We start from the raw sequence: 55,694 nt of genomic DNA on the forward strand, positions 1-55,694 counted from the left end.
CGCCAACCCCGAGGTGCAAGGCATGATCGCCGGTATGGTCGAGGGGCTGGCGCAGCGCCTGAAACAGTCGCCCGACGATCCCGACGGCTGGGTGCGTCTGGTCCGCGCCTATGCTGTGCTCGGCGACGCGGCCAAGCGCGATGCGGCCTTGGCCACCGCCTCGGCCCTGTTCAAGGACCAGCCCAAGGTGTTGTCGGCCCTGCGCCAGGCCGCCGATACGCCCGCTCAAGCCAAGACGACAAATCCATGAGTTTCTGGCCTAAATCCCGGAAGGCGCGCCGTCGCCTGACCATCCTGCTGGCCATCGCGCCGGTGCTGGCCCTGGCCGTGGGCCTGGCCCTGTATGGCCTGCGCGACAGCATCTCGCTGTTCTACACGCCCGCCCAGGCCCAGGAGGCCAAGGTCGATCCGGGCCGCAAGGTGCAACTGGGCGGCCTCGTCCAGCACGGCAGCGTGGTCAAGCACCCGGACGGCAATGTCGAGTTCGTGGTCGCCGACCAGAAGGCCACCGCCAAGGTCGTCTATCACGGCGACCTGCCCGACCTGTTCCGCGAAGGCCAGGGCATCGTCGCTGAGGGCAGCTTCAACAAGGAAGGCGTCTTCGAGGCCAAGCTGGTGCTGGCCAAGCACGACGAGCGCTACATGCCGCGCGAAGTGTCCAAGGCGCTGAAGGAACAGGGCGAGTGGCGTGGCGAAGGCGCCGGGGCTCCGGCTTATGGCAAACCCTCCCCCCAAGGGGGAGGTGGTCGCGAAGCGACCGGTGGGGGAAGTTCTGCTGACCCGGCCACGCCCCCCTCCGACCTTCGGTCGCCTCCCCCACGGGGGGAGGATCGCTCATGATCGTCGAACTCGGCGCGTTCGCGCTGGTCCTGGCCTTGATGCTGTCGGTCGCCCAGACCGGTCTGTCGGCCGTCGGCGGCGCGCGGCGCTCGCCGGTGCTGGCCGGCGCGGGGCAAGGCGCGGCCATCGCAACCTTCGCAGCGCTGCTGGTCTCGTTCGCGGCCCTCGTTTACGCCTTCGTGACGTCGGACTTCTCGGTCGCCAACGTCGCCACCAACTCGCACACCGACAAGCCGATGTTGTTCAAGGTGGCCGGTGCCTGGGGCAGCCACGAGGGCTCGATGCTGCTGTGGTGCCTGGTGCTGACAGGCTTCGGCGCGGCCATGGCGGTTTTCGGCGACAGCCTGCCGCCGCGCCTGCGCGCCTACGCCATCGCGGTTCAGGGCGCGTTGGGCGTGATGTTCCTGGCCTACACCGTCTTCGCCTCGAACCCGCTGGCGCGCCTGCTGGACGCGCCGATTCAGGGCAAGTCGCTGAACCCGCTGCTGCAGGACTGGGCCTTGGCCTTCCACCCGCCGTTCCTCTACGCCGGCTATGTCGGGTTCTCGGTGGTCTATTCGCTGTCGATGGCGGCGCTGATCGAGGGGCGGATCGACGCGGCCTGGGCCCGCTGGGTGCGGCCCTGGACCCTGGCGGCCTGGAGCATGCTCACCATCGGCATCGCGCTGGGCGCCTTCTGGGCCTATTACGAGCTGGGCTGGGGCGGCTGGTGGGCCTGGGACCCGGTCGAGAACGCCAGCTTCATGCCGTGGCTGATCGGCGCGGCGCTGCTGCACTCGGCCATCGTCACCGAAAAGCGCGGCGCCCTTCCGGGCTGGACGGCGTTCCTGGCCCTGGCGGCCTTCACCTTCTCGATGCTGGGCGCCTTCCTGGTGCGGTCGGGCGTGCTGACCAGCGTCCACGCCTTCGCCGTCGATCCGACGCGCGGCGTCCTGCTGCTGATCATGATGGGCGTGGCCGCCGGCGCCGGCTTCCTGCTGTTTGGCCTGCGCGCGCCCAGCCTGAACCGGGGCGGCCAGTTCCGCCCGATCAGCCGTGAGAGCGCCATCGTGCTCAACAACATCCTGCTGTCGACGGCGACGGCGGTGGTGCTGCTCGGCACGCTGTATCCGCTGATCCGCGAGGCCATGGACGGCGAGGCGGTCTCGGTGGGTGCGCCGTTCTTCAACCTGACCTTCACGCCGCTGATGCTGCTGGCCTTCGCCGTCCTGCCGGCCGGGCCGCTGCTGGCCTGGAAGCGCGGCGACGCCAAGGGCGTGGCCCGCAAGCTTTGGGTGGTGCTGGCGATCGCCGCGCTGCTGGGCCTGGTCGCCTACGGCGTCGTGCAGCCGCGCAAGATCCTGGCGAGCCTCGGCCTGGTGTTCGGGTTCTGGCTTGTCGGCGGGGCGCTGCTGGAGATGGCTGATCGCCTCAAGCTGTTCCGCGCGCCCGCCGCCGAGAGCGTGCGTCGCGCGCGCGGCCTGCCGCGCGGCGCCTGGGGCACGACCCTGGCCCACGCCGGCCTTGGCGTCTTCGTGCTTGGGGCGTCTTTCGAAACCTCCTGGCGCGTCGAGGCCGCTCAGGCGCTCAGCCTCAACGACAGCCAGTCGCTGGGCGCCTACACCGTGACCCTGAAGGATGTCGGCACGATCGAGGGTCCGAACTACCTGGCCGAGCGCGGGACCGTGACCGTCGTCAACAAGGCGGGGCAAGAGGTCTGCCGGGCTGAACCCGAGCGCCGCTTCTATCCCACGGGCGCGCAGACCACGTCCGAGGTCGCCATCTGCGCCAAGGGTCTGGATGACATCTACATCGTCCTGGGTGAGCGCCGGGCGGGCGAGGGCGGCAAGCCGGCCTGGCTGGTCCGAGCCTATGTGAACCCCTGGGTGCGGCTGATCTTCCTGGGGCCGCTGCTGATGGCCATCGGCGGGCTGGTCTCGCTGTCGGATCGCCGCGTGCGCCTTGGCGTGGGGCGGCGGACCGGGGAGGTCGTGTCGTGAGATTGCGATCCCTCGCCATCGCCGTCTGCTCGCTGGCCCTGATGGCCGGCGCCTCTGACCCCTCCGAGCGGCTCCCCGATCCAGCGCAGGAGGCCCGCGCCCGCACGCTGTTCAAGGAGGTGCGCTGCCTGGTCTGCCAGAACGAGTCGATCGACGACTCCCAGGCCCAGTTGGCCGGCGACCTGCGGCTTATTGTCCGCGAGCAGGTCAAGGCGGGCCGCAGCGATGCGCAGATCCGAGACTTCCTGGTCGAGCGTTATGGCGAGTTCGTCCTGCTGAAGCCGCGCTTTTCCGTCGGAAATGCGGTGCTTTGGCTAGCGCCGGCGGGCGTCCTGCTGGTGGGCGGCTTGCTGATGGCCGGTTTGCTGCGGCGCCGACCGGCGTCCGAGCCCGAACTCACCGAAGCTGAAGAAGAGCGCGTTCGGCGCCTTCTCGAGGGCGATTGACACGATTGCGCCGAAATGGGGCCGCAAGAAGCGACTTGAGCATGATGCAAAGATCGTTCGAGAGCCATTGCACCTTTTCCGGTCGCGACTAGGTTCTCAAAGAGATCGGGGCCGCGCGTCGAACGCGCGGGTGACGTTAAGGGACCACGTCGGCGCGATGTGGGTGAGGAAAGACGAGAATGACCGCTAGGAAGTCGGGTTTCATCGTGGGCGCCGTCGCTGGCGCGGGCGTGGCGTGTGCGGCCCTGGCCGGGATGGGCATGCGGATGGGAACGGCCGACGCCGCCCCGGCGCAGGTCACCCGCACGTCAACGGCTGTCGCGCCGACCTTCGCCCCGCCGCCGGGCGCGCCGATGTCGTTCGCCGACATCTTCGAGAAGGTCTCGCCCGCGGTCGTCCAGATCAACGTGACGTCCAAGGCCAAGGCGCCGTCGCTGCGCATCCCGGGCCTGGAAGGCTTCGACATCGTGCCGCGCGGCCAGCGCCGCCCGGGCCAACCCGGCCAGGACCAGCAGGACGAGGACGGCGACACGCCGGCCACCCCCAAGCAGCAATCGGCGGGCTCGGGCTTCTTCATCTCGGCGGACGGCTACATCGTCACCAACAACCACGTCGTGGCCGAAGCCGACGACATCCAAGTGGTGCTGAAGGACGGCCGCGAGCTGAAGGCCACGCTGGTCGGCCGCGACGAGAGCACCGACCTGGCCGTGATCAAGGTGGTCGACCCCAAGGCCAAGGGTAAGGACTTCACGTTCGTGAACTTCGAGAACCAGGCCAAGCCGCGCGTCGGCGACTGGGTGATCACGATCGGCAACCCGTTCGGCCTGGGCGGCACGGCCACGGCCGGCATCATCTCGGCCTATGACCGTAACCTGAACGACACCACCTCGTCGTTCGTGCCCTACATCCAGATCGACGCGCCGATCAACCGCGGCAACTCGGGCGGTCCCAGCTTCGACATCTATGGCCGGGTGATCGGCGTCAACAGCGCCATCTACTCGCCGTCGGGCGGCTCGGTCGGCATCGGCTTCGCCATCCCGGCCGAGGTGGCCGAGGGCGTGGCCAAGCAGCTGATCGCCAACGGCAAGGTCGTGCGCGGCTATATCGGCGTCAGCATCCTGGACTTCAGCGCCGAGATGGCCGAGGCCCTGGGTCTGACCGACGTCAAGGGCGCGATCGTCGCCGAGGTCGTGCCGGGCGGCCCCGCCGCCAAGGCCGGCCTGCTGCCGGACGACATCCTGGTCGCCGTCAACGGCGTCAAGATCAGCGACCGCAGCGAACTGACCCGTGAAGTGTCCAAGGCGCGTCCGGGCGAGACGATCAAGATCTCGATCCTGCGCGACGGCAAGCCGCGCGTGGTGGGCGTGACGTCGGGCACCCGTCCTTCGGAAAGCAGCCTGGCGGCGACCGACGACGACCAGGGTCAGGACGGCGCGACGCCCACGCCGGACAAGCCGACCAGCCAGAAGGTCGATGCGCTGGGCCTGACCCTGTCGCCGATCGACGCTGCGGCTCGCCAGACCTACAAGATCGATCCGGAGATCAAGGGCCTGCTGATCATCGGCGTGAAGGGCGACAGCGACGCCGGCGAGAAGGGCCTGGCCAAGGGCGATGTCCTGTCCAACATCAACGGCGCGCCGGTCGCCAGCGCCGCTGACGTCACGACGGCGGTGGAAGCGGCCAAGAAGGCTGGCCGCACCAGCGTGCTGGTCAAGGTGATCCGCCAGAACCGTTCGGTCTTCGTGCCGCTGAAGATCGCGCCGTAAACGATCGGTCTTCGATCTGAATCGCCCCGCCCGGGACCTCCTGGGCGGGGCTTTTTCGTACCTGTCCAAGGTTTAAGTTACGGCGGTCGTCGAAAACGCTATCAACCCTGACGACTATCGCGTGATGCGCGGAATCGGGGGAACGTCGGAGGTTCCACCACCGCGTCTGGCGCATGAGGGGCTTTTGCGATGCGCATTCTGATTATCGAGGACGACCTGGAAGCCGCCGGCGCCATGGCGCACGGGTTGAAGGAAGCCGGCTACGACGTCTCGCACGCGCCGGACGGCGAGGCGGGCCTGGCCGAGGCCCAGAAGGGTGGCTGGGACGTCTTGGTCGTCGACCGGATGATGCCCAAGATGGACGGGGTGACCGTCGTCGAGACTCTGCGGCGCGAGGGCGACCAGACGCCGGTGCTGTTCCTGTCGGCCCTGGGCGAGGTCAATGACCGCGTGGTGGGCCTGAAGGCCGGCGCCGACGACTATCTGGTCAAGCCCTATGCCTTCCCCGAGCTGATGGCCCGCGTCGAGGCCCTGTCGCGCCGCCGTGAGACGGGCGCCGTGGCCACCACCCTGAAGGTGGGCGAGCTGGAGATGAACCTGATCAACCGCACGGTCCATCGCCAGGGCAAGGAGATCGACCTGCAGCCGCGCGAATTCCAGCTGCTGGAATTCATGATGCGCCACGCCGGACAGTCGGTGACCCGCACCATGCTGCTGGAGAAGGTCTGGGAGTACCACTTCGACCCGCAGACCAACGTCATCGACGTCCACATCTCGCGCCTGCGCAGCAAGATCGACAAGGGCTTCGACCGGGCCATGCTGCAGACGGTGCGCGGCGCCGGCTACCGGCTGGATCCGTAGTCGGTCCGGCCCGGGCGTGGTAGGATCAGACCATGAACAAGCCGAGCAAGCTCGAAGCGGGTGACATCGATGACCTCTTTGGCCGCCCGCTGACGCAGGCCGAAGAGGATGCTTGGTTCGAACATAACCGCGAAGCCATCGGTCAACTCGCTGATGAAGCTTGGGCCGATTTCGAGCGAGGCGAACATGACGAGCGCAGTTTCGCCGAGATCATCGCCCAGGGCGTCGCCGAACATAACGCCAAACGCTGAGCGGGAAACGACGTGGGGCGCGTCATTAGGGCGAGGCCGGTCAGTCGCGACCTTGACCGTGTTTTCAGGGATGTTTGCGAGAACAATGGCGTCGATGTCGCGAGCGCTCAGTTGAACCGTATAGAGAGCGTCTTTCACCGTTTGAGCGCATTTCCGAGACTGGGTCGTGATCGGTCGGACTTAAGGCCAGGATTGCGGACCTTTTCCGTAAAGCCATGGCAGGTGATCTATCGCTTGACGGGCGAGGATGTAGTCATTCTCCGCATCCTCGATGGCCGCATGAACCTCGCCGCCCAATTCGGCAAGAAGACTTAAAGCGATGCGTCTGCCGCGCCTTCTCCGCACCACGCCTTTTCGGCTGACCCTGCTGTTCCTGGCCCTGTTCGCGGCGGCCGCCAGCGCCTTCCTGGGCTACATCTACGTGGCCACGGCGGGCGAGGTGAACCGGCGCGCCCAAGCCGAGATCAGCCGCGAGTTCGAGAGCCTGGAGGCGGCCTATCGCCAGGGCGGCGTCGACGCCCTGAACCAGACGATCGTCGAGCGGGCCACCAGCGAGCGGCCGTTCCTCTATTTCCTTGCCGACAAGGACGGCAAGCGGATCTCCGGCTCCATAGAGGAGTCGCCGGTCTCGGGCTTCACGGGCGACGGGCCCGAGTGGGCCAGCTTCAAGGTCACCGAGACGGATCTTGACGGGGCTGAGGTCAGGGCCGCCGCGCGCGGCGTGCAGCAGCGCCTGGACAATGGCGAGATCCTGTTCGTCGGCGCCGATGTCGACGCCTCCGAGGCCTATGTCCGCAAGATCGTCCGGGCGCTGTGGGGCGCGGGGGCGCTGGTCATCCTGCTGGGCATGGCCGGCGGGGTGCTGATCAGCCGCAATGTCAGCCGCTCGATGCAGGGGCTGGTCGACGTGGTCAACGCCGTGCGCGGCGGCGACCTGCACGCCCGCGCCCGCGTGCGGGGCACACGCGACGAGTATGACGAGCTGGCCGAGGGCCTGAACGACATGCTCGACCGGATCGAGCGCCTGATGGGCGGCCTGCGCCACGCCGGCGACGCCATCGCCCACGACCTGCGCTCGCCGCTGACCCGCCTGCGCGCTCGCATGGAGGTGGCCCTCATCGACGCCGAGAACGGCAAGGGCGACCCGGTCGCGGCCCTGGAAACCGCGCTGCAGGACGCCGACGGGGTGCTGAAGACCTTCAACGCGGTCCTCGCCATCGCCCGGCTGCAGGCGGCCGGCTCGGCCCCGGACCAGCGGCAGTTCGACGCCTCGGAGCTGGCTGGCGACATGGCCGAGCTCTACGAGCTGTCGTGCGAGGACAAGGGCCTGGATTTCAAGGCCGAGATCGTTCCGGCCCTGGTCATCAAGGGCAACCGTGAGTTCCTGGCCCAGGCGCTGGCCAACATTCTCGACAACGCCATCAAGTACACGCCCGAAGGCGGCGCCATCATGCTGCGCGCGCGCCGCACGTCGTCGGGCGAGCTGGAGTTCTCGGTCACCGACACCGGCCCCGGCGTGCCAGAGGCCGACCGCCCCCGCGTGGTCCAGCGCTTTGTGCGCCTGGAAAACAGCCGCAGCGAGCCCGGCGCGGGCCTGGGCCTGTCGCTGGTCAGCGCTGTGGCCGCGTCGCACGGCGGCCGCCTTGAGCTGTCTGAAGGGCCTGGTGAATACAACGGCATGGGCCCAGGCCTGCGCGTGGCGCTGGTGCTGCCGCGGGTGGAGTAGGGGGCGTCCCTGCGGCCTTCGAGGCGCGCTCAGGCGCACGCACCGCAGGATGAGGGGTTCAGCATCAGCGATCCTCATCCTGAGGTGTGAGCCGAAGGCGAGCCTCGAAGGACGCAGAGAGCCTCCGACCTTCCCCCATGTCGCGTTCAAATAGCCTGCCTGGTTCCCCGATACCGACCTCCCCGGCATTCGCCGGGGAGGTCGGATGTTGGGAGACGCAATCCCCATCCGTCACTGACTTCCAGCGTGCGCGTGTCGCGCGGCCTTACTTGCCCTGCACCCAGGTGATCGCGCCCGTATAGGGGTCCATCTCCGGGGCGAGGCCAGGGCGCAGGTCGCTGTAGTCGGGGCCGCGCGGGGCGACGCTCCAGACCACGACCATGGCCATGATCGCCAGGAAGGTCATGGTCAGAAAGCCGGCGATATCGCGATGCAGGCTGGGCTCGCGGCGGTTCAGCAGCGAAACGCGCAGGATCAGCGGGTGGGTGGCCCAGCCGCAGGCCAGGGGCGAAACGCTTCCGCTCATCTGCGCCTTCATCAGCGCGCGGGCGTAGTCGGCGCGGATGTCCGAGCGCAGGGCCACCACGGTGGCGTCGCAGGCCAGCTCCTGGTCGATGCGGATAAAGCGCTGGGCCACGGCGATCATCGGATTGCACCAGCCCAGGACGCCGGCGCCGGCGATGACCAGGTTGGCGATCGGATCCCCGCGCTGGATGTGGGTGCGCTCGTGCAGCACGATCAGCTCACGTTCCCGGGCGTCGAAGCGCTGGGCGAAGTCCGTGGGCAGGACGATGCGCGGCCACAGGGCGCCCATCACCGCCGGTCCCGCCTGGCCCTGGTCGACGCGGCGGCGGAACAGGCGCTCGCGCAGAACGAGGATGGCCGTGGCGATCGCGCAGCCGATCAGCCACAGCGCCACCAGCTTTGGCGCCGATGCGCCCAGCGGCTGGGTGGGCGCGCCGATGTCCATGGTCTCGGCCAGGCTGGGCAGGAAGGCGGCGGCGGCAGCGGCGGGGACCACGCCCCAGAGCGCATAGGCCCGGCGGGGCCCGAACAGCTGGCGCGCCGAGGGCCGCAGGATCAGCACCAGCAGCACGGCGGCGGCGGCGGCGATCTGGGCCCGGATCAGGGCGAGGGCGAAGAGCTCGATCATGGTCGGGCGGTTCCTGCCGTTTCCTGATCGTCATGGTTACAGCTGTAATACGGAAGGTCAAGCGCCGCGAGCAGGGGGCTGGTCACAACCGATACGCCGGTCCGCAAGGGCGCCTAAGAGCAGGGCGTCCGGCCACAAACCAGACCCGCGCGCCTGACCCAGGGTGGTGGCAGCGCCGTTCGAGATCTCAACTGTCCGGACGAGAGCGAACATGCAGGCGGGCGCGACGATGGACGGGGCGACTTTGGGACGACGGGCGATGCTGGCGGGGCTGGCCGCCGGCGGGGTCGGGGTGAGCGGCCTGGCGGGCTGCGCCAGCGTCGGCGGACCCTTGGCGGCGCGGCGGCCCACCCTGCCGCTGGTTCGGGCCGAGGCTGACCGCATCACCCGCGTGACGGTGTGCTTGCGGCCGTTCCGCAAGGCGGGGCCGCGCCTGGATGTCGAACAGCTGGGCGACAAGACCGTGATCCACAACTACGGCCACGGCGGCAGCGGCTGGTCGCTGTCGTGGGGCTCGGCCGAGATCGTGGCGCGCAAAGCCCTGGCCGACGGACCGCGCGAGGTGGCGGTGATCGGCTGCGGCGCGCTGGGCCTCACCGCCGCCACGGTGCTGCGCCAGGCCGGCGCCAAGGTGACGATCTACGCCGCCGAGCGCCTGGCCGACATCCGCTCGGCCCGGGCCACCGGCACCTGGTCGCCCGACTCGCGGATCGCCGCAGAGGGCGAGGCCCCGGCCGACTTCGCCGCTCTTTGGGAGGGCATGGCGCGGACCTCGTTCCGGCGCTTCCAAGACTATGTCGGTCTGGCAGGCTCGCCGGTGGAATGGAGCGATCGCTACACCTTGTCGGATGGCCCGCCGGCATCTCGCCACGCCTCCGCGCCCGGGGTCCCGAAGTTCCTGGAGCTGGTCGAGCACATCCGCGACATCACCCCGCGTGCGGTCACGTTGGACCCGCGCGATAACCCCTTTCCCGTGGCCCACGCCCGCCGCGCCGCGTCGCTGCAGTTCAACGTCACCGAATACGCCCATGTGCTGATGACCGACTTCCTGCTGGCCGGCGGACGTTTCGAGCGGCGGGCTTTCCAGTCGCCCAGCCAACTGGCCGAACTGCAGGAGCCGGTGATCGTCAACTGCACCGGCTATGGCGCCCGCGCCCTGTGGAAGGACGACAGCCTCATCCCGGTGCGGGGCCAGATCGCCTGGCTGATCCCCCAGCCCGAGCTGCACTACGGCTTCTACTATCGCAACGTCTCGGTGCTGCCGCGCCGCGATGGCGTCGTCCTCCAGCAGGTCGGGGCGTCCGACGCCTATGGCTATGGCGACGATCGCGAGGTCGCCGACATGGCCGAGGCCAAGGCGGCGGTAGCGACGGTGGCCGAGCTGATCGCCCGCATGGGGCCGCACCGGACCTGATCTTGCCGAGGGGCCGGGGGCGGTCCACCGTGGCGCCCATGACTCGCCTCTCTGATCGCCTGACCCCCTGCGGCCCTGTCATCGACGCCAAGGCGGCCGAGCGGGCGCATGAGGCCATCGCCAAGCGCGCCGGCGAGGCGATGACCGAGGTCGACGCGGCCTGGCCCAGCCTGGCGCCGATCTTCGCCGCTTCGCCCTATCTGGCGGGTCTGGCGCGCCGCGACGGCAAGCGCCTGCCGATGATCCTGGGCGGCGATCCCGACCAGACCCTGGCCGAGATCTTGGCCGCCGCCGAGGCCGTCGCCGCCGAGCCGGACTTCGAGACCGCGCGGCGGGTTCTGCGCGAGCTGAAGGCCGACCTGCACCTCTTGACCGCGATCAGCGACCTTGGCGGTGTCTGGGACCTGGATCAGGTGACCGGCGCCCTGACCCGGTTCGCTGACGCGGTGCTGCACGCGGCTCTGGCCCAGGCGGTCCGGCAGGAGGTGGCGCGGGGCGCCCTGACCCATGTCGGCGACGGCGCAGCGGGGCCTGCGCCCGGCCTCTTCTGCGTGGCCATGGGCAAGCACGGCGCGTTCGAGCTGAACTATTCCAGCGACATCGACTTTTCGATCTTCTACGCGCCCGAGAAGCTGCCGGTCGCCGAGGGGCACGAGCCCCAGGCGGTGGCGGTGCGGATCGCCAACCATCTGGGCCGGATCCTGCAGGAGCGCACCGGCGACGGTTATGTGTTCCGCATCGATCTGCGCCTGCGCCCGGATCCGTCCTCGACCCCGCCGGCCATGCCGGTCGACGCGGCCATGGACTACTACGAGAGCGTTGGCCAGAACTGGGAGCGGGCCGCCCACATCAAGGCCCGGATCGCCGCCGGCGATGCGGCCGAGGGCGCGGCGTTCCTGGAGGGGCTGCAGCCGTTCATCTGGCGGCGGAACCTGGATTTCGCGGCCATTGCCGACATCCACTCGATCAAGCGCCAGATCCATACCTACAAGGTCGACGACCGACTGACCGCCAAGGGCGCGGACCTGAAGCTGGGCCGGGGCGGCATCCGCGAGATCGAGTTCTTCGTCCAGACCCAGCAGCTGATCCTGGGGGGGCGTCAGCCGGACCTGCGCAGCCCCCGCACGCTGGACGCCCTCCAGGCCCTGGCCGCCGCCGGCCACGTCACACCCGAGGACGCCGCTTGGCTCACCCAGGCCTACAAGGACCTGCGCGCGCTGGAGCACCGCGCCCAGATGATCGCCGACGACCAGACCCACAAGCTTCCGGAGTCCGATGTCGAGCGCAAGAAGGTCGCGGCCCTGTGGGGCGAGGCGAACCTTCGGGTGTTCGACTCCGCCGTCGGCAAGATCCTCAAGGGCGTCAACCTGCGCTACGGCCGTCTGTTCGCGGGCGAGGAGGCGCTGTCCTCGCGTTTCGGCAGCCTGGTGTTCACCGGCGTCGAGGACGATCCCGAGACTTTGGCGACCCTGAAGCGGATGGGCTTTTCCAACCCCGAGCGGGTGGCCGCCACCATCCGGGGCTGGCACCACGGCCACATCGCCGCCACCCGCACCGAACGGGGCCGTGAACTCTTCACGCGCCTGGCGCCGCGCCTCCTGGACGCGGCCAACGCCACCGGCGCGCCGGACCAGGCCTTCAACCGCTTTTCCGACTTCTTCAGCCGCCTGTCGTCGGGCGTGCAGATCCAGTCGCTGTTCCTGGCCCAGCCGCGCCTGTTCGAGCTGATCGTCGAGGTGATGGCCTTCGCCCCGCGTCTGGCCGCCACCATGGCCAAGCGCCCGACCGCGCTGGATGCTCTTCTGGATCCGCACTTCTTCGGACCGATCGAGACCCCGGCGATCGCGCCCTGGGACCCGGAGGATTTCGAGGGCGCGATGGACGCCGCGCGGCGTCTGTTCCGAGACCAGAGCTTCCGGATCGGCGTGCGGGTGATGAGCGGCAGCGCCGACGCCCGCGACATCGGCCGCGCCTTCGCCGAGTTGGCCGACCTGATCATCGGCGGGCTGGCTCCCGCCGCCCTGGCCGAGGTCGAACGTGTCGGCGGCGCCTTCCCGGGTCAGGTGGCCGTCGTGGCGCTGGGCAAGGCCGGGTCGCGCGAGATGACGGCCAAGTCGGACCTTGACCTGATGACCCTCTACGCCGCCGACGATCCGCGAGGCATGTCGGCCATCAAGGAGTGGAGCGCCGACGTCTTCTATGCGCGGTTCACCCAGCGGCTGATCTCAGCCCTGTCGGCGCCGACCGGCGAGGGGGCGCTCTACGAGGTCGACATGAAGCTGCGGCCCTCGGGCGCCAAGGGACCTGTGGCCGTCAGCTTCGCGGCCTTCGAGGACTATTACGAGCGCGAAGCCGAGACCTGGGAGCTGCTGGCCCTGACGCGGGCCCGAGTGGTCTGGGCCAGCTCGCCGGACTTCAAGGCGCGGGCCGAGGGGGCGATCGCCGCAGCGCTGCGGCGGCCGCGCGATGCGAAGGAGACCGCCGCCGATGTCGTCGAGATGCGCCAGCTGATGGAGCGCGAGCGTCCCGGCAAGGGCGACTGGGACCTGAAGCTGGACCCCGGGGGCCTGGTGGACATCGAGTTCGCCGCACAGTTCCTGCAGCTGGCCCACGCGGCGGATGGCGGTCCGCTAAGGCAGAACACCGGCGAGGCGCTTGCGGCGCTGCGCGAGGCCCGTCTGGCCGATGAAGGCGCGCTCACGCGACTGGAGGCGGCCTGGAGGCTGGAGCAGGACCTTTCGCAGCTGATCAAGGTGGCGCTGGAGGACGGCGCCGACGTCGAGGCCGAACCCAAGGCCTTCAAGACCCTGCTGGCCAGGGCCGGGGGCGTGGCCCAGTTCAAGTCGCTGAGGCCCAAGCTGGCCAAGGCCAAGACCGAGGCGCGGGCGGCCTATGCGGCAGTGGTGAGGGGGTAGGGGCGCTCTGAATTTCTCATCCGCCCCGCGACGGATTCCCCGCCGCCCCGCGTTTCACCTCCATGGGACGGGCTGTCCAGCTTTTGGAGACGATGAGCCTGATGATGAAACGCACCCTGATCGCGACCGGCGCGATGCTGGCCCTGGCCGCGCCGGCGCTGGCGCAGACCGCCGCGCCGACCGGCATGACGCTGGAGCAGTTCCAGGCCAAGAACGGCGACAAGATGTTCGCGCGGCTGGACACCAACAAGGACGGCAAGATCTCGCCCGACGAGTTCGCCGCCATGCGTCGCCAGAACGCCGAGGTCGACGCCAAGGCGGACAAGGCCGGCAAGCGCGGCCAGCGAATGTTCGCGCGCTTCGACAAGGACAAGGACGGTACGCTGTCGCGGACCGAGGCCAACACTGTGATGGCCATGCGCTTCAAGCGGATGGACGCCAATAATGACGGCGTCCTGACGCTTGAGGAGTTGAGCGCCAAGGGCGGCGGGCCCAAGGTCGGGATCTGATGACGACGTGCGCGGCGAGCTGAGGTTTGGTCTCCGACGGGAACGATCCCGACGAAGCCTTGCTGGCGGGGGTGGGACGGGGCGACCCGTCCGCCGTACGAACCCTGCTGGACCGGCGCCTGCCGCGCATTCTCGCCTTGGCGCGCCGGATGCTGAACGACTCCGGCGAGGCCGAGGACGTGGCCCAGGAGACCTTCCTGCGCGCCTGGAAGCAGGCGCGGGGCTGGAAGCCCGGCGGCGCCCGCTTCGACACCTGGCTGCACCGGGTGGCGTTGAACCTCTGCTACGACCGCTTGCGGCGGCGGCGGGAGGTGGTCACCGACAACCCGCCCGAGCAGGTCGACACCGGGCCGGCGCCCGACGCGGGCCTGATGCGCGCCGATCTATCCCGCCGCGTCGAGGCGGCCCTCGCCGCCTTGCCCGAGCGCCAGCGCGAGGCGATCGTGCTTTGCCACCACCAGGGGCTTGGCAATATCGAGGCGGCGGGGTTGATGGAGATCAGCGTCGAGGCGCTGGAAAGCCTGCTCTCGCGTGGACGCCGGGCGCTCAAGGCGTCGCTGGCCGATCTGGCGCGGGGGGACGAGCGATGAAGGAGGCCCGGTCATGACGACGTCTGCGATGTCCGTCGCGCGTTTCGAGGCGCTGGCGGAGGCCTATGGCGGCGAGATCGCGCGTTGGCCCGAAGCCGAGCGCGAGGCCGCGCGCGCCTTGTTGGCGTCCGATCCGACTCCCCTGGCGAGCGTTCTGGCTGCGGCGTCGCAGGTCGACCGGCTTCTGGACCTGGCGCCGGCGCAGGCGGTGGACGCGGCGTTGTTGGGCCGCCTGATCACCGCCGCGCCCCGGACCCCGAACATCGCACGCCGTTGGGCTGCAGGTCTGTCGGCGGCGCTGGGCCTGTCGGCGGCCGCATTCGCCGGCGTGTTGGCGGGTGTGGCGCTGGGAGGACACGTTCACGCGCCGACATTGCCCGCGCAAGCGCCGCACAGCGAGGTGGTCACCGCCGCCGAGGTCTATCAGGACCTGCAGGACGCCCTTCAGGAGCCATCCGAGTTATGAGTGTCTCACGCCCGCTGGTGATCGGCCTGATCGCATCGGCGGCCCTCAATGTGTTCCTGATCGGCGGGATCGCCGGCGTGACCTATGTGCGGCTGACGGCTCCAAAGGCTGCGCCCGCATCGGACGCTGCGGAGCGCACCGGGCCGGCGGGCCCCGCGCCGGCCGCCGCGCCGCCGGTGATCACCCCGGTCTCGCCGCCCGCTGCAACGGAGCAGGGCGCACAAGCCTCGCCAAGCCGCGCGACAGCGCCCGCCCCACCGAACGACAAGCCGGTGAGGCCGGCGACGAGCAAGCCCGCATCGACGCCCGCGCCGATGGTTTCCCCATCGGATCAGCGTCCGGCGCGCGCGCCCATCTGGACGGCGGGCGAGCAGCTTTCGCCGGAGAATCGCGTCGCCCTGCGCCAGACCCTCAGGGCGGTGAATCAGAAGAACCAGCCGATCCTCCGCCAGGCCCGCCAGGAGCGGCGCTCAGCCCTACAGGCCCTGTCGACCCCGGGCGCCGACCCGGCCGATGTGGCGCGCCGTCTGGCCAATGCTCGCGCGCTGGAACAAGAGGCCCGCACCAATGTCGAGTCGGCCTTGGCCGCGTTCGCTTCGACCTTGCCGCCCGCCGAGCGTGCGGCCCTGGCCGAGGGCTTGCAGCAGATCTACGCCGCCCAAGGGCGCGAGCCGGGGGCGCGCGAGCAGGGGGGCGTTCGGCCCGGGCGACAATAATCGCGCGGTCACGTAACCAAACCGCGCGCCGGTGCGTATCATGGTCGCAAGCCACGCCGGAGCGTTCCCATGCTGATCCGTCACGCCGCCGACCTGACCGACAACGACGTCACCGATCATGGGCTCTACCTGAAGCGCCGAACCTTGATGGCGGGTCTGGCCGGGCTGGGCGTGGCCGGCGCTGCGGCGGGCGAGGCGAAGGCCGATCTGACCTACAGCCGCGGCTTCTCGACCACCGAAAAGCCGACCTCGAAAGAGGACATCACCACCTACAACAACTTCTATGAGTTCGGCGTCGACAAGAGCGATCCGGCCGAAAACTCGGGCAAGTTCAAGCCGCGTCCCTGGACGGTGCGCATCGACGGGGCCTGCGAGGCGCCGCGCACGGTCGGGATCGAGGACCTGATCGGCAAGAACAAGCTGGAGGAGCGCATCTACCGCATGCGCTGCGTCGAGGGCTGGTCGATGGTCATTCCGTGGGTCGGGTTCCCGCTGAAGGACCTGCTGGCCACGGTCAAGCCGACCTCGAAGGCCAAGTTCGTGGCGTTCGAGACCGTCATGCGGCCCTCCGAAATGCCGGGCCAGGCCTGGAACACGCTGGACTGGCCCTATCGCGAAGGCCTGCGGATCGACGAGGCCATGCACCCGCTGGCCCTGATGGCGGTGGGGCTCTATGGCGACGTGCTGCCCAACCAGAACGGCGCGCCGTTGCGGCTGGTGGTGCCGTGGAAGTACGGCTTCAAGGGCATCAAGTCGATCGTCCGGATCACGCTGACCGAGAAGCAGCCGGTGACGTCCTGGAACGTGCTGGCCCCGCGCGAATACGGCTTCTACTCGAACGTCAATCCGGCGGTGGATCACCCCCGCTGGTCCCAGGCCACCGAACGCCGCATCGGCGAATTCCGCCGCCGCGAGACCCTGCCGTTCAACGGCTACGGCGAGTGGGTGGCGGACCTGTACCGGGGCATGGACCTGAAGCGGTTCTATTGATGGCGGCGATCTTACCTGTCATCCCGGCCGTAGCGCCAAGCGCGGAGAGCCGGGACCGCCGCATGCGCCGCAGCTTCCGGCGGTCCCGGATCGCCCCTGCAGGGCGTCCGGGATGACAATCAAAAAGAAACGCCCCTCAAAGCTCCAGGACAACCTCGTCTACGGCCTCGTCTGGCTGGCCTGTTTCGCGCCGCTGGCGTGGTTGGCCTGGCGCGGCTACGCGGGCGACCTCGGCGCTAATCCGATCGAGACCCTGATCCGCGACCTCGGGGAATGGGGCCTGCGGTTCTTGCTGGTGGGTCTGGCGATCACCCCGGCGGCGCGGATCTTCAGGCAACCGCGGCTGGTCCGGTTCCGCCGCACGGTCGGCCTGTTCGCCTTCACCTACGTGCTGTTGCACCTGCTCAGCTATGTCGGCGTCGACCTCTATTTCGACTGGACCCAGCTGTGGAAGGACATCCTCAAGCGGCCGTTCATCACGCTGGGGATGTTGGGTTTTGTGCTGCTGATCCCGCTGGCGGTGACGTCCACCAACGGCTGGGTGATCCGCATGGGGCGAGCGGCGTGGAGCCGGCTGCACCAGCTGATCTATCTGATCGTGCCGCTGGGCGTCGCCCACTACTACCTGCTGGTCAAGGCCGACCACCGGCCGCCGTTGATCTACGGCGCGATCTTCGCGGTGTTGATGCTGTGGCGGGTCTGGGAGGGGCGGTCGAAGATGCTCCCCCGCGCCGCGGGGGAGCTGTCGCGGAGCGACTGAGGGGGCGAACTCGGCCTCAGCTCCAGCTCGCCCCCTCCGGCCCTCTGGGCCACCTCCCCCGCAGAGCGGGGGAGGAACGCACCAAACCTATTTCGCCACGCTCTTCGCATAGGCCTGGGCCGCGTCGACGATGCGCAGCACATTCCCGCTCCAGATGGCTTCGATGTCGGCGTCCGAATAGCCCTCGGCCTTCAGGCGGGCGGTGATCTTCGGCAGGTCGGTGATGTCCTCGAAGCCGTCCATGCCGCCGCCGCCGTCCCAGTCGGCGCCGACGCAGACGCCCTTGGGCCCGGCCACCTTCAGGACGTGCAGCATGCTCTTCATGTAGAGGTCGAAGTCGCCGCGGGCTGCCGGATAGGCCTTGTCGATGGCCGCGCGCTTGTCGGCATAGGCCTTCACCGCTTCGGGCGTGGCGGTCTTCATGTCCGGCGCGCGGCCTAGGGCCTCGAGGGCCGCCTTGCGCTCGGGGCTGGGCGTGGTGTCGGTCAGATAGATCGAGTTGATGCAGATCGCCCCGCCGGCGTCGGCGATCTTCTTGATGCGCGCGTCGTCGAGGTTGCGGGGGTGGTCATAGACCGCCTTCGGACCCGAGTGCGAGGCGATGATCGGAACCTTGGACAGGGCCACCGACTGGTCGACGACGTCGTCGCTGGCGTGGCTGACATCGATGACGATGCCCAGGCGGTTGGCCTCGGCCAGCCAGCGCAGGCCCAGCGGCGAATAGCCGTTCCAGATCTTGCCCTTCGGATCGGTCGAGCTGTCGGCCAGCTGGTTGTTGCGGAAGTGGACGGGCCCCGCCATCCGCAGGCCTTCGCGATGGAAGGTGGTGAGCAGGGTCAGGTCCTCGCCCAGCGGCCAGCTGTTCTCCATGCTGACGAAGGCGAACTTCTTGCCGGCCTTGTTGATCCGGCGGGCGTCGTCCGAGGTCAGGGCCAGCTCGAAGCCGGTCTTGGTCCCGGCCAGCATCTCGCGGATCTCGATGGCGCGGCGCAGGGCGTAGTTGCGGGCGTACTCATAGCCGGCGGCGGTCAGGTCGCCCTGGCCGGTGTAGATGACGAAGAAGCCGCCATCGAGGCCCCCCTCGTTCATGCGCGGCAGGTCCACCTGGCTGAAGTCGTGCTCGACCTCATGGCGATCGGTGATGTTCCAGCCGGGCCGCGCGAAGTGGGTCGGGGTGTCGAGGTGGGTGTCCAGGGTCAGGTACTTGTCATGCGCCGCCTTGTCGGCCTTGGACACCGCCGGCGGGGCCTCAGGCTTTTTGGCCTTGATCTGTGCGTCGGCGGCCCCGCCCAGCAGGGCGGTCGAGGCGAGGAGGGCGGTGAGCAGGCGACGCATGGGCGGACTCCGGAGCAATGATACCCGGAAGGCTCAAGGCTGTGCTGGCGGTCGTCAACCCATCTTACGCGGTCACATCAACCCCAGCGCCTTGAAGCTGGCCACGCCGTCGCGACCGACCACCAAATGATCATGCACGGCGATCTTCAGGGCTTTTCCGGCCTCGACGATCTGCTTGGTCATGTCGATGTCGGGGCGGGACGGCGTCGGGTCGCCTGACGGGTGATTGTGCAGGATGATGATGTTGCTGGAGGAGAGTTCCAGCGCCCGGCGCATCACCTCGCGGGGATAGACGGGTGCATGGTCGACCGTACCGCGGTTCATCACCTCGTCGGCGATTAGCTGGTTCTTCTTGTCGAGGAAAAGCACCCGGAACTGCTCGCGGGACTCGTTCGCTAAAGCGACGCGGACATAGCCGAGCAGGGCGCTCCAGGACGAGATGACCGGCCGCTTGGCGATCTTGTCGCGGCCGGCGCGCAAAGCCACCTCGTGCAAGAGCTTCAGGTCCATGGCGGCGGCCTCGCCCACGCCGGGCACGGTGCGCAGCTCCTCGACCGTGGCGCCCAGCACCCCGTCCAGCGAGCCGAACCGCGCCAGCAGCGCCTTGGCCAATGGCTTGACGTCGCCGCGCGGGAAGGTGCGGAACAGGAAAAGCTCGATCAGCTCGTAGTCGGGCAGGGCGACGAACCCGCCCTTGGCGGCGCGCTCGCGCAGGCGTTCGCGATGGCCCAGGTGATGGGCGTGGGCGGACTTGCGGGGCGGCTTGGGCGGTAACGTGGCGGGCGTATGCGCCGTCGGCTCATCGGGCGCGCCGTCGGAGATCGCCAGGGAAGAAACACTGACCATACCGCCCTCGACTCTACGCGAGGAGTAGGCGGTTTATCGTCAGGGTTGTCTAGTGAAAATCCTCCCCCCAATGGGGGAGGTGTCGGCGCGGAGCGACGACGGTGGGGTGATGGACAAGGCCAGCCGGACTTCCCCCCCGTCCGCTGCGCGGACACCTCCCCCGCTAGGGGGAGGATTGAGGGATCAGCCGCCCAGGATCGCCGGCTGGAACAGCCCGGCCGGCGAGGCGGTGAAGATCTCGTAGCCGTCTTCCGTGACGCCGATCGAGTGCTCGCACTGGGCCGACAGCGACTTGTCGCGGGTCACGGCGGTCCAGCCGTCGTTCAGCACCTTCACGGCGGGCTTGCCGAGGTTCACCATCGGCTCGACGGTGAAGAACATGCCGGGTTTCAGCACCGCGCCTTGGCCGGGGCGGCCAAAGTGCAGGATGTTCGGGGCGTCGTGGAACACGCGGCCCAGGCCATGGCCGCAGAAGTCGCGCACCACCGAGCAGCGCTGGGCCTCGACATAGGACTGGATGGCGTGGCCGATGTCGCCCAGCGTCGCGCCGGGCTTCACGGCCTCCAGGCCGCGCCGCATGCCCTCATAGGTGATCTCGACCAGGCGGCGGGCGCGCGGGCCCACTTCGCCCACGCCGTACATGCGCGAGGTGTCGCCGTGCCAGCCGTCGACGATGGCGGTCACGTCGATATTGACGATGTCGCCGTCCTTCAGGTTCCAGTCGCCGGGGATGCCGTGGCAGACTACGTGATTGCGCGAGATGCAGACCGTCTTGGGATAGCCGCGATAATAGAGGCAGGCGGGCAGGCCGCCATTGTCGAGGATGAACTCGCGCGCCAGCCGGTCCAGCTCGTCGGACGAGACGCCGGGCTGCACGTGCGGGATCAGCATATCCAGGCATTCGGCGGCCAGCTTGCCGGCCTTGCGCATGCCCTCGAAGTCCTCGGCCTTGTGCAGCTTGATCTGACCCGTGCGGGTCTCGGCTTCGATCTCGAGGGCGTTGTCCAGGGTCATGCTCTACTCGGGGCTCGCCGCCGCGAGGGGCGGCGAAGCGGTCTGCTGTAAGGGGTTATGTCGCGAGCATAGCACGAAAGTTCAATAGCCGTCGCCTCTTGGCCGCGACCTTTCGGCTCGGCGACGCGCGCAGGCCTAGCCGGGGCGGACGCGGCGCACCGTCTCGGCGACGCCCGCCTTGACCTCCTTGACGAAGCTGGCGTCCAGGGTCGTGGGCTTGTCGCGGCGCACGCGGCACACGCCCTTGTAGCGTGTCACCCGACCGCTCCCCTTCTCGGTGACGTCGGCGGTGAACTTGACGTCCCATTCGCCCGGGCGGCCGGTGGGCTGGGGGTCCATGTCGTTGGAGGTGACGCCGGCGATCTCCTTGAGGCCGAACCGCTCCTCGAGCTTGCTCGTGCAGGTCTTGAACGCGAACACGGCCCGCAGGCCGGTCATGAAGCCGGTCTCGGGCGTGTTGGGATCGGATGCGCCGCACGACGTCAGGGCCAGCGCCACGGCGGCGAGCGCCAGAACGGTCTTCCTCATGCGATCCCCACTTCGCGAGCCTAGAGAAGGGGTAGCTCAGCGAGCGCGAAATGCAGCTTAAATCGCTGTTAGGTGAGCGTTGCTCCACAGAATGCGCCGCGCGATCCGCACCGCTTCCGTCCCCATCGCGCAGGCATAGACCAGCACCTCCACCCCGGCGGCGGCGGCCGCGTCCAGCCCCGCCGCGAACTTCGGGTCAAGGTCGGCGCAGGCGCTGAAGGTCTCGCAGTCCTCGCGCTGGACCACGAACAGGGCCACGGCGCGATGGCCCTCGCGGACCTGGGCGGCGAGGTCTTCCAGATGGCGGGTCGAGCGCTCGGCCTTGCAGTCGGGGAACTCGGCCAGGCCCGGCGTGCGCGACAGGTGGCAGTTCTTGACCTCAAGCCAGCACGGCGGGCGGTCTGGGTGGGTCAGCAGGAAGTCGACGCGGCTGGCCTTGGCGTACTTCACCTCGGGCTTGATCGTCGCATAGCCGGAAAGCTCGGGGATGGCGTCGGCCGCCAGGGCCTCGGCGACCAGCCGGTTGGGCAACAGGGTGTTGATGCCCACCAGAGCGTTTCCCTGCTCGACCAGTTGCAGGGTGTAGGCGAGCTTGCGCTTGGGATCGTTCGACCACGACACCCAGGCGCCCTGGCCCGCGTCCTTCACGCCCAGCATGGCCCCCGGATTGGGGCAGTGGGCGGTGATCTCCCGCCCGTCGTCCAGTACGAGGTCGGCGAAGAACCGCTTGTAGCGGCTCACCAGACGGCCATGGATCAGCGGTTGCGGCAGCAGCATGCGAGGCCTAAGTCGGGCTGAGAGAAGTCGCTTGGCTTTGCGGAAATCCTCGTCCTTCGACAAGCTCAGGATGAGGATTTCTGGCCGAAGCGGCTGAAGTAGCCCTCACCCTGAGCCTGTCGAAGGGCGAGGGCGGTCCCTGGGAGAGAAAGAAATGGTCGATCGTGTAACCGCCGCGGTGATGATCATCGGCGACGAGATCCTGTCGGGCCGCACCCAGGACACCAACCTCTCGGCCATCGCCAAGTATCTGGCGACCTACGGCGTGGATCTCTGCGAAGCCCGCGTGGTGCCTGACGTCGAGCAGGAGATCATCGACGCGGTGAACGCCCTGCGCACCAAGTACGACTACGTCATCACCACCGGCGGCATTGGCCCCACCCACGACGACATCACCGCCGACTCGATCGCCAAGGCCTTTGGCGTCACCGCGCCTGAGCATCCCGAGATCATCGCCATGCTGACGGCGCGCTGGGGCGACCAGCTGAACGCCGCACGCCGCCGCATGGCGCATGTGCCCGAGGGCGGCAGCCTGGTGAAGAACCCCGTGCAGGGGCCGCCCGGCTTCCAGAAGGACAATGTCTTCGTCCTGGCCGGGGTGCCGTCGATCATGCGCGGCATGCTCGAGGACGTGGGTCCGCGCCTGCGCACCGGCGCTGTGGTGCTGGCCAAGACCGTCCGCGTCACCGGCACGGGCGAGGGCGTCATCGCCGCGCCGCTGGAGGCCGTGGCCAAGGCCCATCCGGACATGTCGCTGGGCAGCTATCCGTTCTTCTCGGCGCCGGACGTCTATGGCGCGAACCTGGTGCTGCGCGGTCGCGACGCTCAGGAACTGGACGCGGCGGTGAGCGAGCTGATCTCGGCCCTGGCGGAAGCGGGCGCCAAGAACGTCGAGTTGCTCGCCGACCCGGTCTGAGGCCGGGTCGCGGCGCCTATTCCTGGCCGGCGATCGCGCGGGCCAGGTCCATCAGATGCTTGCGCATGCCCGCCGACTCGATCGCCGCATAAGCGCGGGCCAGGTCGGGGCCACCCGGCAGCGACCAGAAGCTGGCCATTTCGTTGGCCAGGTCCGCAGCGGTGTTGTCGACGCCTTCGGGATCTTCGAGGCCCTCAAAGAAGAACGCCACCGGTGTCTTCAAGAACATGGCCGCCGCATGCAGCTTGCTGGCGCTGATCCGGTTGGAGCCACCCTCGTACTTTTGCACCTGCTGAAACGTCAGCCCCAGCGCATCAGCCAGCGCCTGCTGGGAATGGCCCAGATCCTTGCGCCGCATGCGAAGGCGTCGACCAACATGGATGTCGACGGGATCGGGGAACTTGTCTTCAGCCATTCTACGGTACTCGAAACGCTACGGGGGAGAGCGACTGCCAACGCCGCACCAGGATTCGACTGCCGCTTATCTTGACCGGAGTCGAGGTTGGCTGAAACGAATATTCTACCTTACGCTTCTCATTCCCCAAAGGCGCGAACTTACATTTGAGGCTCGTCCGAAGGTTGGTTGGTAGGGACGGTGGGACTCGAACCCACACGGATTGCTCCAACGGATTTTAAGTCCGGCGCGTCTACCGATTCCGCCACGTCCCCATGCGCTGAACCCATAGGCGATCGCCGCCATGGGGTCGAGGGCGGCGTTGCGTCTCTTAAAGCCAAGTTGGTCCGAGCGAACCTGCCGCTCTCGGCCAGCGGGGGGCTCGACGGAGCCGTTCGGCGTGCTAGCGTCCGCGCTCAAGTTTGATGGGGACGGTTTCATGCGTGAGAGGATCAAGATCGCGGCGCTGACGGCGAGCGCGGCGGTGGCCTTGGCGGGCGCGGCGAGCGCGACGGAGGTCAAGGCGGTCAGCGCGGCGCGGCTGCTCGACGTGACGAGCGGCAAGTATGTCGACAATCCTCTGGTGATCGTCACCGACGGCCGCATCACCGCCGTCGGCAAGAAGGGCGACGCGGTTCCGGCCGGCGCTGTCGCCGTGGACCTGCCCGGCGCGACCCTGCTGCCGGGCCTGATCGACATGCACGTGCACCTCGACAGCCTAGCCGAGATCGGCGGCTACAACGGCCTGGAATACAGCGACCGCTTCTGGAGCGTGGTGCAGACCGCCAACGCCAGGAAGACGCTCGAGGCCGGCTTCACGACCGTGCGGAACGTCGGCGCGGCCGACTATGACGACGTGGGCCTGCGCGAGGCGATCGATGCGGGCTATGTGCCCGGTCCCCGGATCGTCACCGCCGCCATCTCGTTCGGCGCGACGGGCGGTCACTGCGACTCGACCTTCCTGCCGCCGTCGATGGACCAGAAGAACCCCTTCAACAGCGACAGCCCCGACGAGGCGCGCAAGGCGGTGCGCACGCTGAAGAAATACGGCGCCCAGGTGATCAAGATCTGCGCGACGGGCGGGGTGTTCTCGCGCGGCAACGAGCCGGGCCAGCAACAGCTGACCTACGAGGAGATGAAGGCGGTCGTCGACGAGGCGCACATGGCCGGCATCAAGGTCGCCGCCCACGCCCACGGCGCCTCGGGGATCCGCGAGGCGGTGCGGGCCGGGGTCGACACCATCGAGCACGCCAGCCTGGTCGACGACGAGGGCATCAAGCTGGCGGTCCAGAAGGGCGCCTACTTCTCGATGGACATCTACAACACCGACTACACCCAGGCCGAGGGGAAGAAGAACGGCGTGCTGGAAGACAACCTGCGCAAGGATCGCGACATCGGCGAGATCCAGCGTGAGAACTTCCGCAAGGCGCTGAAGGCCGGGGTCAAGATGGTCTACGGCACCGACGCCGGCATCTATCCGCACGGCGACAACGCCAAGCAGTTCGCCGTCATGGTGCGTTATGGCGCCACGCCGCTGCAGGCGATCCAGGCGGCGACCGTCACCGCCGCCGAGGCCCTGGGCCGCAGCAAGGATGTCGGCCAGGTGGCCGTCGGACGCTATGGCGACATCATCGCGGTGGCCGGTGATCCGCTGGCGGACGTGACCACGCTGGAGAAGCCGGTCTTCGTGATGAAGGGCGGGGCGGTGGTCCGCAAGCCGTAGGCCTCATTGGATTGGCTGAGTTTGCGTTGTGTGCGAGCCCGGTCCGGGTGGAAATCCTCGTCCTTCGACAGGTTCAGGATGAGGATTTTGAACGAACCGAGGCCAACAGTCGTCCTCACGCTGAGCCTGTCGAAGGGCGAGGGCGGCTCCCACGAGGTCGACAACACGCACGTCAAGACGGCCTCTAGATTTCCCCGGTGACACGATGTGGCGCCGGGGAAATTGAATTTCACGCTTAGCCGCAAAAAATGGTGTGCAGACGGCGCGTTTTGCGCCGACGCGCGACTGAAATTGGTTTCCTTGCGCCGCTCGTCTGCATAATCATGCCCCTCGATTGACGCGCCGGATCGACGGCGCGCGTTTCAGGTGAGGGGCTTTCCATGTTGCAGTCTTCGTTCCGGCGCCGCGCGCTTGCGCTGGCCGCTTCGGTCGCCATCGCGGCGCTGTCCTCGGGCGCGGCGCTGGCCGCCGACGGCTACCAGGCGCCGCCCGCGCCGATCGCCCAGATCCTGGACGCCGCCCCGACGCCCAGCGTCGCCGTCAGCCCCGACCGCAAGGTCCTGGCCCAGCTGGGGCGCGAGAACCTGCCTTCGATCGCCGCCGTGTCCGAGCCGATCCTGCGGCTGGGCGGCTACCGCATCAATCCGCGCAGCAACGGGCCGATCGAGGCGCGTTCGGCGTGGATGAACGCCTTGTCGTTCCAGGATGTGGCGACCGGCAAGGTCCGTCCCGTGACGCTGCCGGCCGGCGCGCGCTTCCTGGCGCCCAGCTGGTCGCCCGACGGCGGCAAGATGGCCTTCGTCATGGACGCCAAGAGCGGTCTTGAGCTGTGGGTCGTGGACGTGAAGGCCGCCACCGCGCGGAAGGTCTCGGACGTGGCGATCAACGGCGTGTTCGGCGCCGGCTACGACTGGTTGCCGGATAGTTCGGGCTTCCTCGTGCAGGCCGTGCTGGCCGGGCGCGGCGCGCCGCCGGCCAAGGACCTGACGCCCACGGGGCCGACCATCCAGGAGTCCAAGGGCCGCACCGCCGCCATCCGCACCTATCAGGACCTGCTGACCAACGCCCATGACGAGGCGCTGTTCGACTACTACTTCACCTCGCAGCTGACCCGCGTGGACCTGGCCGACGGCAAGGCGACGGCAGTTGGCAAACCGGGCGTGATCTCGGGCTTTGGCGTCTCGCCCGACGGCCAGTACGTGCTGACCAACCGTCTGAAGCGTCCCTACAGCTACCTCGTCCCGGCCAGCCAGTTCCCGACCGAGATCGCGGTCTCGACGATCGACGGCCAGCCGGTGAAGACTTTGGTCGACCGTCCGCTGACCGACAACCTGCCGGCCGCTTTCGACGCCGTGCCGACCGGCGTGCGCTCGGTCTCTTGGCGCGCCGACGCCCCGGCCACCCTGGTCTGGGCCGAAGCCCAGGACGGCGGCGAGCCTCGCAAGAAGGTGGCGATCCACGACAGCGTCTTCATGCAGGCCGCGCCGTTCGCTGGCGCGCCGACCAAGCTGATCGACCTGGAGCAGCGCTATCGCGGCGTCGAGTGGGGCCGCGATGATCTGGCCCTGGTCACCAGCCGCTGGTGGCAGACCCGCAATCAGAAGCTCATCGCCGTCGATCCGTCCAAGCCGGGCGCGGGCCGCGTCATCGTCGATCGCAACTACCAGGACCGCTACAACGACCCGGGCCGCGCCCTGACCCGTCGCGACGCGCGGGGCGAGGACCTGCTGCACTTCACGCCGGACGGCAAGTCGGTGTTCGTGGTGGGCGACGGCGCCTCGGCCAAGGGCGAGTTCCCGTTTGTGGGGCGCATGTCGCTGGCGGATGGCAAGGTCACCAAGCTCTGGCAAGCCCAGGCGCCTTACTATCAGGTTCCGGTCGCCCTGGCCGACGAGGCGGGCAAGACGGTGATCACCCGCCGCGAGAGCGCCAAGGAGCAGCCCAACTTCTACATCCACGCCGTCGCGCCGGGCGCCAAGGCCAAGGCCCTGACCAGCTTCCCCGACCGCGCGCCGCAGTTCGCCGGGGTCACCAAGCAGACCATCACCTACAAGCGTGCGGATGGGGTGACCCTGTCGGGCGTGCTCTACCTGCCGCCGGGCTACGACAAGGCCAAGGACGGTCCGCTGCCACTGCTGATGTGGGCCTATCCGGCCGAGTTCACCGATGCGGCCGTGGCCAGCCAGACGGTGGACGAGGGCAACCGCTTCACCCGGCCCGGCGGCACCAGCCACCTGTTCCTGCTGACCCAGGGCTACGCCATCCTCGACAACCCGGCGTTCCCGATCATCGGCCAGAACGGCGCCGAGCCGAACGACACCTATATCGAGCAGCTGACCGCCGACGCTCAGGCGGCGGTGGACGCGGTGGTCGCCATGGGGGTCGCGGACCGGGATCGGATCGCCGTGGGCGGCCACAGCTATGGCGCGTTCATGACCGCCAACCTCCTGGCCCACACGCGCTTGTTCCGGGCCGGCATCGCCCGCTCGGGCGCCTACAACCGCACCCTGACGCCGTTCGGCTTCCAGGCCGAGCAGCGCACCTACTGGGAAGCGACCGACACCTATACGAAGATGAGCCCGTTCACCTACGCCCCGAACATCAAGGATCCGATCCTGCTGATCCACGGCGAGGCCGACGACAACTCGGGCACCTTCCCGGTGCAGAGCGAGCGCTTCTACGCCGCGCTGAAGGGGGCGGGCGCTACGGTCCGCTACGTGACCCTGCCCAACGAAGCGCACGGTTACCGCGCGCGGGAATCCACCGGCCACACCCTGTGGGAAATGACGCAGTGGATGGACAAGCACGTGAAGAACGCGCCCAAGCGTGAGGCGAAGTAGGCCTGACCTTCGGCTCCTGCAGAGCGGTCCTTGTAAGGTGAGGAGGCGGCCCCGAAGGGGCGCCTCCGCGCCGTTGTGTCGCGGCTGCCGGTCGATGGGGCGCGCTGGATCAGAGCGCATTTCCCGTGGCAAGGTCACCGTTCGGGAGACACCACCATGAGTCGAACGGCCGCTCATCGCGCCTTCCGGCGGACGATGAACCTCATCGCCGGCGGCAAGCCCTTGGCCTCGGCCCTGAAAGCCATCGTGCAGGCCGTCGAGGCTGAGGACCCCAAGATCCTCTGCAGCATTCTGTTGCTGGACGCCGACCGACGCCGCCTGCACATGGGCGCGGCGCCGAGCCTGCCGACCTTCTACAACGAAGCGATCGAGGGGGTGGAGATCGGACCGTCGGTCGGCTCGTGTGGCACCGCCGCCCATCTGGGGCGGCGCGTGATGGTTGACGACATCCAGTCGAGCCCGCTGTGGGTCGGTTATCAGGAACTGGCGGCGGAGGCGGGTCTGGCCGCCTGTTGGTCCGAGCCGATCCGCGTCTCCGACGGCACGGTGGTCGGCACCTTTGCGATCTACCAACGTGAGATCAGCAAGCCCAACAAGGAGGACATCGCGTTCATCGAGGCGGCGGCCCAGCTTGCGGCGTTTGCGATCGATCGCCGTCGCGCGGAGGAGGAGCTGGCGGCCAGCGAGGCGCGCGCCCGGCGACTGGCCGAGGAAGCGCTGGAGACGGCGCGGAACCTCTCCAGCTTCTTCGACGTCTCGGCCGACCTGCTCTGTATCCGTGACATGCAGGGGCGCTTTGTGAAGGTGAACCAGGCCTGGGAGACGGTTCTGGGGCATTCCGTAGAGGCCCTGGAAGGCCAGCGCTTGCTGTCCTGGCTGCATCCTGACGACGTGGAGACAACGCGCGCCTACATGCGCGAGGCCGAGGCGAAGGCGGACGGCGAGGTCAACGGCTTCGTCAACCGCTATCGGCGCGCCGACGGCTCCTATTGCCCTCTGGAATGGCGCGCCCGGCGTTGTGGCGATCTTGTTTTCGGCGTCGCGCGCGACGTCACCGATCGCCTGCGCGCCCAGGCGGAGATGGCCGAGGCCCGCGACGCCGCAGAGGCGGCCAACCGGGCCAAGAACGACTTCCTCGCCAATATGAGCCACGAGATCCGCACGCCGCTGAACGGCGTCGTCGCCCTGGCGGCGGCGCTGGGGGAGACGCCGCTGACGGCCAAACAGGCCGAGATGGTCGATATGATCCGGCGTTCGGGCCAGACCCTCGAGCGCCTCGTGTCCGACATCCTTGATGTGGCGAAGATTGAAGCTGGGCAGATGACGATCCAGCCGCAGGCCTTCGACCTGGTCGCCTTGCTGGACGGTCTGCTGGATGTCACGCGGCTCCGCGCCAAGGACAAGGGCGTCGGCGTTCGCCTGGAGCGCAGCCCGGCGGCGACCGGCGGCTTCCTCGGCGACAGCGTGCGGATCAGCCAGGTGCTGAGCAATCTCTTGTCCAACGCGGTGAAGTTCACCGACCGCGGCGAGGTGATCGTGCGCGTCGACCTTGACGAGCCAGGCAAAGGCCATGACGCGCTCCTCCGCGTGGAGGTCGAGGACACGGGCGTCGGGTTCGACGCCGACAAGGCCGACATGATCTTCCAGCGCTTCAGCCAGGCCGACAGCACGATCACGCGACGGTTCGGCGGATCGGGTCTGGGCCTGTCGATCAGCAAGACCCTGGTCGACATGATGGGCGGTGAGATCTCCGCGCGGTCCAGCCCCGGCGCCGGCAGCGTCTTCAAGGTCATGCTGCCGTTGAACCGCGCGAACCTCGAGCCGAGCGCCGAGAGCGACGCCATGAGCCCCCGATTGCAGAACGAGGGCCTCAAGGTTCTTCTGGCCGAGGATCACCCGATCAACCAGCGCGTGGTCCAACTGATCCTCGAACCGTGCGGCGCCGACGTGACCGTCGTGGAAAACGGCGCCCAAGCCGTGGAGGCCACGGCGTCCGACGTCTTCGACGTCGTGCTGATGGACATGCAGATGCCAGTGATGGACGGTCTGGCCGCGACGCGCGCAATCCGGGCGCGGGAAGGTGAGGGGCGGCGCACGCCGATCATCATGCTCAGCGCCAACGCCATGGCCAGTCATCGTGAGGAGGCGCTGCTGGCCGGGGCCGACCTACATGTGGCCAAGCCGGTCACGGTGGCGGCGCTTCTGGACGGCATCGGCCAAGTCATGACGCGCTGACCGGGCGGTTTTCCTTCACCTTTGGCCGGCAAACGCCTAAATCGGGCGGCTCGCGGCCTGGGGCCGCCCGAAACCCTGCTTGGACTTGGCCGCGTGATCACCTTCCAGGACGTCTCTAAAACCTATGGCCGGGGCGGCGCGCCCGCGCTGCGCGAGGTCTCGCTGTCGGTCGGCGCCGGCGAGGTGTTCGGCGTGATCGGCGCGTCGGGCGCGGGTAAGTCCACGCTCATCCGGCTGATCAACGGCTTGGAGACCCCGAGCGCCGGCAAGGTGATCGTCGATGGCGACGACGTCGCCGCCCTGGGCGTTGAGGGCCTGCGCGCCCTGCGCCGCCGGGTCGGGATGATCTTCCAGCACTTCAACCTGTTGTCCGGCAAGACGGTCGCCCAGAACGTCGCCTTTCCGCTGAAGCTGGCCGGCCGCCCCGCCGCCGAGGTCAAGGCGCGCACGGCCGAGCTGCTGGAGCGCGTGGGCCTGACCGCCCATGCCGACAAGTATCCCGCCCAACTGTCCGGCGGCCAGAAGCAGCGCGTCGGCATCGCCCGCGCCTTGGCCACCAATCCCAAGGTCCTGCTCTGCGACGAAGCCACCAGCGCGCTGGATCCGGAGACGACCGAACAGATTCTCGATCTGATCTCGGGCCTGAACCGCGAGTTGGGCCTCACCATCGTGCTGATCACGCACGAGATGGACGTGGTGCGTCGCGTCTGCGACCGCGTGGCCGTGCTGGAGGCTGGCCGCGTGGTGGAGACGGGGACGGTCGAGTCGGTGTTTCTGCATCCGGCCAGCGACACGGCCCGACGCTTCGTGCGCGAGGCCGAGGGCGAGGTTTCCGCCGCGCCGGGCGTAGGCGGGCGCTTGGTGCGCCTGACCTTCAAGGGCGAGGCGACCTACAAGCCGGTGTTGGGCGAAGTGGCGCGGGCCACCGGCGTCGACTACTCGATCCTGGGCGGCCGCATTCACCGCCTGCGCGAGACGCCTTATGGCCAACTGACCCTGGCCCTGACCGGCGGCGACGTGGCCGCCGCCATCGCCCGGTTCCAGGCCGCCGGCGTGGGCGTGGATGAACTTTCCGGGGAGACCGCCCAATGAGCGCCTCGAACATTGACTGGAGCGAGATCGGCCAGGCCACGCTGGACACCCTGGCCATGCTCGGGGGGGCCATGGTGCTCACCATCGCGGTCGGCCTGCCGCTGGGCGTCATCCTGTTCCTGACCGGCAAGGGCCAGATGCTGGAGAACCGGCTGGCCAACGGGGCGCTGTCGCTGCTGGTCAACATCCTGCGCTCGGTGCCGTTCGTGATCCTGTTGATCGTGATGATCCCGCTGACCGTGGCGCTGGTCGGCACCTCGCTGGGCGTTGCCGGCGCGATCCCGCCGCTGGTGGCCGGCGCGGCGCCGTTCTTTGCGCGCCTGGTCGAGACCGCCCTGCGCGAGGTCGACAAGGGCGTCATCGAGGCCAGCTTCGCCATGGGCGCCAAGCGGCGTCAGGTGGTGCTGGGCGCGCTTTTGCCCGAGGCGCTGCCGGGCCTCGTCGCTGCGGCGACGGTGACGGCGGTGGCGCTGGTCTCCTACACCGCCATGGCCGGCGTGGTCGGGGCTGGCGGTCTTGGCGACCTGGCCATCCGCTTCGGCTATCAGCGCTTCCAGACCGACGTGATGGTTGTGACCGTGGTGCTGATGCTGGTGCTGGTCCAGGTGCTGCAGATGATCGGCGACGCGGTGGTGCGCCGCGTTTCGCACAAGTAGGTCTGTGAACATGACGATCGAAGCCGACCACGACCCCCACTGGAACGCCGCTGTCGCCGAGAGCCTGATCGGCAAGACCCTGCTGATGAACCTGACCTTCCTCGACGATGAGGGCGAGGTGCAGGAGCGCCAGCAGTTCTTCGGCGTGGTCATCGACGCCACCGAGCACGAGGGCATCGTGCTGGACCTCTTGGGCGAGCACGACGGCGACACCTACACCCTGCCACCCCAAACCTCGGCGATCCAGAAGGCCGAGGCGGGCGTCACCAGCCTCTTGGGCGACGAGCCCGACTTCGTGGCCAGCTGGATCATCCAGGGGCCGCCGGACGTCGCTAACGACGTGGACGAAGAAGCCTGAGCGTCCGCTCTCTTCTTGAGGGCTCGTCAGGAAATCTGATTTCGTGCGTGATGCGTATCAGGGCAAAAGCCTACCGCTAGATCGCCTTTATGGAGCTGTTCATGGTCGCCCGCCGTGCCTTCGTCGCCCTCAGCCTCGCCGCCTTGGCGCTGACCGCCTGCGGCCCGAAGGCCCCTAAGGCCAGCGACCCCAACACCCTGACCGTGGCCGCAACCGCCGTGCCGCACGCCGAGGTGCTGGAGTTCATCAAGCCGAAGCTGGCGCAGCAGGGCCTGAACATCGACATCAAGGTGTTCAACGACTACGTCCAGCCCAACACCCAGGTCGCCGAAAAGCGCATCGACGTCAGCTACTTCCAGACCCTGCCGTATCTGGAGAGCTTTAACCGCGACAAGGGGACGAACCTGATCCCGCTGCAGGGCGTCCACGTCGAGCCGATCGGGACCTATTCGGCCAAGTGGAAGTCGATCGCCGAGGTTCCGAACGGCGCTGTGATCGCCATCCCCAATGACGCCTCGACCGAGGGCCGCGCTCTGATCCTGCTGGCCAAGAACGGCGTCATCGCCATCAAGGACCTCAAGAACCCGCTCACCAGCCTGCGCGACATCACCAGCAACCCGAAGAACCTGAAGTTCAAGGAGCTGGAGGCGCCGGCCCTGCCGCGCGTGCTCAACCAGGTCGATCTGGCGGTGATCAACACCAACTACGCCCTCGACGCCAAGCTGAACCCCAGCAAGGACGCCCTGATCATCGAGGACAAGACCAGCCCCTATGTGAACTATCTGGTCGGCCGCCCCGACAACAAGGACGACCCGCGCGTCAAGAAACTGGCCGCGGCGCTGACCACGCCCGAGGTCAAGGTGTTCCTGGAGCAGAAGTACGCCGGTGCGGTGGTCCCGGCGTTCTAGGGGGGGGAAGTCCTCGCCCTAGTGGGGGAGGGCGCAGCGCAGGTCGCTGACGGGACAGTCTGGGCCGCAGGCGGACTGTGATGATGGCCACAGCGGGTGGAAAGCGGCCTCAAGGAATCCCTCTCTCTAAGAGAGAGGGTTTTGCGCGACGTCCTCAATGGGTCGAAAGCAGGAAACGACGCCGGCTCTGGAAGCGGACCTTCAGCGTGTCCCATTGCATGCTGCGCCCCGACCCGCCCTAGCGGCGCTGGCCGTCCACGTGGGCTGGGGTTCTGGACGTCGCGACTGGAGGGGGGCGTCCCGTCCCGGCCTTTCCCGCTCCGTCGCCTCTTCGAGCCGACACCGCTCCCCTGGGGCGAGGAATTATTGGCGCTGCCTGACATTTCACTCTACCTATCAGCGCCCGCCGCTTACGGATCACCCATGGCCTCGCCGTCGCTGAAATCGCCCGCCGGACGTCGTCTGGTGCTGGATGTCGCCAACTCCTCGGGGCTCGAGGACTGGGCGCCGGAGCTGCAGAAGACCAAGGTCTATGAACGGATCCTGCTGGACCTGATCCTGGGTGAACTGCCGGCGGGCGGACGCCTGGACGAGCAATCGCTGGCCGCCCACTACGACACGGGTCTGGCCGGGGTGCGCGACGCGCTGGGCCGCCTGGCCTTGGAAGGCCTCGTGATCCGCCGGGCCCGCTCGGGCACCACCGTCGCGCCGCTCGACCTGGTGGAGCTGCGCCAGGGCTATGAGGCGCGCGTGCTGATCGAGCCGCACTGCGCCCAACTGGCCGCCAGGAACGCCTCAAAGGCCGAGGCCCAGGCGATGTACGACGTCTTCGCCGACGGGGAGGAGGCCGCGCGAACCTGCGACCTGCCGGCCCTGGTGGCGATGGACCTGCGTTTCCACGCCGCCGTCGCCCGCGCCTCAGGCAATCTGGCCCTGGCCCGTATCCTGATCCCGCTGCAGCACAAGGCCGCCCGCTTCTGGGTGTTCTCGTTCAATGGCGCGTCTGAACAGGAGCTGCTGGATGAGATCGAGGAGCATCGCCAGGTCGCGCGAGTCATCGCCAGCGGCGACGCCGAGGGCTCGCGGCGGGCGATGCTGCGGATCCTCGATGTTCAGCCCGAGGCCGGCGCTCGATCCTAGATCGCATCGCCCAAGGCCTTCATCCTAGGGCGCTAGTTCCCTTTACGTAAGCTGCAGCATTCGGGTCACAGTCTCTTCGCAATCTCATGTAAAATGTCAGAAGGCATTTTGACGAAGATCAAGAGATCACCAGATATCGAGCCGTGACCGCCGGGACCCCTATCCGGCGCCGTGAAGGCTCGATCCATGTCGTCTCCGCGCATTCTTGTGTCCGCCAGCCTCCTGGCCCTGGCCGCCGCGTCACCCGCTCTGGCCGACACCCAGTTGTCCGACCGGGTCGATGCGGTGGTGATCGTGGCGCGCGACAAGGCCGGCCTGCTGGAGAAAGAGCCCAGCCAGACGGTGTTCGGGATCGACAAGCCGCTGATCGAGACTCCCCGCTCGGCCAGCCTGGTCAGCGACCTGACGCTGGAGCGCTACGGCGTCCTGACGCTGGACGGCGCCACCAAGGTCGCGCCCGGCACGCATACGGCCAGCTTCTATGGCGTGCCCGGCTCGCTGAACATTCGCGGCACCCTGGCCGAGAACTACTTCCGCGGCTTCAAGCGCGTGGAGAACCGGGGGACCTACTCGACCCCGATCGGCGGCGCGGCGCGCATCGAGATCCTGCGCGGCCCGCCGACGCCCGTGTACGGCGCGGGCAAGGTTGGGGGCCTGGTCAACTTCATCCCCAAGTCCGCCCGCGACGAGGGCCGTTTCCTGGCCGGACCGGAAGGGGAGGTGAGCGCCACCTTCGGCAGCTACAACAAGAAGCTGCTCACCGCCCAGTTCGGCGCGCCGGTGAGCCTCGGCAGCGCTGAGGGCGGGGTCTATGTCTACGGCGAGGCCGAGGATAGCCACAGCTTCTACAAGGGGATCTATCCGCGTCACCAGACCCTGGAGCTGTCGTCCGATTTCGACCTGGGGAACGGCTGGAGCACCGCTTTCGGCGGCATGCTGTTCCGCTCGCGGGGCGACGTGCAGACGCCGGGCTGGAACCGCCTGACCCAGGACCTGATCGACAACCGCACCTACATCACCGGCCGCGACTCGACGCTGAAAGATACGGACGGCAACGGCCGGCTGACGCCCAACGAGGTCGGCTTCTATCCCTACGCCAGCGCGCTCTATATTCCGTACTACGGGTTCTTCAGCACCGATGCGGTCCATACGCTGGACGTCGGCGTCGGGACCACCAAGCTGGACCGGCGCACGGTCTATATCAGCCCCACAGACTTCTCGAAGACGGACACCCAGACGCTGTACGTCGATCTGGCCAAGGACCTGGGCGAGGATCGCGCGCTGAAGCTGCAGCTGTTCCACGACCGTCAGGACAACAAGCGTTACGTCTCCTACGGTTATCCGTCGGCGATCGACGCCAAGGTCAGCGAGATCCGCCTGACCTACGCCTTCCCGACCACCGTCGGCCCGGCCAGCGCCCGCACCCTGGTCGGTGGCTCCCACCGCTGGTTCGAGGGGCGGCGGCGCGAAAGCTACAACAGCGGCATGATCGCGCTGGACCGCCGCGACATCAGCTTTGGCGCCACCCCGACCGACATCATCGACAGCCCGTTCGACGACGAGCCGGGCGGCATCGGGCTGAAGTGGGAGAACGACAACCGTTCCACCTGGAAACAGACCGGCGTCTTCGTCACCTCCGACATCGATATCGGCCGGCTGAACCTGGTCCTGGGTGGTCGCTGGGATCGCTACAGCGTCGAAAGCCAGGACACCGGCTTCCTCAGCTATACCGTCACCGGCCAGAAGACGGCCGAGCGGAACAAGGCGACCTGGAACGCCAGCCTGACCTACACGCTGCCGATCGGCCTGATGCCCTACGCCAGCTACGCCAAGGCCGCGGCGCTGGAGATGAGTCAGGGCGGCGATATCGCGCCGGGTCTGGTGGCCGACGGCTCGTGGCTCTCGAGCTCCGATCTCGCCGAGGCCGGGGTGAAGTTCCAGCTGTTGCGCGGAACCCTGATCGGTTCGCTGGCGGCCTATCGCCAGAACCGCACCCAGATCACCGGCGCCATCGCCCCGCCCACCGTCCAAGGTACGCGCGCCAAGGGCGTGGAGCTGGAGATCCGCTGGCTGGCCTCCGAGCGGCTGTCCCTCACCTTCGCCGGCAACAACCAGCGCACCAACATCAAGGGGCCGGACACCTCGTTCCAGTACATCCCCGCCTATACGGCCGGCGTGCCGGGGGCGCAGGCCTATGGCGGCTCGTATGTGGTGTGGAGCTTCGCCGGCCTGCCGGGGCGCGGCGGCGACTACGCCTACACCCTGACGCCGAAGTCGGTGCTCAGCCTCTACGGGACCTACACCAGCAAGGGCTACGACTGGGGTCAGGCTGGCGCGACGCTGGGCGTCAGCCATGTGGGTCGCACGTCGGGGACGGTGCAGAACGCGGTGCGCTATCCGGCCTATGAGGTGGTCAATGCGTCGGCCTATGTGACGCGCGGGCCTTACACTTTGTCGGTCAATGTCGATAACCTGTTCGATACGTTCTATTTCACCCCCGACGCCGACACCTACGCCAACCTCGGCGCCTTGCCCGGCAAGGGCCGTGAGTGGCGGGCCACCCTGAAGCGGACCTTCTGATGATCGAGCAAAGCATCCTCCCTCGTGAAACGGGGGAGGGGGACCGCGAAGCGGTGGAGGGGGCGCCGGCGGTCCTAACGCCCCCGCCGTCACGACGCTGCGCGTCGCGCCACCTCCCCCGCCTTGCGGGTGAGGAGGGTTGTCGGTGACCGCTTCTCGCTTTCGTCCTTGGCTTCTGGTGGCGGCGTTCAGCCTGCTGCTGTTCCTGATCACCGCCTCGACCTACGGCTCGCTGGGCGTGGTGCTTCCGGCCATGATCGGCGACCTGAACTGGAGCTTCGAGAAGGCGTTCCTGGGCTTTTCGGTGCTCGGCGTCTTCACCGGCGCCTCGTCCTGGCTGCCGGCGATCCTGATCCGACGGATCGGCGTGCGCGCAACCTTGCTGGTCGGCGCCGTGGTGCTGGCCGCCGGGTTCGTCGGCTTGGCCAATGCTGAAAGCCTGATGAGCTACTACGCCGGGGCTGCGGCGTGCGGCGTCGGCTTTCAGATGGCGGCCCTGATCCCGGGCACGCACGTGCTGTCGGCCCTGTTTCGCGAGCGCGCCTTGCCGTTCGGCGTCTACTTCACCTTCGGATCGCTTGGGGGCGCCGCCGGGCCTTGGATGGTGCTGACCTTGATGGACGCCAGCGGCGGCGACTGGCGCGCCTTCTGGATCGTGCAGGCGGTTCTGGCTGTCGTCGTCGGCGGCGCCTGCGCCCTGATGGTGGGCGGCTCCCAGTGGCTGGCGGCCGCCGCGCATGAGGTCGATGAAGAGGTCGAGCAGGCGGCGCGGCAAGCGCCCGCCAACGCCCGTGTCTATCGCACCGCGCACGAATGGACCGTCCGCCAGGCGCTGCGGACGCCGCAATTCTATATCCTGGTGGCGGCCTATTTCTCGCACCTGCTGGTCGGCGTCACGGTGGCCAGCGTGTCGGTGTCGCACCTGACTGAAATCGGCGTCGCGGCGGGCGTCGCGGCGGTGGCGGCTGGAGCCCTCGCCGCCAAGATGCTGAGCCTTGAGGCCCTGATGCAGACGCTCGCGCGCCTCGCCGGGGGAGCCCTGGGAGACCGGGTGGACCCGCGTTGGCTGCTGATTGTCGCCCAGGCCATGCTGGTGGTCGGCCTGCTCGCCCTGGCCAAGGCGACGACGCCGGCCCTGATGCTGGTCTATGCGATCGGGACGGGCGTGGGCTTTGGCCTGACGGTCCTGGCTGTGACCGTGCTGCTGCTCAACTACTATGGCCGTCAGAGCAATCTGGAGCTCTTCTCTTTGATGTGCCTCGTGGGCGCGGTGTCGGCGGCGGGGCCGTTCATCGCCGGCGCCATGCGCGACCGGCTGGGCGGCTTCACACCGACCTTTGAGCTCTTCGCCGCGGTCACCGCCGTGGTGTTCGTTGCGGTCCTGGCGATGCGGCCGCCCCGCACGCCCACAGCTTGACTCGGATACAAAAAAGCCGCCCCGGGGGAGCCGGGGCGGCTTCGATGTCTATCCTGTAGGATCGCTTAGAAAGCGGCCTTCAGGCTGACGACCACGCGGCTGTCATAGATCTTGCCGAGGCCGTGTTCGCTGGTGTCGTGGTAGCGCAGGTCAGCGGCCAGCTTGTCGGTCAGGGCGTAGGCCAGGCCCACGTTCCAGGTGCTGTAGTCGGCGTAGTTCTTGATGGTCTGGTGACCGACGGCGCCCGACAGGGTCAGCTTTTCAGCGACCGGCATGGCGGCGTTGGCTTCGAAGTAGGTCGCACCGCCACCCTTGCCCGGATATTCCGGCGAGTAGTAGACGGCGGCGCCCAGCGTAGCCGGGCCAAAAGCGCGCGAGGCGGCGGCCTTCAGTTCCACGTAGCTGTACGAGCCGGGGGTCAGGCCCTTGTCCTTGGTGTAGCCATAGTACAGCACGCCGAAGTCCAGCGAGGTGTCGCCCACGGTCGGCTTCACGCCGGCGTAGAAGTCGATTTCCGTGGTCGGGTCGTTGGCGCCAAAGTCGACGTTCGAAGCCCAGACGCCCGCATAGGCGACGCCGTAGGACAGATCCACGCCGCCCTGCAGGGCCGGATCTTCCTGGGTCTGGCTCACGCCGCGGAAAACGTAGTCGCTGGTGATGCCGAGGTTGTACGAGGCCTTCAGCTCCTGAGCCGAGGCGGCGCCCGCGAGGGCGACCGTGGCGGCGGCCGCGGCCAGCGCAATCTTCATGGCTTTCATAGTTCTATCCCCTTGTCTGTGTCGTCGACCGGGTTGGTTCCCAGCCGCCAACCGCGCCTGCAAGCGCATTTGCGTCCCCCACCGATTAGTCGGGGCCACGTCCTTAAGTGCAATCGAGGGGCGATGAACGCCAGTGCGAAGGGCGCCTGAGGCTCAAACTTTGGGCGTTGTGTGACGATTTTGCTTCAATATTGACGCCGCTCGGCCACATGCGCCTGAAAAGCGAATCCAGCTTGGCTGTGTCTTTACCGCATGGAAAGGCTTGCGCCGCCGAGGTGCAGGCCCCCGTCGACCAGCAGGGTCTCGCCGGTGACGTGCCGCGACGCAGGAGACGCCAGAAAGACAGCGGCGCCGGCGATATCTTCTGCGGTGGAAGCCACTTTCAACGGCGTTGCGGCGGCCGCGCCGGCGCGCAGACGATCGACTCGCTCAGCGTCCATCGCCTTTCCGAACCACGGCGTGTCGATGAAGCCCGGACAAACCGCGTTGACCCGAATCCGGGGCGCGAGCGCGCGCGCCAGCGACAGGGTCATGGTCGTCATCGCCCCCTTGGAGGCGGCGTAGGGCACGGACGAACCGTTGCCCACCACACCGGCGATCGACGACGTGTTCACAACCGCGCCCGGTGACGGGGCGGACTCCAACAGGGAGCGGGCGGCGCGGACCATCTGGAACGCCCCGACCACGTTCACCGAATAGAGGCGCAGGAAGTCCTCGGCGTTCACCGCGTCGAGGTCGGCGTGGTTCGGCGCGAACTTGGTCATGCCGGCGTTGTTGAACAGGGCGTCGATGCGGCCCGAGGCGTCGGCGGCCGCAGCGATCCTGCGGCAGTCCTCGTCGCTGGAGACATCGCCCTGGGCCAGGACCGCCTTGGCGCCTTCGGCCTGGACGAGCCTGGCGGTCTCTTCGGCCTCTTCGGCGCTGCGCGCGAAGTTGATCACCACGAGACCCGCGCCGCGTCGGGCGGTCTCCACGGCGATCGCGCGGCCAAGTCCGGTGGAGCCGCCGGTGACCACTACGGTGAAGCCTTCGAAATCCCGTCCCGACATCGCGTCTCTCCCGAACATCTGTTTGCGACCTTGTAGCGGGGCGCCGCGCGCTTGTCTCGCGGGGCGCGGAGGCCTAAATCGCGCCGATGAGCGATCTTAACGTCACCCAGTTGGGCCGCGTCGTCGACGCGCCCGAAAACCCCGAGGCCGCCGTCCTTGAGCGCGTGCCCAATCCGCAGAGCGACGTGCTCTATCTGGCGCGCTTCGTCGCGCCGGAGTTCACCTCGCTGTGCCCCGTCACCGGCCAGCCCGATTTCGCGCACCTTGTGATCGACTATGCGCCCGGCGACTGGCTGATCGAGAGCAAGTCGCTGAAGCTCTATCTGACGAGCTTCCGCAACCACGGCTCTTTCCACGAGGACTGCACGGTCAAGGTAGCGCGCAAGATCGTCGAGATCGCGCAGCCGCGCTGGCTGCGGATCGGCGGCTACTGGTATCCGCGCGGCGGCATTCCGATCGACGTGTTCTGGCAGACCGGACCGGCGCCGGAGGGTCTGTGGGTCCCCGACCAGGGCGTTGCGCCCTATCGCGGCCGGGGCTGAGGCCCTGGCTAGGCGGACCAATAGGTCGTGAGCGCCGCCACGTCGGGGCGAGGGCGCTCCTGCGGCTGTTCGGTGGGCGTGCCGAGATAGAGGTAGCCGGCCACCTGCTCGCCGTCCGCCAGGCCCAGAAACGCGGTCGCGCGCGGATCGTAGCTGTACCAATCCGTGATCCAGTTGGCGCCCCAGCCCAGGGCGGCGGCGGCCAGCAGCATCTGGTGGCAGACCGCCGAAGCGCTCTGGCGCTGCTCCCACTCCGGGATCTCGCCGGGGATGTGGCGCGAGATCACCGCCACGCAGACCGGCGGACGCGTCAGCTTGCGAAGCGCGGCGGTCGCCTTGGTTGGATTGGCCTGGCTGTCGGCAAGCGGGGCGATCCGTTCGGCGAAGGCGTCCTTGGCCTCGCCCGTTAGAACGATGAACCGCCAAGGGGCTAGCTTGCCGTGGTCAGGCACGCGCGCGGCGATACGCAGGATCTCGGCGAGTTGGCTGTCGTCCGGCCCTGGCGCCGTCAGGGTCATGGCGCTGGCCGAGCGGCGCTTGGCCAGGAAGGCCACGACCTCGGGCGCGGCTTCGACCGGCAAGGTCTGGCCAAACTCGGGGGCGGGGGGAACAGAACCGGCCAAGACGATGTCTCCGAAGCGTTGTAAGTCGCAGACCTATGGCCGTGACGAGGCCTCGACAAGGGATTCAGCGCCATGGCCGACGAACCTGACCGCAAGCCCGCCTGGCTCAGGCCGCACGGACGGCCCTGGGACGTGTCGTCCAGCAAGGTCGTCTACGACAATCCCTGGATCACCCTGACCGAGTATCAGGCGGTCGCGCCGACCGGACGTCCGGCGCTTTACGGCAAGGTCGGCTTCAAGAACCAGGCGATCGGCATCGTGCCGTTGCATGAGGACGGCACGGTCACGCTGGTGGGCCAGAACCGTTTCTCCCTGGCCAACTATAGCTGGGAGCTGCCCGAAGGCGGCGCGCCGCACGGCGAGGATCCGCTGGACGGCGCCAAGCGCGAACTGGCCGAGGAGGTGGGGCTGCAAGCCGCCGACTGGCGGCTGATCCTGCGGATGGAGCTCTCCAACTCCGTCACCGACGAGATCGCCTATGGCTTTCTGGCCATGGGCCTTTCGCCCACGAACGGCGAGCCCGACGAGACCGAGGACTTCGCCGTGGCGCGCGTACCGTTCCGCGAGGCGCTGGATGCGGCGACCGCCGGTCACATGCCTGACGCAATTACAGTGGCGTTGTTGCTGAGAACGCACCATATGGCGGTGCGAGGCGAACTGCCGGCCGATCTGGCCGCTCTGATCCTCGCATAGGGCGTCACGCACTGAGCTAGAGCATTTCTAAAAAAGATGCGCTATGCTCACGGCGCGCCTGGGAAGGGAGAGCCCGATGGCCAAGCATCTCGAGGTGGTGACGTCTGACACCGAAACGCCGGTGTGGGTCGCGCTGCGAAACCAGGCCGAACACGCCGCCAAGGCCGAGCCGGCGCTGGCGTCGCTGCTCAACGCAGTGATCCTCAGCCACGACAATCTCGCCGACGCCCTGACCTTCCAGCTGGCGCGCAAGTTGGGCGACCAGGAAATGCGGGCGATGACGGCGCGCGAGTTCGCCGCCGACGCCTTCGAGGACGACCCGTCGATCGTCGAGGCGGCGGAGGCCGACCTGAAGGCCGTGTTCGAGCGCGATCCGGCCTGCAAGGGCTATGTCCAGCCGTTCCTGTTCTTCAAGGGCTTCCTGGCGCTGCAGACCCACCGCGTGTCGCACTGGCTGTGGAACCAGGGCCGCGAGACCCTGGCCTTCTATCTGCAAAGCCGCTCCAGCGAGGTCTTCCAGGTCGACATCAATCCGGCCGCCAGGATCGGCAAGGGCGTGTTCATCGACCACGGCACCGGCATCGTCATCGGCGAGACGGCGGTGGTCGGCGACGACGTCTCGATGCTTCATGGCGTGACCCTGGGCGGCACCGGCGCCGAGCGCGGCGACCGCCACCCCAAGATCGGCAAGGGCGTGCTTCTGGGCGCCGGCGCCAAGGTGCTGGGCAACATCACCATCGGCGACTACGCCAAGGTGGCGTCGGGCTCGGTGGTGTTGCGTCCGGTGCCGGCGCACTGCACGGCCGCCGGCGTGCCGGCGCGCCTGGTCAATTGCCCGACCTGTGAAGAGCCCGCCAAGACCATGGATCACACCCTGGCCGAGACGGTTTATTCGCCCTCGACCTACGAGATCTGAGTGAAGCCGCTTTTGCGTCGTCTCGGCGGCTTGACGCTGGCCGCCGTCATCAGTCTGGCCGCGCCCGCCCTGGCGGCGCCGGCGCCGGTGAGCGGCTACACGGTGGTGAAAAGCTATCCGCACGACACCCGGGCCTTCACCCAGGGCCTGCTGTATCGCGACGGCTTCATCTTCGAGAGCACGGGCCTGCAGGGCCGGTCGTTCATTCGCAAGTGGAGCCTGGAAACCGGCGCCATCGAGGCCGAGCGCACCATCGACTCCCGCTTCTTCGGAGAGGGCATCGTCGACTGGAAGGACCGGGTCTACGCGCTGACCTGGACCGATCAGGTCGGCTTCATCTACGATATCAACAGCTTCGAGACTCTGGGCGAGTTCAGCTATCCCGGCGAGGGCTGGGCCCTGACGCGCGATGACAAGCGCATCATGATGAGCGACGGCACGGCCTTCATCCGCTTCCTCGATCCCGAGACGCTGAAGGAGACGGGGCGCATCCAGGTCACCGATGACGGTGTCCCTGTCACCAAGCTCAACGAGCTGGAGTGGGTGAAGGGGGAGCTGTTGGCCAATGTCTGGCAGACGACCCGGATCGCGCGGATCGACGTGGCCACCGGCCGCGTCAAAGGCTGGATCGAGCTGGCCGGCCTGTTGCCCGAGGCCGGCGTGCGCGGCGACCGAGACGATGTTCTCAACGGCATCGCCTATGATGCGGCCGGCGATCGCCTGTTCGTCACCGGCAAGCTGTGGCCTAAGCTGTTCGAGATTAAACTGACCGAAGGGAAGTAGTCGGGGAACCGTGTTCGGGCGATGGCGTTTAACTCACGTCCGCCCCTCTACGCCCCCCCGACCTAGTGGGCGGACCAGGGCCCCGGCCGCGAGACGCGCCGGGGCCCTACTCATATCTGCCGGGCCCGGTTCCTAACCCTGGGGCGCGCAGACTGTCAGGGGCGGCTTGTTCTTCAGTGAGATTTGCTCCGCGCCGGGCGTCCCGGTGTGCGTCAGACCGTAGATGACGCCTGCCCAGATGGTCAGAACCGCCAGGAACTGGGGCAGAGTGACCTCGTGGCGGGCGGAGCGTGGGGCGATAGGCGGCATGGCGGGGACTATCCCTCGGTTGCGCCGCCCGCGATAACGACTTATCGGTCGGCCTTCTGTGAGGTTTCTTCACATGGCCCGCCGGCAACTGCCTTCGCTGAACGCTCTTCGCGCCTTCGAGGCTTTTGGCCGGCATGGCCGCATGACCCTGGTCGCCGACGAGCTTTGCGTGACGCATGGGGCCGTCAGTCGGCAGATCCGGCAGCTTGAAGAGCAGCTCGGCGTGGCCTTGACCGAGGGACCGCGTTCGCGCCTTCGCCTGACGCAGGCGGGGCTGAAGCTGGCCCAGGCCCTGTCGCCGGCCTTCGATCAGATCGAGGCGGCGGTCCCGCGTCCAATCCAGGCTGGCGCCAAGCCGCTGGTGGTTTCCTGTCTTCCGACCTTCGCGATGAAGTGGCTGATCCCGCGTCTGCCCCGCTTCCAAGCGGCGCATCCCGATATTCCGGTGCGGGTGGCCGAGTCGAACGGACCTTTCGACTTCAAGGCGGATGGGATCGATCTGGCCATTCGCATGCGATCGCCCGACACGGTCGTGACCTATGACGCCATCGCGACGCCCTTCATGGAGCACTATCACGGCCCCGTCATGGCGCCGGAACTGGCGACCAGCCCGATGACCTTGGAGCGGGTCTTCGCCATGCCACGCCTCTTGACCCGAACCTTCGTGGAAAGCTGGTCCGACTGGGCGCGGAATTTCGAGCTCGATCACCTGCCGCCGGCGGTCAGCGAGCAGGAGTTTGACCACTATTTCTACATGATCGAAGCCGCAGCCGCTGGCCTTGGCGTGGCGATCGGCCCCTGGGCCTTCGTCCAGCGCGATCTGGCCAGCGGGCGGCTGGTGGCTCCGCTGGGCTTCACCTCCGGGCGAGCCAGGATCGTGGCCGTTACCCCGCCCGACGGCGCCACGGAGGAGGCCCTCCTGTTCCGCGATTGGCTGCTGTCGGAAGGAGCGTCCACACCTTCTCCGCCTTAAGCGGCTTGCCGTTCTCGCGGCGGGCGCTAGTTTCGCGTGGACAAGCGCCCCGGGCGCCCAGCCATCAATGAGGATCCCCCGTGGACGCCACAACCGTCGCCAAGCTCGAAAAGCACCTGAAGCGCACCTTCGGTAACCCGCACATCCAGGTGAAACCGCGCCCGAAGCAGAAGGACTCGGCCGAGGTCGAAGTCGCCGGTGAGTTCATCGGCGTCGTCTTCCAGGACGAGGACGAGGACGGCTCGTTCATGTTCGAGATGGCCATCCTCGGCGAAGACCTCGACTAAACCGAACGCGTCCGTGCCCTGTCGGTGATCGACGGGGCGCGTGGCGGCCGCGATCTTGAGTATCCGCGGCCCGGTCGGGCGTTGATCGCCGACCCTCGCCCCGCTTGAATGGGGACATGACCTCTCACGTTCTTGATCGCCCCGTCTGTTCGACCCTCTTGGGGCGGCAAAGCCACCTGGCCATCCGGCGCGGTCGCGCCTTCCGCATGCATCCGGACTACGGTCTGTTCGCCGGTCTGGAGGATGAAGGCCCAGAGGCGCTCGCCGATCTGGGCGCGCTGGTGCGCGAGCACGGGACGGTGGGCCTGATCGCGCCCGACGCCACGCCGCCGGTTCCCGGAACAGACGTGGTCTCCAACGCCGTGTGTCTTCAGATGGAGGCGGTCGAAGTCGCCCCCGCCTGGGACGTCGACTTCGGCATGCTCGACCTTGGCGACGCCGACGGGCCCGAGATGCTGGCCCTGGCCACCTTGACCAAGCCGGGACCGTTCTTTTCGCGCACGCATCAGCTGGGCGCCTTCATTGGCGTGCGGCGGGAGGGCGAACTGATCGCCATGGCCGGCCAACGCATGCGTCCGGACGGCTATACCGAGGCCAGCGGCGTCTGCGTCCACCCCGACCATCGCGGCCATGGATATGCGGCGAGGCTGCTTCGCGAGGTGACCGCCCGGATCCTGGCGCGCGGCGAGAAGGCCTTCCTGCACAGCTACACCGACAATGCGACGGCGATCCGGCTCTACGAGTCGCTGGGCTATCGCGGGCGGCGGGAGCTGGTGTTCACGATCCTCCAACCCGGCGAGGCCTGAGAGCACTCAAAGAAAACCCCGGAAGGCTGACCTTCCGGGGTTTCCCATAAGCCGTTGATAGAGGCTCTAGGCCTCCATCGCCTTCGCGCCGGCCTTGCGGGCCCAGCGGTAGAAGCCGACCACCACAATCGCGGCGGCGGTCAGGGACAGCAGCATGCCGACATGCTCGGGCGGCGCGAACGGCAGGGCCAGCGGCTCGCCCTTGCCCGTGGAGACGATCAGCAGGGCCAGGGAGACGTTGAACAGGCTCTCGCCGACGATGAAACCTGAAGCGATCAGGACGCCCAGGCGCTTGGCCGGCTCGGCGGCGCGGTCCTTGGCGACGATCTTCTCGAACAGCCAGCCGGCCACGGCGCCGACGACCACCGGCGCGGTGACGGAGCTGGGGAGATAGATCGCCAGGCCCACGCCCAGCGGCGGCAGGCTGAGGCGGTCCTTGCTGGTCGCGCGCAAACCCGTGTCGACGGCGACCAGCGCCAGGCCGATCAGCGCCCCAATGCCCAGAAGACCCCAGTCGAGATTTCCGCCCAGCACGCCCTTGGCCAGGGTCGAGATCAGAGTGGCCTGCGGCGCGGCCAGCGGCTCGTCGGCGATCGCTTGGAGATTTGGCGCGCCGGCGAAGCCGTTCGAGCGGTTCAGCAGCTCCAGCACGAACGGAATGACCACCGAGCCGGACAGCACGCCGATGATCAGGCCGACCTGCTGCTTCCATGGGGTGGCGTCGACCAGTTGGCCGGTCTTCAGGTCCTGTAGGTTGTCGTTGGCGACGACCGCCACGGCCAGGACGCAGGTGGTGACATAGAGAGCGAAGGCGATCAGGGCCTTGGTCACGTCGGGACCGATAACCCCGCGGCCGACCATGCCGACCATCAGCGAGGCGCCCAGCACGCTCAGGATGGCGATGCCCGAGACGGGGCTGTTTGACGAGCCGATCAAGCCGGCCATGTAGCCGCAGACGGCGGCGGCCAGCAGGCCTGCGAAGACCAGATAGCCGATGCCGATGGCGACAAGCGGCGTCGTCAGCTGCGCGATGGGGCCGCCGGTGAGGAAGTGGGCCAGGAACCAGCCGGCCGGGGCCAGCAGGAGCACCGAGACCAGTCCGACGATGCCGATCGGAATGTCCTGCTCGACGCGGGGCAGGGTCGTGCCTCCCGCTTTGCGGGCCTTGGCGGCTTCGAGGGCGGAGGTCAGGCCGGCGGTGATCGGTCCGACCAGCTTGGCCAGGGTCCAGATGGCGGCCGCGCCGATGACGCCCGCGCCCAGGAAGCGGACCTGGGTCTTCCAGACGGTGAGGGCGTGGGTGGCGGCGTCGGCCTCGGGCATCGGGGTGGCGATGGTGAGGATCGGCGTCAGGATAGCCCAGGCGATGAACAGGCCCGCGAACATGGCGACGCCGACGGTGATGCCCATCAGATGGCCCGCGCCCATCAGGGCGAGCGAGCTGGAGGCGCCGATGCCCGTCGCGCCCGAGGCGGCCCCGAGCTTGAACTTGAAATAGGCGGCGATCTCGGCCGCGAACAGCTTGGCCGCGCCCAGGGCGCCGAACAGCGCCGAGGCGATCGCCCCCATGCTGACGGCGGCCAGACCCGCCTTGCCCTCGGCCGCACCCTCGCGCGAGCCCGTGCCGACCTTCAGCACCTCGGCGGCGGCGACGCCTTCGGGGTAGGGCAGGTTGGAGTTCGTCACCAGCGCCCGGCGCAGGGGTATCGTGTACATTACGCCCAGGATGCCGCCCACGGCGCAGGCGCCGAAGGTGGGCAGGAAGGGCACATTGGCCCACCAGCCGATCATCAAGAGACCCGGCAGGACAAAGATCACCGACGACAGCGTCCCCGCCGCCGAGGCGATGGTCTGGACGATATTGTTTTCCTGGATGGTCGACGTCTTGAAAGCCCGCAGCAGGGCCATCGAGATGACGGCGGCGGGGATCGAGGTCGCGAAGGTCAGGCCGACCTTCAGGCCCAGATAGACCTGGGCGGCAGTAAAGACCAACGTGATCAGGATGCCGAGGAGGACCCCGCGAAGGGTGAGTTCGGTGCGCGGCGCGGTCGTCTCGGCCATCAACATGTCCAACAAAAGATTAAGGCGGCCGGACCTTGCACGCCCGACCGCCTCAAACTCAAGTGTTCAGTGTGATGGTGCTGTTCCAAAATCACAGCACGCCCAGCATCTCCGCGACCAGCGGATGCCGGACGATGTCGCGATCGGCCAGGCGCACCACAGCGATATTCGAGACGGCCTCGAACTTGGCCGCCACCTCGGCAAGGCCCGAAATGCCCGGCAGCAGGTCCGACTGGTTGGGGTCGCCCGTCACGACCATGGTCGAGTGCCATCCGAGACGCGTCAGCAACATCTTCAGCTGCATGTAGGTGCAGTTCTGGGCCTCATCGATCACGACGAAGGCGTTGTTCAGGGTGCGGCCGCGCATGAAGCCGACCGGTGCGATCTCGATGGCGCCCTCGGCCATCAGGGCCCGCATGCGCTTGACCGACAGGCGATCGGTGAGGGCGTCGTAGAGGGGACGCAGATAGGGCGCCAGCTTGTCTTCCATGTCGCCGGGCAGGTAGCCGATCGACTCGCCGGCCTCGACGGCGGGGCGCGAGAGGACGATGCGGCTGACGCGGCCCGCTTCCAGCGCCTCAACGGCCTTGGAGATGGCGATATAGGTCTTGCCGGTGCCGGCCGGGCCCAGGGCCATGACGAGGTTCTTCTCGTCGATGGCCTCCATCAGCTGGGCTTGCCCCGGCGATTTGGGTTTTATGGTTTTTAGGTAGCTCTGGTCCCGACTATCCCCTCTCGGGGCTCCGTCCTGGGGCAGGGGTGACCAGCCGCCGCGGTGATCGACCGGCAGGCGACGCACCTTGGCGTCGTCGTACTGGCCGGTTTCCTGCACGCCTTCGCGCGCCATCCGCTTCAGGGCTCGCTTGGTCATCAAAGCCTCCATTCAGACAAGAAAAAAGGACGAGCCCGTGAGGCGTCGTCCTTGGCGGTGAGCTGGGTTTTACGAAGTCGCGTGCGCGGCGGAGCGGATCGGGAGCGCTTCCCAGTGGGGAAGTCCCAGGAGACGGTGCTGTACGCCGAAACGCCAAGAGCCACACCTCGTCTTCGTCAGCGGGCGAGCTTGAAGCGCTTGTCTCCGAGCCCGTTACGAAAGGAAAATGATTCCCGCTGGAGGAATGTTCCCTCTCGAATCGCCCAACTACAATGGCGCATCATGGTTTCCGGGTCGTTAACCTGGAAATCGCGCGTAAGAAAACGAGGTGTACGGATGACTGTCTATTCCTTGGGCGCCGTGACGCCGACGCTTCCCGCGCAAGGCGAATACTGGGTCGCGCCCACGGCGAGCATCATGGGGAATGTGATTCTCAAGAATAACGCGAGTATTTGGTGGGGCGCGATCGTGCGCGGAGACAACGATCCGATTACGATCGGCGAGAACAGCAACGTCCAGGACGGCTCTGTTCTCCACACTGATCTTGGCGCGCCCCTGACCATCGGCGCGAACGTGACCATCGGTCACATGGTGATGCTGCACGGCTGCACGATCGGCGACGGCTCGCTGATCGGCATCGGCGCGATCGTCCTGAATGGCGCCAAGATCGGGAAGAACTGCCTGATCGGCGCCGGCGCGCTGATCACCGAGGGCAAGGAGATCCCCGACAATTCAATGGTGATGGGCGCTCCGGGGAAGGTGGTCCGCGAGATCGGCGAGCAGCACGCCATGATCCTGCAGGCTTCGGCCCTGCACTATGTTGAGAACTGGAAGCGCTACGTGCGCGACCTGAAGGTCGTGGAATAGGGGTTGGGAGCGCCGCCCGCTGCTTGGGGGGATACGTGGCGGCGCTCCCGCTTCTCGCGCAGGGCACATGAGCGCGAGAAGAGCGCGGTGCGGTCTCCGCAAACACCGCCACCGGGGGAAAGAGTGGGGCGGGAGCGTATCGCGTCTCGTTTCGTGTATAGGTAGTATATCAGTGTTCCTCGTCGCGGGGAAACTGAAACTCCAGCTTCCTGGGGCGCATACGGTGGGTAAGGGCGCAAGGGGGCGCTTGCGCGCGGCTCAAACCCAGACCAATCTCTGCCTTAACAATGATAACCTTCGAGGGAGGGCGTCGGGGCCATGGCCAGCGAGCGCTTTGATTACATCGTCATCGGGGCCGGCTCGGCCGGCTGTGTCCTGGCCGCGCGGCTGACCGAGGATCCTAACATCAAGGTCCTGCTGCTGGAGGCCGGCGGCAAGAACAAGTCCATCCTGGTGAAGATGCCCGCCGGCGTCGGCCAGCTGATCAAGGACAAGGGCGAGCAGAACTGGGGCTTCTGGACAGAAGCCGAGCCTCACCTCGACAATCGCAAGCTCTGGTGGCCGCGCGGCAAGGGCCTGGGCGGCAGCTCGGCTATCAACGGCATGATCTATATCCGCGGCCATGCGCGCGACTATGACCAGTGGCGGCAAATGGGCCTGACCGGCTGGTCGTATTCGGAGGTTCTGCCCTACTTCAAACGCTCGGAGACCCACCACGCCGGCGGCGACGCCTATCACGGCGGTTCGGGGCCCCTGCATGTGTCGAAGGGTGAGTCCGACAGCCCGTTCTACACCACCCTGGTCGAGGCCGGCCGCCAGGCGGGGCACAAGACCACCAAGGACTTCAACGGTTACCAGCAGGAGGGCTTCGGGCCCTACGACCTGACCATCCGTGATGGTCAGCGCTGGAGCGCGGCGATGGCCTATCTCAACCAGGCCCTGTCGCGCCCGAACCTGACCTGCGTGACCGAGGCCCGCACGACGCGGATCCTCCTGGAAAAGCGCCGCGCCGTCGGTGTCGAGTACGTGGTGGGCAAGTCGCGTGAAAAGCATGTCGCCTACGCCGATGCCGAAGTGCTGCTCAGCGCCGGCGCGGTGCAGTCGCCGCAGATCCTGCAGTTGTCAGGCATCGGCGCGCCGGACGACCTGACGCCGCAAGGGATCGCGGTGGCGCACGAGTCCAAGGGCGTCGGCGCCAATCTGCAGGACCACCTGGATGTCTGTGTTTCCTGGACCGCCAAGAACCTGAAGACCGCCTATTCGGCCAACAAGGGGCTGAACAAGCTGGGCGTTGGCATGAACTACATGTTCTTCGGCAAGGGCCTGGGCCGGCAACAGTTTCTTGAAAGCGGCGCGTTCCTGAAGTCGCGCCCGGACCTCGACCGCCCCGACCTCCAGATCCACGGCGTGCTGGCGATCATGCAGGACCACGGCAAGGTCGTGGTCGAGAAGGACGGCTTTACGCTCCACGTCTGCCAGCTTCGCCCGGAGAGCCGGGGCAAGGTGGGTCTGCGTTCGGCCGATCCGTTCGATGATCCGACCATCCTGGGCAACTATCTGGCCACTGAGGAGGATCGCCGCGCCATTCGCGAGGGCGTCCGTATCGCCCGCGAAACCGTCGCCCAGGCCGCTTTCGATCCCTACCGCGACGCCGAATATGCGCCGGGCGCCGACGTCAAGTCGGACGCCGACCTCGACGCTTGGATCCGCGCCAAGGCCGAGACGATCTACCATCCCGTCGGCACTTGCCGAATGGGTGTGGCGGGCGACCCGATGGCCGTGGTCGACGACCAACTCCGGGTCCAGGGCGTGCAGGGGCTGCGCGTGATCGACGCCTCGGTCATGCCGACCTTGATCGGCGGCAACACCAACGCCCCGACGATCATGATCGCCGAACGCGCCGCCGACCTTATCCGGGGCAAGGCGCCGGCCGCACCGCTGGACGTTCCTGTCTATGAGGACGGCCGCGCGGTGGCGGCGGAGTAGGAAGACGCCCAGGCGCTCGCCCCGGTTAGATCAATCGGGCGAGCGCTGCGGACGCTAAGCGATCCTTCGTCCGTCCAGAGTGGCCAGGCGAAGGCGCGGCATGTCCTGATTGCCGTCGCCCAACGGCTTGATCTCGCGCAGGCCCAGCTCATAGGCCGGACGGCCCATCAGGCGCGCCATCATGGCGATTGGCTGGTAGAGGCCCAGGAACCGGTCTGTTTCCCCGCTGGCGCCCTGTAGTGGAGCGAACAGCACCTCCATCCCGACCGAGGGCACGCCGTGGGCGCGGATGTCGGCGGTGACGACCACCGGCGTGCGCCGCTTGCGGGCGACATCCAGGGCGCTCTTCAGTTCAAGGCGATGGGCCAGGGCCCACAGCGACAGGGCGTCATGGCCGCGAAGATCGCGCGCGTGCAGGTCCGAGACGAAGCCGCCGGCCAACCGGAAGGGCAGCTTGCCGCCTTCGCGGCCCAGCACGAACACCTGGGGCAGAAGCTCCAGGAATTCACCAGGATCGATGTCAGCGCGGCGGGGCAGGGCGGCCTCGCCCTTCTTGGCGCGCCAATAGTCTATCAACCGTTCCGTGCTTGGATGGAACATCGTCGTCCCCTGGCGGGTCCTTGCGCGGCTGTTTTTGACCGCACAGGGCTTGCTGGGAGAACCGGGCCAAGCGCTCAACCGTCCCATTCTGGAGCAAATCCGGGCAAGACGGTCGTCTCGGCCCGTTTCTTGCTTAACCACAAGCGGTACGACCCGAGGTGAAGGGAAACGCCGGATGAAGGCGCCGAAACTGAACATGCGCGTATGGATGATCGCGCTTGGGGCGATGCTCGGCGGGCTGCTTGTGGGGGGCGCGGCCTATGCCGCTGGCTGCACCAACGCCTGCCCGCCGCCGCCGCCGGTGTGCTGCAAGCCGCCGCCGCCGCCGCCCAAGCCCCCCGCGCCGCCGACCGGCTGCTGTGGCGGTGGTCACAACGTCAACATTCCCGGCGTCAACGTGAACATCGGCTCGACCGTGATCGTCAACGCGACGACGAACGCCACGGCGATCGCAAACTCTGGCGCGACGTCCGGCGCGTCGGCCGGAGCCGGCTCGACCGCTGGCGGCGTGGTCAACTACTACGGCGGCGGTGGCCACGGCGGATACTACTCTGGCCCAATGGCCACGGGATATATCCAAGGCCTGAACGTCGAGGGCGCCGAGGTCCGTCGTCGCCAAGCCTATGAGGCGACGCGCACGCGCACCCGCCGCGTCATTGTCCGCGCTGTTTGCCTGGACGACCGCGACGTGCCGCATCCGGCTTCGCAGGTGACGCCAGACCGCGAGATCGACGACGCCTATGACGGCGAACTGTACCGCTGCATCGCCGGCGCGCGTCTGCAGTACGTGATCGCCGAGTACGCCGGCCATATCGATATCTCGACTGGCGCGCCGGGTCAGACCTATATCTGCCGCAAGGGCGAGGCGCTCTACTACGCGCGCGGCGCGGCCGCTGGTCAGGCGATTGTGTCGTGCCGGCCGCAGCTTCCCGCTCGCGACTGCAATGAGCGCTCGTTGCTGCGCCGCTTCGGCGCCGGCGTGAAGATCCTGAGCATGCTGACGACCGAGACCTACACCGCCTATCGCGAGGAAACGGTGCAGGAGCGCCAGACGCTCTCCACCAGCTTTAGCCTGGATGGCGGCGTCGGCGGCGTTGTCTACTAGGCGCTAGGCCGCTCTCCAAATCGAAAGGCCCCGGTCTTCACCGGGGCCTTTTTTGTGCGCTCTACTTGGCCGCCGCAGCGGCTTCCGGCTTGACCAACAACACCCAGGACTTGTCGTCGGCGAGGTAGGTCTGCGCCGCCTTCTGCACGTCGGCCGGCGTCACGCGGGAGAGGCCCGCGATCACCGACCGTGTCGCGTCCAGCAAGCGTGGATCCGTCTGAGCCCCCGACAGCGCGCCAACCCAGTACTCGTTGGTCACGCGCGCCTTCTCGATCGCGTCGATCCTGGGCTTCTTGGCGCGTTCGAGTTCATCGGCGCTCACCGGCTTGTCACGCAGGTCGGCCGCGATCTTGCGGATCGAGGCGACAACGCCATCCAGCTTCTCCGGAGGAACCTCCAGGCTGACGGCCAGATAGCCCCAGTCCTCGAAGACCACGCTGGCGGTCGCCGAGGCGTTGGGCGAATAGGTCGCCCCCTGCTTTTCGCGCAGCTCGTCGGTCAGGCGCAGCTGCATGACCTGGCCCAGCACCGAGACGTCCCGCGACCGCTGCAGGTTGGAGAACAGGTCATCGGTCCGCCAAGTCATGAACAGGGCCGCCTGGTCGGGACGTCCCTTGTGCGTGCGAACGACCGGCTGTGCGGACGGCGCCGGGAAGGGGGCCCTCTCGGCGCCGGGCAGTGGCGGGTCACCGGGACGCGCGGGCAGGGCGCCGAAGGTGTCGGCGACCGCAGCGATCGCCTTGTCCACCGTGGTGTCGCCGACGATGACGATCTCCAGGTCGCCCTTGGCCAGCGGATTGGCCACGGCCGCCTTCAGGTCGTCCAGCGAGGCCGACGCGATCTGCTCGCGCGATGGGAACGTCCAGCGCTGGTCGCCCCCATGCATCAGGCCGCCCAGATCGCGACCGAGCACGCCGCCGGTCGTGCTCTGCAACTGGTCATGCAGCGTGCCGTAGCTGGTCTTGATGCGATTGAACGCTTCCGGTCGCCAACCCGGCTCGCTCGCAAACGCCGCCAGCACCTGCAGCTCCGTCGACAAGTCCTCCGGCCGGGTGCGGCCGTTCAGGGTGAAGGCGTCATCCTCGACGCCCAGCTGGGCGTTCCAGATCTTGCCCGTGAGCACGCGCTCCATGTCCTGAGCGGTGATCTGCTTGAGACCGCCCTCGATGAAGGCCGACCCGGACCAGAGCGGGCTCTGCTTGTCCGACGGCATGTCGAGCAGACCGTGGCCGGCGCGCACCTTCACCACGACCTGATCGTTCCGGAACTTGGTCGGCTTGACCGTCAGCCGCACGCCGTTCTCGAAGCGCACGAAGACGGCGTCGAGATCCGAGACATCCTTCTGCTCGGCGACCTTGCCGGTCGGACCGAAGCTGGAATAGGGCCACACGGTTACGCCCGGCGCTGCGGGCGGGGTCACCGGCTGGGCCTTGAGGTCCTCGTAAGCCTTCAGAATCGCCGGCTCGCCCCCCTCGACGGCGGTCGGCGCAGCCAGGATCAGCAGCGGGCCCGAACCGACGAAGGCGCTCTTGAGCAACGCGTTGACGCGTTCGGCCTTCAGGTCCTTCACCATGATGTCGAAGGCGGCGAGGTTCTGGCTGGGCGAGGTGATCACCTCACCATCCCCCAGCGTGCCGACCAACTGGTTGGCCAGGGCGGGCGTGCGTTGGGTGGCCTCGCCCGCCGCTGCCGCGACCAGAGCGGCGCGGGTGGAGGCGATTTCGCGGTCCAGCTCATCCTGACGCACGCCAAACTGGACGGCCCGGCGTTGCTCGGCGTCGAGCGCGGTCAGGGCTTCACGCCAACGGCCGGGCTGGGCCGTGGCGCCGAAGGTGGTGACGCGGACCGTGCCGTACTGGTCACCCTTGAAGGCGCCGCCGGCGATGAACGGCGGTTCGGCGGAGCGCCCGAGAGCCTGCATGCGCCGGTTCAGAACGGCGAAGGCCAGATTCTCCAGAACCTCGCGTTCGTCGACCGCCTTGGTTTCGAGCAGGCCGTCCGGCTTGCGGGTCCAGGTCATCTGCACCGACCAGGGCGCGCCAGCCTCGACGATCATCTTGGCTGTCGGGCCGCGCTTGGCCACCGGCCCCACGTCAGGGTCCTTGCCATTCGGGCCCTTGCCGACCCAATCGCCGAACTTGCTCTTGATCTTGGCTTCCATCGCGTCGACGTCGAAGTCGCCCACCGCGACCAGCACAGCGCGCTCCGGACGATAGTAGGCCTCGTAGAAGTCGCGAATTCGCTGGGCGGGGGCGGTCTTGAGGACCTCGGTCTTGCCGATCGGAATGCGCTTGGGCGTCAGCTGGCCTTCCATCTGGGCGGTC

Annotated in this window: 52 protein-coding genes, 1 tRNA gene and 4 pseudogenes (2 of these 57 only partly in view); 39 read left to right on the forward strand and 18 right to left on the reverse strand. The window is 67.9% G+C overall.

Annotated elements, in window-relative coordinates:
* The 9 genes and pseudogenes from ccmI to uczS all read left to right on the forward strand — a co-directional run.
* A protein-coding gene (gene ccmI / locus J2X45_RS17960) for a c-type cytochrome biogenesis protein CcmI (protein ID WP_310217567.1) crosses the window boundary here: on the forward strand, positions 1 to 250 show its 3' portion. Its footprint begins 863 nt before the window's first position; only the last 250 of its 1,113 coding nucleotides appear in the window; its start codon lies off the left edge, out of view; its stop codon occupies positions 248 to 250.
* Positions 247 to 732 (forward strand): annotated as a pseudogene (gene ccmE / locus J2X45_RS17965) (cytochrome c maturation protein CcmE); the annotation flags it as partial. The gene ccmI and the pseudogene ccmE, both read left to right, overlap by 4 nt.
* Positions 733 to 836: 104 nt before the next feature.
* The gene (locus tag J2X45_RS17970) at positions 837 to 2,819 is read left to right on the forward strand and encodes a heme lyase CcmF/NrfE family subunit (RefSeq protein WP_310217568.1); all 1,983 of its coding nucleotides are present in this window, start codon (positions 837 to 839) and stop codon (positions 2,817 to 2,819) included.
* Complete coding sequence (locus tag J2X45_RS17975; protein WP_310217570.1) at positions 2,816 to 3,265, forward strand: cytochrome c-type biogenesis protein; 450 nt, start codon at positions 2,816 to 2,818, stop codon at positions 3,263 to 3,265. Before J2X45_RS17970 ends, J2X45_RS17975 begins: the two co-directional genes overlap by 4 nt.
* Positions 3,266 to 3,444: 179 nt before the next feature.
* Positions 3,445 to 5,031: a Do family serine endopeptidase gene (locus J2X45_RS17980; RefSeq protein ID WP_310217572.1), complete on the forward strand. Its 1,587-nt coding sequence runs from the start codon at positions 3,445 to 3,447 to the stop codon at positions 5,029 to 5,031.
* A 189-nt stretch (positions 5,032 to 5,220) separates the two neighbouring features.
* Entirely contained in the window at positions 5,221 to 5,892 is a 672-nt protein-coding gene (gene uczR, locus J2X45_RS17985; protein ID WP_310217575.1) for a two-component system response regulator UczR, read from the forward strand.
* Between the two features lie 32 nt (positions 5,893 to 5,924).
* Positions 5,925 to 6,143, forward strand: a complete 219-nt coding sequence (locus tag J2X45_RS17990; protein ID WP_310217577.1) for a hypothetical protein — start codon at positions 5,925 to 5,927, stop codon at positions 6,141 to 6,143.
* A 12-nt stretch (positions 6,144 to 6,155) separates the two neighbouring features.
* Complete coding sequence (locus tag J2X45_RS17995; protein ID WP_310217581.1) at positions 6,156 to 6,458, forward strand: type II toxin-antitoxin system RelE/ParE family toxin; 303 nt, start codon at positions 6,156 to 6,158, stop codon at positions 6,456 to 6,458.
* 4 nt (positions 6,459 to 6,462) lie between these two features.
* Positions 6,463 to 7,869: a two-component system sensor histidine kinase UczS gene (gene uczS / locus J2X45_RS18000; protein WP_310217583.1), complete on the forward strand. Its 1,407-nt coding sequence runs from the start codon at positions 6,463 to 6,465 to the stop codon at positions 7,867 to 7,869.
* Between the two features lie 265 nt (positions 7,870 to 8,134).
* On the opposite strand, the gene J2X45_RS18005 is transcribed toward uczS, so the two are convergent.
* Positions 8,135 to 9,022 carry a M56 family metallopeptidase gene (locus tag J2X45_RS18005; protein ID WP_310217585.1) on the reverse strand — a complete coding sequence of 296 codons (888 nt, stop codon included), beginning with the start codon at positions 9,020 to 9,022 and terminating at the stop codon, positions 8,135 to 8,137.
* Positions 9,023 to 9,233: 211 nt separating this feature from the next.
* On the opposite strand from J2X45_RS18005, the gene J2X45_RS18010 reads away from it, so the two are divergent.
* The 8 genes from J2X45_RS18010 to msrQ all read left to right on the forward strand — a co-directional run bounded on the left by J2X45_RS18010 (position 9,234) and on the right by msrQ (position 17,382).
* Positions 9,234 to 10,436 (forward strand): FAD-dependent oxidoreductase, encoded by a 1,203-nt coding sequence (locus J2X45_RS18010; protein ID WP_310217587.1) that lies wholly within the window; start codon positions 9,234 to 9,236, stop codon positions 10,434 to 10,436.
* 38 nt (positions 10,437 to 10,474) lie between these two features.
* Complete coding sequence (locus J2X45_RS18015; RefSeq protein WP_310217589.1) at positions 10,475 to 13,351, forward strand: bifunctional [glutamine synthetase] adenylyltransferase/[glutamine synthetase]-adenylyl-L-tyrosine phosphorylase; 2,877 nt, start codon at positions 10,475 to 10,477, stop codon at positions 13,349 to 13,351.
* Between the two features lie 104 nt (positions 13,352 to 13,455).
* Complete coding sequence (locus J2X45_RS18020) at positions 13,456 to 13,860, forward strand: EF-hand domain-containing protein (protein WP_310217592.1); 405 nt, start codon at positions 13,456 to 13,458, stop codon at positions 13,858 to 13,860.
* 26 nt (positions 13,861 to 13,886) lie between these two features.
* Positions 13,887 to 14,450, forward strand: coding sequence for an RNA polymerase sigma factor (locus J2X45_RS18025; protein WP_310217595.1), 564 nt, complete (start codon positions 13,887 to 13,889; stop codon positions 14,448 to 14,450).
* Positions 14,451 to 14,463: 13 nt separating this feature from the next.
* Entirely contained in the window at positions 14,464 to 14,916 is a 453-nt protein-coding gene (locus J2X45_RS18030) for a hypothetical protein (protein ID WP_310217597.1), read from the forward strand.
* Entirely contained in the window at positions 14,913 to 15,632 is a 720-nt protein-coding gene (locus tag J2X45_RS18035) for a periplasmic heavy metal sensor (RefSeq protein WP_310217599.1), read from the forward strand. Before J2X45_RS18030 ends, J2X45_RS18035 begins: the two co-directional genes overlap by 4 nt.
* Before the next feature lie 69 nt (positions 15,633 to 15,701).
* Complete coding sequence (gene msrP / locus J2X45_RS18040) at positions 15,702 to 16,622, forward strand: protein-methionine-sulfoxide reductase catalytic subunit MsrP (RefSeq protein ID WP_310217603.1); 921 nt, start codon at positions 15,702 to 15,704, stop codon at positions 16,620 to 16,622.
* Between the two features lie 112 nt (positions 16,623 to 16,734).
* Positions 16,735 to 17,382, forward strand: coding sequence for a protein-methionine-sulfoxide reductase heme-binding subunit MsrQ (gene msrQ / locus J2X45_RS18045; RefSeq protein ID WP_310217606.1), 648 nt, complete (start codon positions 16,735 to 16,737; stop codon positions 17,380 to 17,382).
* 87 nt (positions 17,383 to 17,469) lie between these two features.
* Here msrQ and J2X45_RS18050 read toward each other — a convergent pair whose 3' ends face one another.
* From J2X45_RS18050 to sfsA, 5 genes are all read right to left on the reverse strand, one after another.
* Complete coding sequence (locus J2X45_RS18050) at positions 17,470 to 18,717, reverse strand: dipeptidase (RefSeq protein WP_310217609.1); 1,248 nt, start codon at positions 18,715 to 18,717, stop codon at positions 17,470 to 17,472.
* 72 nt (positions 18,718 to 18,789) lie between these two features.
* The gene (gene radC / locus J2X45_RS18055) at positions 18,790 to 19,563 is read right to left on the reverse strand and encodes a DNA repair protein RadC (RefSeq protein WP_310217612.1); all 774 of its coding nucleotides are present in this window, start codon (positions 19,561 to 19,563) and stop codon (positions 18,790 to 18,792) included.
* A 183-nt stretch (positions 19,564 to 19,746) separates the two neighbouring features.
* Complete coding sequence (gene map, locus J2X45_RS18060; RefSeq protein WP_310217614.1) at positions 19,747 to 20,577, reverse strand: type I methionyl aminopeptidase; 831 nt, start codon at positions 20,575 to 20,577, stop codon at positions 19,747 to 19,749.
* 135 nt (positions 20,578 to 20,712) lie between these two features.
* Complete coding sequence (locus J2X45_RS18065; protein WP_310217617.1) at positions 20,713 to 21,105, reverse strand: hypothetical protein; 393 nt, start codon at positions 21,103 to 21,105, stop codon at positions 20,713 to 20,715.
* Positions 21,106 to 21,162: 57 nt separating this feature from the next.
* Positions 21,163 to 21,882 (reverse strand): DNA/RNA nuclease SfsA, encoded by a 720-nt coding sequence (sfsA, locus tag J2X45_RS18070; RefSeq protein ID WP_310217620.1) that lies wholly within the window; start codon positions 21,880 to 21,882, stop codon positions 21,163 to 21,165.
* 154 nt (positions 21,883 to 22,036) lie between these two features.
* Here sfsA and J2X45_RS18075 point away from each other — a divergent pair, with 154 nt between their 5' ends.
* Complete coding sequence (locus J2X45_RS18075; RefSeq protein ID WP_310217623.1) at positions 22,037 to 22,798, forward strand: competence/damage-inducible protein A; 762 nt, start codon at positions 22,037 to 22,039, stop codon at positions 22,796 to 22,798.
* A gap of 16 nt (positions 22,799 to 22,814) precedes the next feature.
* On the opposite strand, the gene J2X45_RS18080 is transcribed toward J2X45_RS18075, so the two are convergent.
* Both J2X45_RS18080 and J2X45_RS18085 read right to left on the reverse strand, forming a co-directional pair.
* Positions 22,815 to 23,213: a helix-turn-helix transcriptional regulator gene (locus tag J2X45_RS18080; protein WP_310217626.1), complete on the reverse strand. Its 399-nt coding sequence runs from the start codon at positions 23,211 to 23,213 to the stop codon at positions 22,815 to 22,817.
* 169 nt (positions 23,214 to 23,382) lie between these two features.
* A tRNA-Leu gene (locus J2X45_RS18085) sits at positions 23,383 to 23,467 on the reverse strand.
* Between the two features lie 164 nt (positions 23,468 to 23,631).
* Here J2X45_RS18085 and J2X45_RS18090 point away from each other — a divergent pair.
* Positions 23,632 to 24,915, forward strand: a complete 1,284-nt coding sequence (locus tag J2X45_RS18090) for an amidohydrolase family protein (RefSeq protein ID WP_310217629.1) — start codon at positions 23,632 to 23,634, stop codon at positions 24,913 to 24,915.
* Between the two features lie 50 nt (positions 24,916 to 24,965).
* Here the strand turns inward: J2X45_RS18090 and J2X45_RS18095 are convergent.
* Positions 24,966 to 25,070 (reverse strand): annotated as a pseudogene (locus J2X45_RS18095) (hypothetical protein); the annotation flags it as partial.
* A 225-nt stretch (positions 25,071 to 25,295) separates the two neighbouring features.
* Between J2X45_RS18095 and J2X45_RS18100 the strand changes: the two are divergent.
* The 10 genes from J2X45_RS18100 (at position 25,296) to J2X45_RS18145 (ending at position 38,141) form a co-directional block, all read left to right on the forward strand.
* On the forward strand, positions 25,296 to 27,755 hold the full coding sequence (locus tag J2X45_RS18100; protein WP_310217631.1) for a S9 family peptidase: 2,460 nt from the start codon (positions 25,296 to 25,298) through the stop codon (positions 27,753 to 27,755).
* Between the two features lie 156 nt (positions 27,756 to 27,911).
* A complete protein-coding gene (locus J2X45_RS18105) occupies positions 27,912 to 29,990 on the forward strand; it encodes an ATP-binding protein (protein WP_310217634.1) in 2,079 nt (692 codons plus the stop codon).
* A 93-nt stretch (positions 29,991 to 30,083) separates the two neighbouring features.
* Positions 30,084 to 31,082, forward strand: coding sequence for a methionine ABC transporter ATP-binding protein (locus tag J2X45_RS18110; protein WP_310217637.1), 999 nt, complete (start codon positions 30,084 to 30,086; stop codon positions 31,080 to 31,082).
* A complete protein-coding gene (locus J2X45_RS18115) occupies positions 31,079 to 31,738 on the forward strand; it encodes a methionine ABC transporter permease (RefSeq protein ID WP_310217639.1) in 660 nt (219 codons plus the stop codon). The genes J2X45_RS18110 and J2X45_RS18115 overlap by 4 nt, the downstream gene beginning before the upstream one ends.
* A 10-nt stretch (positions 31,739 to 31,748) precedes the next feature.
* Positions 31,749 to 32,096, forward strand: coding sequence for a hypothetical protein (locus tag J2X45_RS18120; protein ID WP_310217641.1), 348 nt, complete (start codon positions 31,749 to 31,751; stop codon positions 32,094 to 32,096).
* Positions 32,097 to 32,191: 95 nt separating this feature from the next.
* Positions 32,192 to 33,004: a MetQ/NlpA family ABC transporter substrate-binding protein gene (locus J2X45_RS18125; protein WP_310217733.1), complete on the forward strand. Its 813-nt coding sequence runs from the start codon at positions 32,192 to 32,194 to the stop codon at positions 33,002 to 33,004.
* A gap of 423 nt (positions 33,005 to 33,427) precedes the next feature.
* Positions 33,428 to 34,144: a GntR family transcriptional regulator gene (locus J2X45_RS18130; protein WP_310217643.1), complete on the forward strand. Its 717-nt coding sequence runs from the start codon at positions 33,428 to 33,430 to the stop codon at positions 34,142 to 34,144.
* Between the two features lie 171 nt (positions 34,145 to 34,315).
* Complete coding sequence (locus J2X45_RS18135) at positions 34,316 to 36,724, forward strand: TonB-dependent receptor (protein ID WP_310217645.1); 2,409 nt, start codon at positions 34,316 to 34,318, stop codon at positions 36,722 to 36,724.
* Entirely contained in the window at positions 36,724 to 36,873 is a 150-nt protein-coding gene (locus J2X45_RS18140; protein WP_310217647.1) for a hypothetical protein, read from the forward strand. Before J2X45_RS18135 ends, J2X45_RS18140 begins: the two co-directional genes overlap by 1 nt.
* Entirely contained in the window at positions 36,870 to 38,141 is a 1,272-nt protein-coding gene (locus tag J2X45_RS18145; protein ID WP_310217649.1) for an MFS transporter, read from the forward strand. The genes J2X45_RS18140 and J2X45_RS18145 overlap by 4 nt, the downstream gene beginning before the upstream one ends.
* A gap of 65 nt (positions 38,142 to 38,206) precedes the next feature.
* Here the strand turns inward: J2X45_RS18145 and J2X45_RS18150 are convergent, their stop codons facing one another.
* Together J2X45_RS18150 and J2X45_RS18155 are read right to left on the reverse strand one after the other, a co-directional pair.
* Positions 38,207 to 38,899, reverse strand: coding sequence for a TorF family putative porin (locus J2X45_RS18150; protein WP_310217651.1), 693 nt, complete (start codon positions 38,897 to 38,899; stop codon positions 38,207 to 38,209).
* A gap of 245 nt (positions 38,900 to 39,144) precedes the next feature.
* The gene (locus J2X45_RS18155; RefSeq protein WP_310217653.1) at positions 39,145 to 39,966 is read right to left on the reverse strand and encodes an SDR family NAD(P)-dependent oxidoreductase; all 822 of its coding nucleotides are present in this window, start codon (positions 39,964 to 39,966) and stop codon (positions 39,145 to 39,147) included.
* A 68-nt stretch (positions 39,967 to 40,034) separates the two neighbouring features.
* On the opposite strand from J2X45_RS18155, the gene queF reads away from it, so the two are divergent.
* A complete protein-coding gene (gene queF / locus J2X45_RS18160) occupies positions 40,035 to 40,490 on the forward strand; it encodes a preQ(1) synthase (RefSeq protein ID WP_310217656.1) in 456 nt (151 codons plus the stop codon).
* A gap of 8 nt (positions 40,491 to 40,498) precedes the next feature.
* Here the strand turns inward: queF and J2X45_RS18165 are convergent, their stop codons facing one another.
* Complete coding sequence (locus J2X45_RS18165) at positions 40,499 to 41,113, reverse strand: nitroreductase (RefSeq protein ID WP_310217659.1); 615 nt, start codon at positions 41,111 to 41,113, stop codon at positions 40,499 to 40,501.
* A gap of 4 nt (positions 41,114 to 41,117) precedes the next feature.
* Between J2X45_RS18165 and J2X45_RS18170 the strand changes: the two are divergent.
* From J2X45_RS18170 to J2X45_RS18180, 3 genes and pseudogenes are all read left to right on the forward strand, one after another.
* Positions 41,118 to 41,806: pseudogene (locus J2X45_RS18170) on the forward strand (NUDIX domain-containing protein).
* Between the two features lie 76 nt (positions 41,807 to 41,882).
* The gene (gene cysE, locus J2X45_RS18175) at positions 41,883 to 42,722 is read left to right on the forward strand and encodes a serine O-acetyltransferase (protein WP_310217661.1); all 840 of its coding nucleotides are present in this window, start codon (positions 41,883 to 41,885) and stop codon (positions 42,720 to 42,722) included.
* Entirely contained in the window at positions 42,723 to 43,505 is a 783-nt protein-coding gene (locus tag J2X45_RS18180; RefSeq protein ID WP_310217664.1) for a glutaminyl-peptide cyclotransferase, read from the forward strand.
* Between the two features lie 132 nt (positions 43,506 to 43,637).
* Here the strand turns inward: J2X45_RS18180 and J2X45_RS18185 are convergent, their stop codons facing one another.
* Positions 43,638 to 43,814, reverse strand: a complete 177-nt coding sequence (locus tag J2X45_RS18185) for a hypothetical protein (RefSeq protein ID WP_310217666.1) — start codon at positions 43,812 to 43,814, stop codon at positions 43,638 to 43,640.
* A gap of 73 nt (positions 43,815 to 43,887) precedes the next feature.
* On the opposite strand from J2X45_RS18185, the gene J2X45_RS18190 reads away from it, so the two are divergent.
* The 3 genes from J2X45_RS18190 to J2X45_RS18200 all read left to right on the forward strand — a co-directional run bounded on the left by J2X45_RS18190 (position 43,888) and on the right by J2X45_RS18200 (position 45,880).
* Positions 43,888 to 44,787 carry a LysR substrate-binding domain-containing protein gene (locus J2X45_RS18190; RefSeq protein WP_310217667.1) on the forward strand — a complete coding sequence of 300 codons (900 nt, stop codon included), beginning with the start codon at positions 43,888 to 43,890 and terminating at the stop codon, positions 44,785 to 44,787.
* Positions 44,788 to 44,867: 80 nt separating this feature from the next.
* Positions 44,868 to 45,074 carry a DUF3126 family protein gene (locus J2X45_RS18195; protein ID WP_012640547.1) on the forward strand — a complete coding sequence of 69 codons (207 nt, stop codon included), beginning with the start codon at positions 44,868 to 44,870 and terminating at the stop codon, positions 45,072 to 45,074.
* A 116-nt stretch (positions 45,075 to 45,190) separates the two neighbouring features.
* Positions 45,191 to 45,880, forward strand: coding sequence for a GNAT family N-acetyltransferase (locus J2X45_RS18200; protein ID WP_310217676.1), 690 nt, complete (start codon positions 45,191 to 45,193; stop codon positions 45,878 to 45,880).
* Positions 45,881 to 45,946: 66 nt separating this feature from the next.
* On the opposite strand, the gene J2X45_RS18205 is transcribed toward J2X45_RS18200, so the two are convergent.
* From J2X45_RS18205 to J2X45_RS18215, 3 genes and pseudogenes are all read right to left on the reverse strand, one after another.
* Positions 45,947 to 47,947, reverse strand: coding sequence for an OPT family oligopeptide transporter (locus tag J2X45_RS18205; RefSeq protein ID WP_310217736.1), 2,001 nt, complete (start codon positions 47,945 to 47,947; stop codon positions 45,947 to 45,949).
* An 85-nt stretch (positions 47,948 to 48,032) separates the two neighbouring features.
* Positions 48,033 to 48,824, reverse strand: a complete 792-nt coding sequence (locus J2X45_RS18210) for a PhoH family protein (RefSeq protein ID WP_310217678.1) — start codon at positions 48,822 to 48,824, stop codon at positions 48,033 to 48,035.
* Positions 48,812 to 48,969: pseudogene (locus J2X45_RS18215) on the reverse strand (hypothetical protein). Before J2X45_RS18215 ends, J2X45_RS18210 begins: the two are co-directional and overlap by 13 nt.
* Before the next feature lie 179 nt (positions 48,970 to 49,148).
* Between J2X45_RS18215 and J2X45_RS18220 the strand changes: the two are divergent.
* Together J2X45_RS18220 and J2X45_RS18225 are read left to right on the forward strand one after the other, a co-directional pair.
* Positions 49,149 to 49,679 (forward strand): gamma carbonic anhydrase family protein, encoded by a 531-nt coding sequence (locus J2X45_RS18220; RefSeq protein ID WP_310217681.1) that lies wholly within the window; start codon positions 49,149 to 49,151, stop codon positions 49,677 to 49,679.
* Positions 49,680 to 49,997: 318 nt separating this feature from the next.
* On the forward strand, positions 49,998 to 51,665 hold the full coding sequence (locus J2X45_RS18225; protein WP_310217683.1) for a choline dehydrogenase: 1,668 nt from the start codon (positions 49,998 to 50,000) through the stop codon (positions 51,663 to 51,665).
* 54 nt (positions 51,666 to 51,719) lie between these two features.
* On the opposite strand, the gene J2X45_RS18230 is transcribed toward J2X45_RS18225, so the two are convergent.
* On the reverse strand, positions 51,720 to 52,265 hold the full coding sequence (locus J2X45_RS18230) for a PAS domain-containing protein (protein WP_310217685.1): 546 nt from the start codon (positions 52,263 to 52,265) through the stop codon (positions 51,720 to 51,722).
* Positions 52,266 to 52,440: 175 nt separating this feature from the next.
* Here J2X45_RS18230 and J2X45_RS18235 point away from each other — a divergent pair, with 175 nt between their 5' ends.
* Positions 52,441 to 53,370 carry a hypothetical protein gene (locus J2X45_RS18235; protein WP_310217688.1) on the forward strand — a complete coding sequence of 310 codons (930 nt, stop codon included), beginning with the start codon at positions 52,441 to 52,443 and terminating at the stop codon, positions 53,368 to 53,370.
* Positions 53,371 to 53,431: 61 nt separating this feature from the next.
* Here the strand turns inward: J2X45_RS18235 and J2X45_RS18240 are convergent, their stop codons facing one another.
* Positions 53,432 to 55,694, reverse strand: partial view of an insulinase family protein gene (locus tag J2X45_RS18240; protein ID WP_310217690.1) — the 3' portion only. 668 nt of this gene lie beyond the right edge of the window; the window shows 2,263 of its 2,931 coding nt (coding positions 669-2,931); the start codon falls outside the window, past its right edge; the stop codon is at positions 53,432 to 53,434.

It is taken from the genome of Caulobacter sp. BE264, from assembly GCF_031457805.1.
Taxonomy (GTDB): domain Bacteria; phylum Pseudomonadota; class Alphaproteobacteria; order Caulobacterales; family Caulobacteraceae; genus Caulobacter.

What these genes read in the sequence shown, in the direction of transcription:
- J2X45_RS17970 (WP_310217568.1), top strand. Translation starts at nt 837, where the DNA reads ATGATCGTCGAACTCGGCGCGTTCGCGCTGGTCCTGGCCTTGATGCTG.
- J2X45_RS17980 (WP_310217572.1), top strand. Translation starts at nt 3,445, where the DNA reads ATGACCGCTAGGAAGTCGGGTTTCATCGTGGGCGCCGTCGCTGGCGCG.
- uczR (WP_310217575.1), top strand. Translation starts at nt 5,221, where the DNA reads ATGCGCATTCTGATTATCGAGGACGACCTGGAAGCCGCCGGCGCCATG.
- J2X45_RS17990 (WP_310217577.1), top strand. Translation starts at nt 5,925, where the DNA reads ATGAACAAGCCGAGCAAGCTCGAAGCGGGTGACATCGATGACCTCTTT.
- uczS (WP_310217583.1), top strand. Translation starts at nt 6,463, where the DNA reads ATGCGTCTGCCGCGCCTTCTCCGCACCACGCCTTTTCGGCTGACCCTG.
- J2X45_RS18005 (WP_310217585.1), bottom strand. Translation starts at nt 9,022, where the DNA reads ATGATCGAGCTCTTCGCCCTCGCCCTGATCCGGGCCCAGATCGCCGCC.
- J2X45_RS18010 (WP_310217587.1), top strand. Translation starts at nt 9,234, where the DNA reads ATGCAGGCGGGCGCGACGATGGACGGGGCGACTTTGGGACGACGGGCG.
- J2X45_RS18015 (WP_310217589.1), top strand. Translation starts at nt 10,475, where the DNA reads ATGACTCGCCTCTCTGATCGCCTGACCCCCTGCGGCCCTGTCATCGAC.
- J2X45_RS18020 (WP_310217592.1), top strand. Translation starts at nt 13,456, where the DNA reads ATGAAACGCACCCTGATCGCGACCGGCGCGATGCTGGCCCTGGCCGCG.
- J2X45_RS18030 (WP_310217597.1), top strand. Translation starts at nt 14,464, where the DNA reads ATGACGACGTCTGCGATGTCCGTCGCGCGTTTCGAGGCGCTGGCGGAG.
- J2X45_RS18035 (WP_310217599.1), top strand. Translation starts at nt 14,913, where the DNA reads ATGAGTGTCTCACGCCCGCTGGTGATCGGCCTGATCGCATCGGCGGCC.
- msrP (WP_310217603.1), top strand. Translation starts at nt 15,702, where the DNA reads ATGCTGATCCGTCACGCCGCCGACCTGACCGACAACGACGTCACCGAT.
- msrQ (WP_310217606.1), top strand. Translation starts at nt 16,735, where the DNA reads ATGACAATCAAAAAGAAACGCCCCTCAAAGCTCCAGGACAACCTCGTC.
- J2X45_RS18050 (WP_310217609.1), bottom strand. Translation starts at nt 18,717, where the DNA reads ATGCGTCGCCTGCTCACCGCCCTCCTCGCCTCGACCGCCCTGCTGGGC.
- radC (WP_310217612.1), bottom strand. Translation starts at nt 19,563, where the DNA reads ATGGTCAGTGTTTCTTCCCTGGCGATCTCCGACGGCGCGCCCGATGAG.
- map (WP_310217614.1), bottom strand. Translation starts at nt 20,577, where the DNA reads ATGACCCTGGACAACGCCCTCGAGATCGAAGCCGAGACCCGCACGGGT.
- J2X45_RS18065 (WP_310217617.1), bottom strand. Translation starts at nt 21,105, where the DNA reads ATGAGGAAGACCGTTCTGGCGCTCGCCGCCGTGGCGCTGGCCCTGACG.
- sfsA (WP_310217620.1), bottom strand. Translation starts at nt 21,882, where the DNA reads ATGCTGCTGCCGCAACCGCTGATCCATGGCCGTCTGGTGAGCCGCTAC.
- J2X45_RS18075 (WP_310217623.1), top strand. Translation starts at nt 22,037, where the DNA reads ATGGTCGATCGTGTAACCGCCGCGGTGATGATCATCGGCGACGAGATC.
- J2X45_RS18080 (WP_310217626.1), bottom strand. Translation starts at nt 23,213, where the DNA reads ATGGCTGAAGACAAGTTCCCCGATCCCGTCGACATCCATGTTGGTCGA.
- J2X45_RS18090 (WP_310217629.1), top strand. Translation starts at nt 23,632, where the DNA reads ATGCGTGAGAGGATCAAGATCGCGGCGCTGACGGCGAGCGCGGCGGTG.
- J2X45_RS18100 (WP_310217631.1), top strand. Translation starts at nt 25,296, where the DNA reads ATGTTGCAGTCTTCGTTCCGGCGCCGCGCGCTTGCGCTGGCCGCTTCG.
- J2X45_RS18105 (WP_310217634.1), top strand. Translation starts at nt 27,912, where the DNA reads ATGAGTCGAACGGCCGCTCATCGCGCCTTCCGGCGGACGATGAACCTC.
- J2X45_RS18115 (WP_310217639.1), top strand. Translation starts at nt 31,079, where the DNA reads ATGAGCGCCTCGAACATTGACTGGAGCGAGATCGGCCAGGCCACGCTG.
- J2X45_RS18120 (WP_310217641.1), top strand. Translation starts at nt 31,749, where the DNA reads ATGACGATCGAAGCCGACCACGACCCCCACTGGAACGCCGCTGTCGCC.
- J2X45_RS18130 (WP_310217643.1), top strand. Translation starts at nt 33,428, where the DNA reads ATGGCCTCGCCGTCGCTGAAATCGCCCGCCGGACGTCGTCTGGTGCTG.
- J2X45_RS18140 (WP_310217647.1), top strand. Translation starts at nt 36,724, where the DNA reads ATGATCGAGCAAAGCATCCTCCCTCGTGAAACGGGGGAGGGGGACCGC.
- J2X45_RS18150 (WP_310217651.1), bottom strand. Translation starts at nt 38,899, where the DNA reads ATGAAAGCCATGAAGATTGCGCTGGCCGCGGCCGCCGCCACGGTCGCC.
- J2X45_RS18155 (WP_310217653.1), bottom strand. Translation starts at nt 39,966, where the DNA reads ATGTTCGGGAGAGACGCGATGTCGGGACGGGATTTCGAAGGCTTCACC.
- queF (WP_310217656.1), top strand. Translation starts at nt 40,035, where the DNA reads ATGAGCGATCTTAACGTCACCCAGTTGGGCCGCGTCGTCGACGCGCCC.
- cysE (WP_310217661.1), top strand. Translation starts at nt 41,883, where the DNA reads ATGGCCAAGCATCTCGAGGTGGTGACGTCTGACACCGAAACGCCGGTG.
- J2X45_RS18185 (WP_310217666.1), bottom strand. Translation starts at nt 43,814, where the DNA reads ATGCCGCCTATCGCCCCACGCTCCGCCCGCCACGAGGTCACTCTGCCC.
- J2X45_RS18190 (WP_310217667.1), top strand. Translation starts at nt 43,888, where the DNA reads ATGGCCCGCCGGCAACTGCCTTCGCTGAACGCTCTTCGCGCCTTCGAG.
- J2X45_RS18200 (WP_310217676.1), top strand. Translation starts at nt 45,191, where the DNA reads ATGACCTCTCACGTTCTTGATCGCCCCGTCTGTTCGACCCTCTTGGGG.
- J2X45_RS18205 (WP_310217736.1), bottom strand. Translation starts at nt 47,947, where the DNA reads ATGTTGATGGCCGAGACGACCGCGCCGCGCACCGAACTCACCCTTCGC.
- J2X45_RS18210 (WP_310217678.1), bottom strand. Translation starts at nt 48,824, where the DNA reads ATGGAGGCTTTGATGACCAAGCGAGCCCTGAAGCGGATGGCGCGCGAA.
- J2X45_RS18220 (WP_310217681.1), top strand. Translation starts at nt 49,149, where the DNA reads ATGACTGTCTATTCCTTGGGCGCCGTGACGCCGACGCTTCCCGCGCAA.
- J2X45_RS18225 (WP_310217683.1), top strand. Translation starts at nt 49,998, where the DNA reads ATGGCCAGCGAGCGCTTTGATTACATCGTCATCGGGGCCGGCTCGGCC.
- J2X45_RS18230 (WP_310217685.1), bottom strand. Translation starts at nt 52,265, where the DNA reads ATGTTCCATCCAAGCACGGAACGGTTGATAGACTATTGGCGCGCCAAG.
- J2X45_RS18235 (WP_310217688.1), top strand. Translation starts at nt 52,441, where the DNA reads ATGAAGGCGCCGAAACTGAACATGCGCGTATGGATGATCGCGCTTGGG.